Origin of the sequence: Winogradskyella eckloniae, from assembly GCF_013249045.1 — a bacterium.
Classification (GTDB): domain Bacteria; phylum Bacteroidota; class Bacteroidia; order Flavobacteriales; family Flavobacteriaceae; genus Winogradskyella; species Winogradskyella eckloniae.
The window spans coordinates 115,344-173,014 of record NZ_JABRWP010000005.1; the positions used below are offsets into that span (position 1 = coordinate 115,344).

The following is a 57,671-nucleotide window of genomic DNA, read 5'->3' on the forward strand; positions in this document are numbered from 1 at the left end:
CCGACTAATGTATTCATTACTAAATTTTGAATCATTTCTCCAGAAATACGAGCATCGCGTCCTACAACTACTTTATAGGAGTCTTTTTGACGTTGCGATTTTATCCATGTACCATAAGCTGCCGCAAATTTAACCGCATCTATAGGTGTTAAGTTATCGTCTACTGGTCCTCCAATAGTTCCTCTAATTCCTGAAATTGATTTTATTAAGGTCATACTTCTTTTAATTTTTAGCAAATATAGTATCTTAATCTTATTTTGGTCTTTAACTCAGCTTGACTTTTGTCTTTTAACCGAAAAAAAAAGATAAACTCTAAACAAAAAAATAGTTTACTTATTTGTATAAAAGTCAGAATGGTTGGATTTGAATTTGTAATTTCGACATATGAATTTTCTCGCTCATATTTATCTATCCGGAGACAACAAACTAATCACTATTGGAAATTTTGTTGGTGATGGTGTAAGAGGTAATAAATACAAAATGTATCCTGTTGAAATACAAATTGGGATTCAACTCCATCGTCATATTGACACGTTTACGGATGCGCATCCTATTTTTAGACAATGCACCAAAAGGCTTCATAAAAATTATGGTCATTACAGTGGTGTAATTGTAGATATCTTTTTTGATCATTTTTTGGCAAAAAACTGGTCCAGTTATTCAGATATTCCTTTGGCAGAATATATAGATGATTTTTATAAAATTCTAAGTCAACATATAGATATACTGCCGCCACGTTTCAAAAGAATAACACCATTAATGATTGAAGGGAATTGGTTGTTAAGTTATGCTACAATTGAAGGCATTCAAAAGGTATTGAATGGCATGAATCAGAGAACCAAAGGTAAATCTAAAATGAATGAAGCTACTACAGAACTCAAAGCACATTATATTGCTTTTGAAGCTGATTTTACCTTATTTTTTGAAGACCTCATTTCGTTTAGCCAAACAAAGCGTATTGAAATTGAAAACGAATTTAATTTTATTGGATAATTATTTATAAAATGATAAAACAATTTAAGCTTAAGAAAATATTAAAAATTACCGTAGGTATTATAGTCTTTTTCACATTGCCCTCACTCCTACTGTTCGGCTTTGTATATTTTAAATATAACGAAGATTTACCAACAGGACCACAAGGCGCTGCAGCAGATCAACTCGCTACAAACATGCTTAAATCCTTGAATGAAGAAGCTTACCTTAACACAGATTACATTGAATGGACGTTTAAAGATATACATCATTATAAATGGTACAAATTACATAATACTTGTGAAGTTTATTGGGACAACATTAGTGTCATTCTAGATTTTAACAACCCATCTGATTCTAAAGTATTTGTACTAGAACAAGCCTATAATGGCATAGAAAAGCAAGATTACATTACAAAAGCGACGAATTACTTTAACAACGATTCGTTTTGGTTAGTGGCACCATTTAAAGTCTTTGATCCTAATACTGAGCGTAGGTTAATTAAAACTAAAAATAATAAAGACGCCTTATTAGTTACCTATAATGCTGGAGGAACAACACCAGGAGATTCTTACCTATGGCATTTTGACGATGAAGGCAAACCAACCAGCTACCAAATGTGGGTCGATATTATTCCTATTGAAGGCTTAGTAGCTACTTGGGATAACTGGATCACTACTGAAACAGGTGTACAGTTATCTACGTTTCATAAGTTTCTGTTTTTTGGTATTGAATTAAGTAGTGTCAAAGGCTTAAAATTAAACTAGATTAGCAAAGCATCTATTGCTTATAGCACACTACATATCACGTAATTCTCTATTTAATCGTTCGTTTTCCTCTAGTTCTGCCTGAGGAATGACTTTTAAAAACGAAGGATGTTGCTCTATAGCATATTCAATTTTTTCAACAATATCTGCAATAGACTCGTTATCATAATCTATTTCTAAAGGCGCTTTTACTTCAAAAGACTGAAAAATATTTTTCTTTTTTATTCTTAATCCTTTTTTATCAAAAGAGCGTCTAAACCCATCAATAACAATAGGCACAACAATAGGCTTATACGTTTTTATAATATGAGCGGTTCCTTTTCTAATGGGCTTAAAAGGTGTTGTTGTTCCTTGAGGAAACGTTACAACCCAACCATCATTAAGTGCCGTTTTTATCATGGTAATATCACTCATTTTTACCTGACGATTAACATCTTTTCCCTGAGAACGCCATGTACGTTCAATACTAATAGAACCTGTGTATGCAAATATTTTAGGCAATAGCCCAGATTTCATGGTCTCTTTTGCTGCCACGTAATACATATTTAACTTAGGATTCCATAAATAACCTACATTTTTTATATTGTCTAAACGACCACTTAAACTTGCATTAAACACATGAAACATGGCAATTACATCTGCAAAATAGGTTTGATGATTAGAAATAAATAACACATTAGTATCTGGCAGATTTTTTATAATTTCTGAGCCCTCAATTTGTAATTCATTAAAGCCTCTAAAACGTCTATGTGTAAATAAACCTAATATTCTAATTAGCCATTTTTTAACCCAAAGTATATGTCCAAAAGGATTCTTTTTGAATAATCCCATAAATAATTCTAAATTTTTAGTCGTCTACAAATGTAACCATTAAGTTAAGTTATAAAACTTGTTTTAGCAAGTCTTTTATTTCAATAAGCATCATCGCTGTTGCTCCCCAAACAATGTGCTTGTTAAATTTAAATGCAGGCACATCCACCTCCACATTAAAAGAGGTTGATACTGTTGTTGTTACACAATTCTTCATATCCATAAAATCACTAAACTTAATTTCTAAAATAGACTCCACCTCTTCAACTTGCTTAACAAATTTTAATTCATTTTTAGAAACACCTATAAAAGGATGCACAATAAAGTTACTTGGTGGTATATATAAAGGTGTCATTGGTTTTATAACTTCAATATGCGTTCTAGAGACACCAATTTCTTCTTCCGTTTCTCTTAAGGCCGTTTCCATAAGATCATTATAATCACCTTCTTCATATTTACCTCCAGGAAATCCAATTTGCGCAGAATGCACGCCTTTGTACGTTTTTCGTAATATGAGTACTAAGTGTGTTTCGTTATTGTCATCGGGATAAAACAAAGCCATTACGCCTGCTTTTTTTGCTAATTTACCCGCTTCTTTATTCTTTTGAGCTAATTCTAAGCGATAAGGAGGCGACATTTTAGCATGAGAGTCTTCGCCTAAAAGACCAAGATGTTTTATTTTTACTACGGATTCTAAAAACGTACTAAACTGCATTTATGAAATTTAAATTGATATTACCGATGATTCTCGGCATAGGATTATTGCTTCTTAATTGTGAAGATAAACAAACTTCAAAAAAAACAAATACATCAGTCGTAAAAGATTCTATTGACACGGCTTCTAAAATTAAATTCAAAAAAGAACCAACAACAGAATATCCTTTACTTACCGATGCCAATGCCATGGAATTCTTTTTAGAATACGACAAAATACATAAAGAAAACAAGGCAAGAATAACTACCGATTTTGGCATTATTGAAATTCAACTGTACGATAAAACTAAATTTCATAGGGCCAATTTTGTTTACCTAACCAAACGAAACTACTTTGATAATACCCAGTTTTATCGTGTGGTAAAAAACTTTGTCATTCAAGGTGGAAGCAGTGACGATTATAACATTGCTAAAAGGCGTCAAAAAATAGGTAAATACTTACTGTTGCCAGATACTAAACGTGGTTACACTCATAAAAGAGGTGCTATCTCTATGCCAAGTAGCGAAATTGAAAATGCTTATAAGTTAGCGTCGCCATTTCAATTTTTTATTATTCAGCGCGAAGGTGGTGCAGCCTATTTAGATAAAGACTATACGGTTTTTGGAGAAGTCACTTCTGGTATGGACGTTGTAGATAAAATTGCCAATGTAAAAACAGATGAAGGCGATTGGCCTTTAAATAATGTATACATTAGAAAAGTAGAATTAATAGATTAGTTACATGTTTTCACATTAAGAAAACAACAAAAATTCAAGAGTAAGAATTATAATATTTTTAAGACCCTTTACTTTTATATTAATTACCTTGGTTTCCAATAATATTTACATATTTTTTGAAATAGTTAATACCAACCAACATGATTTCTAAAACCATTAAATTCTCATTAGTGTTTAGCCTTGCTCTTATAACAAGTTGCAATGAGGACCAAACAAAAACATCAGAAATAACTATGAGCGATAACGTACTCATTCAAGAATGGACAGGTCCTTATCAAGGTGTTCCGTCTTTTGATAAAATGTCTATAGACGCCATACAGCCAGCAATTGAAGAAGCCATGGCTCTAAATTTAGCAGAAATTGAAAACATTGCAAATAACGAAGCGGCTGCAACATTTGAAAACACCATAGTCGCTATGGAAAGTGCAGGTAAAGCCTTAGATCGTGTTTTTACATATTACGGAATAATGGGAAGTAATGTCTCTACTCCAGAATTTAGAAAAATACAATCCGTTTTGGCACCAAAATTATCAGATTTTAGATCTCAAATTTCTCAAAACGAATCACTTTTTCAACGTATTAAATCCGTGTACGAGGCTTCTCAAAAAACACCGTTAGAACCACAAGCGCAGCGTGTTGTAGAGTTAACCTACAAACAGTTTGAGATGAATGGTGCTAACTTAGATGCAGAAAAGAAAAAACGTTACGCAGAAATAAACAAGGAATTATCTTCATTATACACCGATTTTTCAAACAACGTTTTACATGACGAAGAAAATTACATCACTTTTTTAGACGATAATCAATTAGGTGGTTTGTCTCCTGGTTTTATTAAATCTGCAGCAAACATAGCTAAAGAAAAAGGTAAAGAAGGAAAATATGCCATTACCAATACAAGGTCTTCTATGGATCCTTTTTTAACCTATTCTACAGAACGTGAATTGCGAAAACAAGTTTGGGAAAACTATTACGCCAGAGGCGACAATGGTGATGACTATGACAATAACAAAATTATAGCCCAAATCTTAAAATTACGTAAAGAACGTGTCGCATTAATGGGTTATGACAATTTTGCAGAATGGCGCTTACAAAACCGCATGGCTAAAACGCCTGAGAACGCTATGGATTTAATGATGGCTGTTTGGCCTGCAGCAACAGCAAGAGTAAAAGAAGAAGTTGCAGATATGCAAGCTATAGCCAATGAACTTGGAGATTCTATTACAATAGCACCTTGGGATTATAGATATTATGCAGAAAAAGTACGAAAAAAGAAATACGACTTAGATAGCGATGAAGTCAAACAATATTTACAATTAGACCAACTTACAAAAGCTATGTTCTTTGTGGCTGGCGAGCTGTTTAATTATAATTTTACACCTGTTGAAGAAGGCACAGTTCCTGTATTTCATGAAGACGTAAAAGTGTGGGAAGTAACAGATAAAAATACTGGTAAAAATATAGGATTATGGTATTTAGACCCATACGCGCGTCAAGGGAAACGCTCTGGAGCTTGGGCCACAACCTATAGAAGTGCAGACTCCTTTGAAGGCGATAAAAATGTTTTAGCCTCTAACAATTCTAACTTTGTAAAACCAGCACCTGGAGAAGCCGTTTTAGTATCATGGGATGATGCCACTACGTTTTTTCATGAGTTTGGCCATGCCCTTCACTTCTTTTCTGCCGACGTCAAATACCCAACCTTAAATAGTGGTGTTAGAGATTATACTGAGTTTCAGTCCCAATTATTAGAGCGTTGGTTATCTACAGATCAAGTTATTAATAAATTTTTAGTGCATTATAAAACAGGTCAACCGATACCTGCTGAATTGGTTGAAAAAATCAAAAAAGCCTCCACTTTTAATCAAGGATTTGGTACCACTGAATATTTAGCCTCTGCTTTAATAGATATGAAATTACACTTAGCAGATCCTACAGATATTGACATTGATAAATTTGAAAAAGAAACCTTAGACGAATTAGGTATGCCAAAAGAATTACCAATGCGTCACAGAACACCTCAATTTGGTCATGTGTTTTCCGGTGAAGGTTACGCCACAGCCTATTATGGCTACATGTGGGCAGATGTTTTAACTAGTGATGCTTCTGAAGCTTTTAGAGAAGCAAAAGATGGTTTTTATGATAAAGCGATTGCCGATAAATTAGTAAAGTATTTGTTTGCACCACGTAACGCCATGGAACCAGCCGAAGCGTATAGAAAATTTAGAGGTCGAGATGCTAAAATTGAAGCACTCATGCGAGATCGAGGATTTCCAATTCCACAAAACGATTAAGTTTTAGCAGTTTACAATTAATTAACTATCTTAGATACGGCATCAAAAAGCACTAAACATTTTAGTAATTTTCAAAACCGTATCTCAATGAAAAGCACAGTTATACTTTATATTGGTTTAGTAATGACGTCCTTTTTTTTAGACGCTCAAAATCTAATATTAAAAAAAGGAAAATTAATTTCTGAAGACACCGAAATATGTAATTACAAAATAGATCTGTCAGAAGGTTGGTTGCGTTTATATGATTTAAAAACCAACGACACCTTAATTATTATAGAAGAATCTTTTAATAACACAGACGCTAATTATGACGATGACTATGTTATATTTAAGTTTCCAAAACAAGAAATTAAAGTAGAAATCTCTGGCACTTCATTTTGGATAGATTATGTAAAACTATTGTATAGAAACAAAACCTTTGATCTCAATGGCCAATTAAATGATTTACAAATAAAATTATTTAAATTAAGAATGGACGAAAACATAACCGAAATGAATAGTCTATCCTATTCAGAAAAATTAAATAAAATGAAAACGTTCTACCCATTTAAAAATTGGATAGAATATGCCGTTGATTTTGACATGAAACAATACACACAAGAAAATTGTGATGCTGCAAAACATATTTTTGATAACCTAATAGATAAGCTAATCAAAGCCGGAGAAGACGTATCGAAAGAAAAAAAAGCCCAATATTTTGAAACAGCCGTAATAGCATTAAATGCACTAAACAACAAAGTAGAAGGATTAATTGAAACTGGTGAAAGGGAAGACTTGTGTTTTTTAATTGATAAAATAACAATAGCTTCAGGATTAAATCCTAAAGATTATGCAGATGGTGAAGGTATCGCTGATCTTTGGAGAGAATGGTAATCTATTTACAAAATAAGTCAACTTATAAGGTTGTATTTTAGTACCGACAAGGTTTTTCAAAATTCCATTCGGATTTATTTTTAATTTTTTATTTGTTAACTTTAGGCCATATTAATCCCACTATTGCCAAGGTAAACCAACACTTCCGAGGCAACATATTAAAAATGAGAGCTATGAGCACATTATCAAACATTAAATCTGAAATTGAAAATTATGCAGCGTCAACTAATTTAACAGAATTACAAATCGTTGATAAGCTAGAAACACACTTTTTCAATAAAAAAGTAAATGCTAATATAAAATTATATAAAAAAGGTAAGAAAAAGGTAAGTGATATCACAAGAGATTTAAAAATATCGCCACGCAAATTTTACGCAATTTTAGAAAAAAAGAAAATTGAACATAAAAAATATAATAAAGACTAATTTTAGGGCTTAGTTTACAGCCGCTTCCTTCTTTAATTATTTTATTTGTAAAGGTTGTTATTCCGAAATCGTAGTTAGGCGAACAGTAATGATGCTATCTCACGAATCGTCCTGAGATATTACCTTCAATAATTTTAATAACATCATCCACGTTACTATAATTCACATCACCTTCGTAGGTGTGTTTTAAGGCACATGCGGCACAAGCAAACAACATGGCTTTATAGTCATCGTAGTGTTGTAATCCGTAAATTAAGCCACCAGCAAAGGCGTCTCCTGTTCCTATTCTATCAACTATATGCGTAATATCTAAATCTTCTGTTTCTCTAAATTCTGTGCCATTCCACATACGTGCTCTAATTTTATGCCAAGACGCATTTAACGAAGTTCTTATTTTATCAAATACCTTTTCAATAGACGGAAACGTTTCTATTAATTGCTGACTCGCCTTTTTAAAATCATCATTAGAGTATGAATAATCCGTTCCTAAAACTTCATTAATTTCATTAATTCCACCAATAAAAATATTAGAATAATTTAGCAATTCAATTAAGGCTTCTTTTGGATCTTTACCATATTTCCATAGTCCACTTCTATAGGTTGGATCTGCCGAAATTGTTAACCCTTTTTCTTTTGCAAGCTTTAAGCCGTCTTTTAATGTATCAAAAGCACCTTGAGTTAAAGCTGGTGTAATACCTGTCCAATGCATCCAATTGCCTTTTCGTAGTGCTTTTTCCCAGTCTACCATAGATGGTAAAATTTCAGAAAATGAAGAATGTGATCTGTTATACGAGATTTGACTTGGCCTCATTACAGCACCTACTTCTAAAAAATATACACCTAATGGTCTTTTAGAACGTTCTACCGAAGATGTACTTACTCCAAATTTTCTTATATACGAAATCGCAGTATCACCAATAAAATCTTCAGAAACAACACTAATATGCTTTACATTACCACCAAAATTAGCAATAGAAATCCCTACATTTAACTCTGTTCCTCCAAAGTAAAACTCTACAATATTTGATTGCATAAATTTTTTATTTCCTCTTGGTGAGATACGCATCAAAACCTCTCCGAATGTTATAATTTGTTTCATCTAGTTAAATTATTTTGGCTTATTATTTAATTTATAAAGGTAATTTGGACATAAAAGATACAGACTTAAATTTAGATGACTAAATTATTTGTTATATTTTGTTTGAAATTAGTATTCCTTAGGACTAAAAACACTATTAATGTTTAAAAAATTATATGTTTCCGTACTCATTTGTATCTTAATTACAACTGTAGGTTTTGGTCAAATAAAATCTGCAGCTACTGAACCGTTAATTTTTGAAGAAACACTAGATGTCTTAGACAACTTAGAATACACAGAAATCGATTTTAATAAAATGAAATCGTATTTTAAAGCAACTGGTATGGGCTTAAAAATGTCTACGGCTAAGTCTTCAGCCCAACAAAATCATTTAAAAGATTTCAATACCATATTGAGTAGCACCTATTTTGAAGCCTCTCAATTATATGGCACTAAGACTATAAATGCATTAATTTATTCCTATTATCAATCTGTAGAAATTCAACAAAAATTTGATAAACTTAATGCTAAATTAGACAGAGAAATAGACAGTTTAGAAACCCTAAAATCCATTTACACCAAAACCACAGATAGCTTATCCTTCTACAATACCACTAATACGCAAACCGTACTAAACTTTATTGAGGCCTATAATAAAAAAGATTCTATAGCTACGATGCAGCTATTACACCCAGAATTTTCTGAATATTTTAATACGGAATTAGCTATTAAAAGCAAAACAGATTACGCACACCATTTTGCTTGGGGAAAAGTCATGAACGACAACATGGAAGTTCAAATTGTTTATTCAGATGGTAATATTATAGAACTTCTTTCTACCTATCATTGTGATAGAGATAAGCTGTTGAAAATTGAGCCTTATAAATCAATTAGAAAATTTGAAATTAAAGATGATAAAATCTACAAGATTATAGAATCAGAGTTTCCGAATTATAAAGAAGCCTATCATCAAAGACAACAAACGTTTCAATTGTTTTTTGATTGGGCTTTAGAGCAACAAAATTTAAAGATTATGGACTTTAAATTTAATCAATTTGGTGCAGAAACATTAAAAAAAAGTCTAACAGCATATTCTAAAAAAGATTAAATGGATACAATTATTGAAACGGAAAGACTCATATTAAGACCAATCACTCTTGCCGACAAAGATGATTTTTTTGAGTTAGACTCTAACCCAAAAGTGCATTTGTTTTTGGGAAATAAACCGGTTAAAACCATTGAACAATCAGAGGCCATGATTCTAAGTATTTTACAGCAGTACAAAACTAATGGTTTGGGTCGTTTAGCCATGATAGAAAAATCTACAAATGCTTTTATTGGCTGGTCTGGTCTTAAATACGAAGACTATGTAAGACAAGAATTTAATTATTACGATATAGGCTATAGATTAAAAGAGCAATTTTGGGGCAAAGGTTTTGCAACAGAGGCTGCAATAGCATCGTTGAATTTTGGTTTTAAAGATTTAAAACTTAAAGAAATTGGTGCAGCAGCATTGGTCAATCATACGGTTTCTAATAAGATTCTGAAAAAAATAGGATTAATTCCATCTGGAACTTTTATCTGTAATGACGAGTTATGCAATTGGTATACTAAACAAAATCCATATTTATAATGGTCAATAAACATAATAACGCAATAAAGATCATATTGGTCTTTACTGCGTTAATTACAGCTTAATGCTTTTACTGTTGTAGCTTAAAATTTATGGGAATACTATAAGGTACACTAACGTTTCTATCTCTCTGTTTACCTGGTTCCATTTTAGGCAATAAACTCATTATACGTTCCGCTTCAGCTTCTAACAATTTATTTGGTCCTCTACTTTTTATTTTTGTGATTTTCCCAGTATTATCTATAACAAAAAATACAAACACTCTACCATGTATATTCAGCTCTGCTGCAGCTTCTGGATACCTAAAGTTTTTTAATAGATGTGATTGCATCTTCTCTTCAAAACATTTTCGTAATTGCGCGTTTGTCCCTTTACAACCAGGAAATGTTGGTACTCTTTCAATAACAGAGAAAGGCACTTCAATATCCTCTTCTACCTCAACAACTTCAACCTCCTCTACACCTACAACTCTATCATCTATAACATCATCTTGTCCTATTTCGGTACTTTTCACAACGGTTTCTTCTACATCTTCAACATCTTCAACAATGGTTATTAATTCTGTAATCATTGGCTTTTGAGAAGGTGGTGGAGGTGGTGGTAAATTAATGGTGGTAATAGGAATGTCTTCATCAAATTGTTCATCTAACGTTATCACATCTGCTATAATGATGTCTTTCTCGTAAGTCTTATGTTCTAATCCTATATAAGTAAGGATTAACATGAGGTTTAAGCCGACAGCAAAGTATAGATTGCTGTTTCGACCTACATTGGCTTTTGGGTTTTTTTTGAGTTCCATGATGATTAATTTTATAGTATAAATTTACCATCCAGAATCCTCATTAATCATGATTTTAATCATGTTTAAAACCAAATAAATTCTATAAATTATCGAGTTGATTGTCTTGTTTATCTTCACTAATGGTCCAAAAGAATCCAACAAAAAAGAATTGATCTGCAGCTGGAGTTAATGCGCTTCTTTGAAATTGACCATTCATATCTGGTGTATTAGAATATTGATAGCCATTTATATTTCTAAATCCTAAAACGTTGTTCACTGAAAAGTATAGTATTTTTTGTTGATCTAACAAATAGGCCCAATTTAGACTTAAACTGTTAAAAGATTTTGTCCGTTCACTTAATAATTGATTTGTATTAGGATTGGTATATGGTCTACCAGATGAAAAGTTATACGAAACACCTACTTGACTTTTCCATTTATCTATCCAGTATTTACCAACTACAGATAAATTGTGATTAGTTGCATAATTTGGTTGAGCAGCGGATTCAAAATTTTGATAATTACGCTCGGTATCTAAATATGAATAGCTCAACCAATAATCTACATTTTTAATACTTGTGTTGTCTCTCCAGAAAAAATCTAAACCTTGCGCATAGCCAATTCCCGAACTGTTAAAATCGCTATCATATTGCACAAAATCCGTATCATATTTAATTAAATTGTCATAATCCTTTCTATAAGCTTCGGCTCTAAATATTTTGCCATTGTTTACATATTGATAATTAAGAATATAATGCGCTGTTTTTTCAGCCTTTAAATCTTGATTAAACTTTAGCACATCTCTATTTGGGTTTTGAAAAAAGTTACCATAAGCCAAAGAAAACTGTCCGTTTTTTGAGGTTTTATAAGCTAATGCAGCTCTTGGTGCAACTTCTGTGGATTTAAAAATTGAACTATAATCTGCTCGCATTCCTACTTTTAAGGCTAAATCTTTTGAAAAAATAAGATCGGCTTCAGCAAAACCTGCTGTAATATTATTGTCGTATCCATAGGTTTCGTCTAATGTATTGTCCATGTAATTTTCCTTATAATCTGTTACAAATTGCTCTACGCCAAAATTGAGTTTGAATCGACTATGAAAACGTTTTTTCAGTTTCATCTTTATATGAGCCGAGTTCTCAGTACCATCAATAGCACTCGCCTCTATTCCTATTTTATTTTTTGCATACGTATAACTTACACCTGTAGTCATGGTCCAATTAGAACCCAAAACACCTTTGTAAGAGGTATTGAGATAAAAATTACTATTATTTAATTTAAAATCTATTCCGTCTACATCATTAATATCTTCTTGAGTGAGTTCAAAATTAGAAGTGTCAAAAGCAGCATAAAACTTAAGCATTCCGTTATCTAGTTTTTGTCTAAAAACGGTTTCGCCTTGTGCGCCACTATAAGGTGTTTTCCAATCGTTTCGGTCTTCAAAAACGGCTAGATATGGTCCTAAATTAATATAAGACACATTAAAGCTAAGCGAAGATTTTTCCCATTTTTGAGTATTTCCTAACGTAGCGCCTACAGTCATAATACCTATATCTGTTTTTTCTTGTGCTGGTTCGTCTATAGTATTTAAAAGCAATACACTAGATAATGCCTGACCATATTCTGATGAATAACCGCCTGTAGAAAACGTAATACCATCAAATAAAAATGGTGAATATCGTCCACGTGTAGGCGAATTATTTGGAGAAGGCGTATATGGTGTAAACACTCTTATGCCATCAATAAATATTTGAGTTTCGTCTGCATTACCACCTCTTACAAATAGACGTCCATCTTCTGATACATTAGAAGTACCTGGCAATGTTTGCAATGCGCTAACAAAATCGCCTAAAGCACTGGCTGTGGTTACCACATCTAACGGTTTTAAAACAGAAACCTTGCTGTTGTCATTAGCTTCAAACGTGCCTGCACTTAATACTACAGCATCTAAGGATTCTACATCTTCTCTTAATTTAATAATAAGTTGATGCATTTCTGAAACGTCCATCTGTACCGCTTTCGTTTCAAAGGACAAAAATGAAATTACTAAAGTCTGTGCTCCTGCTTCTGTTGTTGTAAATGAAAAACTGCCGTCTTCAATGGTTGTTGCACCATCATATGTACCTTCTAAGTACACATTAGCTCCAAAAATTGGATCATTTTTGGTATCTGTAACTTTACCAGAAATAGTCGTTTGCGCATTGGCAATACCAAAGATTAATAAAATGAGAATAGTGATGAGCTTGTTCATGTTTTTGATTGATTAAAAGTTCGTTTCTTAATTGATGAAACAAACTTCTACAATTTTACATGCACATAGAATTCTAAGTGACCCAACTGTAACTTTTAAATGACGAATTGACTATTCTGAATAATAAAGGAAGAAAAACAGTAGGTTTAGCTATAATCATTAAACAATAACTATAAACTAATTACAACCAACCAGCAACCAGAATATTTATTTCTTAAACGGACGAATAATTAAGCGTGCTGCTTTATCAAAATTAATATAGTTGTACGTCCAGTTGAAAAGCACAATCACACGATTTCTAAAGCCCACTAAAGACATTAAATGCACAAACATCCAGATAAACCAAGCAAAAAAGCCACCAAACTTATAATGTTTTAGATCTACTACAGCTTTATTTCTACCAATGGTTGCCATTGAGCCTTTATCTTTATATACAAAAGGTTTCAACGGTTTTTTATCTATTAAACGCAACAAGTTTTTACCTAATAAGTTGCCTTGTTGTATCGCTGGTTGTGCGACTTGCGGATGCCCTTTAGGATACGCTTCTGTTGGCATTAAGGCTATATCTCCTATCGCAAAAATATTAGCATAATCTTCTACTTGATTAAATCTGTTAACATTATAACGGTTTGCTCTTTCCATTATAGCTTCTGATTTTAAACCATGAATTGGTGCACCCGTAACTCCTGCAGCCCAAATTAAAGTTTCAGATTCCATAGCTAAGTCAGCATTAGTTGTTACTGTTTTGCCGTCGTAATGTTTTACAATGGTATTACAACTGACCTTTACACCTAATCGCTTTAAAAACGTTTCTGCCTTTTTAGATGCATGTTCACTCATTGGTGGTAAAACGCGGTCTGCACCTTCTAATAAATGAATGTGCATATCATTAGGATTTAAATCGTGATAATCCCTAGGTAGTATATTATTTTTAAGTTCTGCAATGGCACCAGCTAATTCTACTCCTGTTGGTCCTGCACCTACAATTACAAAGTTAAGATAAGCCTCGCGCTCCTTTGCAGAATTAGCTATAGCTGCTTTTTCAAAATTCTGTAAAATTAGACTTCTAATATTTAGAGCCTGAGGCACAGATTTCATTGGCATACTGTATGATTCAATAGCTTTATTACCAAAATAATTGGTTTTAGTACCTGTAGCAATCACCAAATAATCATAGGTTAAATGTCCTATAGAGGTTATAATTTCATTAGACTCAGGCAAAATCTGTTCTACCTCTGCTAATCTAAAAAATGAATTTTTATGTTTTTTAATGATTTTACGCAGTGGATAAGCAATAGAATCTGGCTCTAAACCAGAACTTGAAACTTGGTATAATAATGGTTGAAATGTATGATAATTGTGCTTATCGATAAGCACCACTTGAACCTTTTTATTCGCTAACGTTTTTACTAAATTCACACCAGCAAAACCGCCTCCAATGATAACGATTCTGGGATGTTTTGTATCTGGAATATTCATAAAATAATATGAGGCATTTACTACGCTAAATTTACGAATAATACAGGTAAAAGCAGCGCTTTTTAACTTTTGTTAAATAAATTTGTAACAATACATAAAGTTGTACTACTAATAAGATAACTAACCAATGTCATCAATTGAATAAAGAATTAGAACAAAGTTTTGTAGAACAGTTGCAGAAACATCAAAACATTGTACATAAGGTGTGCAGATTGTACACTAACAATGTAGATGCTCATAACGATTTGTTTCAAGAAATTACGATACAATTATGGCGCGCCTACCCAAAATTTAGAGGCGATGCTAAATTTAGTACTTGGATGTATCGTGTGGGCTTAAACACGGCAATAACGTTATACAGAAAATCGAAAAGACGAATAGACACACAGGCTTTTGATACTGTGCAGTTTAAAATTAAAGCAGAAGAGTATGATGATACCGAAGAACAACAGCTAAAGCTATTATACCAAGCAGTACATCAATTAAACGATATTGAGAAAGCTTTGGTCCTATTGTATTTAGAAGATAAAGATTATAGGGAAATCAGTGAAACCTTAGGTATTACTGAAGTTAATGCACGTGTTAAGATGAACCGTGTAAAAAAGAAATTAAGAACCATACTAAATCCGTAAAAATATGGATGAATTAGAATTATTAAAGAAGGATTGGAAGCAAAACGAAAATCAATTTGAAGCATTTTCGAACAGCGATATCTATAAAATGAGTCACAAAAAATCATCGAATATTGTTAAAACCTTATTTTATATAAGCTTAGCAGAATTGGTGTTTTGGGTATTAATAAATTTTTTGCCTTTTGTGTTATCTGATCGTTTAAAAGCACAGCTTGAAGACATGAGTCATAGCTGGTTGTATATGAGCTTAAACGTTATTAGTTATGGTGTTATCGTATTATTTATATGTCTCCTATGGAAAGCTCACAAGGCTATTTCTGTTACAGATAATGCCAAAAAGCTCATGGAAAGCATCCTTAAAACTCGTAAAATCATTAAGTATTATGTACTTTATAATTTGTTTATTGCCTTATTAAGTATTCCGTTTTCGCTATACTTCTCTGTGAATGAACATCCAGAAATATCACAACAAATAAGCACAGCGTCAACAAAAGAACTTACATTAATTACGTTAGTTGCTGTGGCCATCACAGCTGTCTTTTTAGCATTAATTTGGCTATTCTATAAATTAATTTACGGTATACTCATAAAACGTTTAAATAGAAATTATAACGAATTGAAAAAATTAGAAGTATAATTGTAATAGCCGTTTAGCATTTACAACAACCTAAATATAAAAACAGCATCAAATTTCATTGTATAAATTTGATGCTGTTTTTTTTTAATGAAGAACTAGTTATTTTCTCTGACCAACAAATTGCTGACTCTTTAATTTAAACAATACATTAAAGCTTGTTAAGCTACCATAACTTCTAGTGATATATTGCTGTAAATCTATCTTTTCTTGTTCTTCTAAATTACTAGAATTTATCTTTTGTTCCATAACACGCAATCGGTCGCGTACCATAGTTATTTTATGAAAAAACGTGTCTATAGGTAATTCCTTTCCCTTTAAATTTGTGTCTCCTGGCTCCATAATTAGTTTTCCGCCTTTCCATTTGTCTGCAATAGTAACAACTTCAGAAACATCAGACCATTTTTTTAAAATCGATTTTAGACTACGTTCTACTTCATAAAAACTTACACTATCCACATCATCTTCCGAAGCTTCAATAACTTCAAATTCTGAATCAATATCAATAGTTTCTAATCCAGTTTCAATAAACGTAACCCAATAATGCTTTGATGTAACATTAGTCACTACACCTTTGCCATATTCTAAGTGATTAATTCTTGAACCTATACCTAATAATTTCATAATTATGCAATTGTATTTAATGTATTAATAAAGAACTAAATTAATTAAATTTTGAATTTTTATTGCAGAAAACTCTTACGAATGTTAAAAATTCCATAAGATGCTATATTATTTTAAATAATCTTATGATTTTAAATTATTATCAATTTAAAACAATTTTATTATGAAAAATGTATTTTTTTACTCTATTATTTTTTGGATTTTGTTTTTTACTAAGTACTAACAATCAACCAAAAGTTGGCGATGAATTAATTATTAAGAAACCTACAACCCAATATTATAAGCACATTTATTTTCCCAAACCTAATATTTTAATTAAACGAGGAACAGTCACAGGATATAAAAGTGTTGAAAACAAATTGGTGGTTGTAAAAGAAGTCATTTCGAAAGAAAATGGAGATTATCATGTGGTATTAACCCAACAAAATAATTCTAAATTTTTCGGTTTTCAAAGTCATGTTAAAAGCGAATTACACAAAGGCTATAGAAGCAGAAGAGCTCGCAACTTTTGACTAATTAAATTATAAACATAAAAAAGTGCTTTCAATTATTGAAAGCACTTTTGTTTTATAGCGATTACGTATTAAATAAGCATCATTGGTTAAACCAATTTAAAATCTAGCAACAACTCACCTTCAATTGATGCTTGTAAATGATCTCCTTTAACATTAGAGCCTTTACCTGCTGCAGGTGTTCCTGTAAATATTAAATCGCCTTCTTCTAAAGTCATAAAAGAAGAAACATACGAAATAATTTCTGCAAAGTTATAAATCATTAAACTGGTATGACCTACTTGCTTTTGTTCGCCATTAATTTTTAAATCAAAATTTATAGCAGCCAAATCAGGAAATTCTGAAACCGACTTAAACTTAGACATTGGTGATGCACCATCAAACCCTTTTGCTAAAGCCCAAGGCCCTTTATTTTCTCTACTTGCTGCTAATACATCTGTAGCTGTATAATCTATACCAATTCCTATTTCAGAAATATAAGCATTTGCATCCTCTAGTGAAATATCTTTTCCTTTCTTTCCTATTTTTGCTACCAATTCTACTTCATAAACAAGTTGATTTGTAATCTTAGGGTAAACAACATCAGCGTTATCTAAAACCAAAGTAGACTCTGGTTTGGTAAATATGGTTTGACTTCCGGTTTTTGCCGCACTAAGTTCTGAAATATCGTTAATGTAGTTTTTACCAATTCCTATTATTTTCATCTGTATTAATTATTTTAGTTTTAAGAACGTAAAGATAAATAAAGCAGATGAGCCACAAAACTGCATAATCAAAATTTTAGTTGTTAAAAACGAGAGAAAACACCACACAATTAATAATTATAAATAGCTTTGTTACTCCTAACAGATATAGCAAAACATGATTAAAACAACACCTTGCTTAATAGTACTATTACTTTTATGTTTTAATATAAATGCACAAAAACTTATACAAAAAACAACCTCACTAAAATCTATCACAACGGTTTGGGATTTAGACAAGGCCAATAAACAAGGAACGTTTAAAATAACAGCCTACAAACCCATTTATATTACTGGTTCTAGATATTCAGACCATCCTAATACAAAACCTTTTAGTGAAAACCCAGATTATTCTGTAACCGACGATATAAATTACAACAGTTTTGAAGCCAAGTTTCAGCTTAGTTTTAAAACCAAATTAGCCGAATCTATTTTATTTGGAGAAGGCGATTTATGGGCTGGTTATACACAAATTGCGCATTGGCAAATATACAATACCGAAATTTCTAGAGCCTTTAGAGAACTGAATTACGAACCAGAACTTATATTAACCTATCCTTTAAATTTAACGCTTGGGCATTTTAATATAAAAATGGCTAGTATCAGTTTTAACCATCAATCTAACGGAAGAGACTTACCTCGATCGCGAAGTTGGAATCGGATTATTTTTAATCTTGCCATGGAAAGTAAAAATCTAACACTTTATCTTTCGCCATGGTTAAGACTTTCCGATGAAGAAGATGAAAACCCATTAATCACTAACTATATTGGTAATGGTAGCGTTACAGCCTTATATAAATTAAAGAAACATACATTTTATGCCATTGCATCTAATACGTTTTCTTTAAAAAACAATCGTGGTAGCCTGCAATTTAATTACCTCTACCCAATTAATAATAATTTAAATATACACGCACAACTGTTTACAGGTTATGGAGAAACTTTAGTTGATTATAACCACTATCAAAACACTGTTGGTTTAGGCGTTTCTTTTTCCGACTGGTAGATCAATACGCTTATTTATGATGAATACAACTTTTAGCTTAAAGTATTCGTCTATATTTATCAAAGCAAATATTTAAAACGTATAGTTTAAGAAAAATAGAGATGAATTTTATAACACGAAATCTTTATACACTACTGTTAGTATGCCTTTCAATTACTGTGCATTCACAATCTTCAGAGATTGTTATTGATGGTATTTTTGATGATTGGGATGCTAGTCTTACCACCTTTACAGATATTAATGAATCTTTAAATGGTATTGATATTATTGAGCTTCAAGTTACAAATGATGATGCCTTTTTATTTATCAAAATTAAAACAAATATAGAGTTTGATTTAACCGATAATCTAGTTTCTCAACAAATCCGTCTCTTTTTAGACACAGATAATGATGCAAATACAGGTTACAACATTCAAAATGGCTATGGCTCTGAAGTCGGCATTATATTCAAAGAACTATTTGCTCATTATAACGTATCACCTTATTCAGAAATAAACTTTTCTGACTTAAAATTAAGAGCAGCACCAACCGTAACGTCTAACGAATTTGAAATTGCAATAGGCAGACATCAAATACCAGATGGTATTCATCCATTGTTTCCAAACGCTACCATTAAGATCTTATTAAAAAACGACGATAATTTCGATAAAATACCAAACGAAGGACTTACCTTTTCTTATACATTTGATGACACTCCTGTAACACCATACACACCAATAGATATTACTAAATCTCACACTGACCATATTAGATTACTCGCATACAATACCTTAGCCAGTGGATTAAACGACCCAAACAGGGTTGATAATTTTGAGCAAATAATTAAAGCTATTGCGCCAGATATTATAGGATTAACAGAGTGTTGGGACATTGATGCTGTACAAGTAAAACTATTGTTTGATACATGGTTTCCTTTAGGCACCACTAATGGATGGTATACTGCAAAACTCGGTGGACTAATTACGGTTTCACGCTGGGAAATTATACAGCAATGGACACAGCTTTCAAGGCAATTTCCTGTTTTAATAGATCTTCCTAGTACTTATCCAAAAGATTTATTATTCACCAATGCTCACCTCAATTGTTGCGATGCCGATGATTTAAGACAAGAGCAAGCCGACCAATATGCTGCATTTATTCTAGATGCAAAATCTCCTGGTGGCAGTATAACGTTAGAAGAAAATACGCCGTTTATGTATTCTGGAGATTTAAATTTAGTTGGCTATTCTCAACAACTGACAACCTTAAAAACTGGAGATATACAAAACACCACAACCTACGGTCTTGGTGCAGCATTAGATTGGGATGATTCAGATTTAACAGAAGAGAACTGTTTACAAACCGATTTACGAATGGGATACACATGGCGATCAGATGGTCAAGGTTTTCCTCCTGGCAAATTAGATTTTATCATTTTTTCAGATTATACGCTAACAGCGCAAAAATCATTTGTTTTACAAACCGAAGTGATGCCTATTGACAGGCTGTGGCAGTACAACTTAAATGCCCTTGATACCTCTAGTGCATCAGATCATTTCCCAGTTGTAACCGACTTTTCTATGAATGAAAGTTTAAGTACAGAAATCTTTACTTTGGCCAATGTAGACATTTACCCTAATCCTACACATCATTCAGTACATATAGACTTAAAACACCATAACCTCTACAAAATACAAGTATTAAATACTTTAGGAAACGTATTATTTACTACTGCCATAAATTCTAATTCTACGGATTTAAATTTGTCATCACTCCCTTCAGGATTTTATATTATCGCAATAGAAAATGCTACAGGCCAAAAGGTCTCTCAAAAACTCATAAAACAATAATTAAAAGTTATACGACCTAAAACCTCAATACTTTAACAGTTTTTGCCTGTTTAATTAACTATTTCACAAAGTCATAAATTAAAAATAATAGTAATTTTGATGGCTTAATCTTTTAAGGTAATCGTTCATTAATGGAAAAGGCAAAATCAAACACCTGGCGAAAAGTTTTAAAATGGACTTTAGTAATTGTAGGCTTATTAATTATAAGTTTATTTGCTATACCTACGATTTTTAATGATGTTATTTCTAATGAAATAAAAAAAGGAATTAACAGTAATTTAAACACCGAACTTCAGTTTAAAGACTCGCACATTTCCTTCTTTAACCATTTCCCTTCATTAACGTTTTCTTTTGAAGACATCAATTTAGCAAGCGCTCAACCTTTTAAAAATGATACTCTAATTAGCGCAAAAGAATTAGGATTTGGAATCAACGTATTTAAACTCATTTTTTCAGACAAAGTTGTAGTACATGAAACCTATTTAACCGATTGTAATATTAACTTTATTAAAGATCAATTTGGAAGACATAATTACGACGTTTATAAACCTACAGACACCACATCTATTGATACAGACACTACATCAGCTGGTTTAAACCTTAATCTTAGACGTCTTCAACTAGAAAATGCAGCGATTCATTATATTGATAAAGCCAATGGAATCACCATTAAATCTAGTGGTCTCAATTACAAAGGAAGAGGTGGCATTGTAGATGGTCGTTTAGAATTAGGGTCGCGATTAGACGTTTCAAGTGTCGATGTGGTTTTTGACAATACAGATTATTTAAACGGAAAAAAAATTAAAGCCAGATCTTTTACTATATACGACACTGAAAACTTTTCTGTTGCCTTAGACAAAAACACTATTTCTCTAAATGATTTAAAAGTAAATTTTAATGGAAATCTCGATGTATTTGAAAATGGTTTTTCTTATAACCTTCATTTTAAAACTGAGGATGGTACTTTAGAAAATGTTGTAAGCGCATTACCTCCTAAATATGCAGAATGGTCTAAAGATGTAAAACTTAATGGCGATTTAGATGCAAAATTTCAACTTACAGGCTATTCTGGTGTGGTGCCAGATTCTTCTGCAATTAACAAAATTGAAGTAGATCTTAATATCGTCGATGCTACCGTTAAACATAATGCCGCAGATAAGCCTATAGAGGATTTAAACTTAAAATTAAAAGGACACTTAACCGATAATTATATTAACTTAAGTTTAGACAAGTTTGATTTTTTACTTAACAATGAAAGTACATCAGGACAGGTTTTTATAGAAGGCACCACAGATTCGCTCTATGTAAAATCTGATATTACATCTCAAATTGACCTTACTATTCTTAATCAAACATTACATCTTCCTGACTTAAAGTTTAATGGTGTATTAACTACAGATATCCACACTGATGGCATTTACCAACCGCTATTATCCAAACTACCAAAAACCTATGGTGTTTTTAAGTTAACCAATGGCACATTACAAACCTCTGGTCATCCAGAACCAATAAAAGATATTCAGTTAGATGCTATTGCAGAAAACAAAGGGCAAACCTACCAAGAGTCTACCTTAATCATTAATGCGCTTAACTTTAGTTTTCTAAATAATCAATTTACAAGTGCTGGCACTTTTAAAAATTTTGATCATCTAGAGTATCATATAAAAAGTAACGGAACCATTGATTTTACAGCATTAAACCAGGTTGTAGAATTACCAATAAATATTACAAATGGTCAGCTATATGCAGATGTAGATTTAAATGGTCAACTTAATAGCACAACAAATACCAATCGTAATACAGGACAATTAAATCTATCTAATTTAGAATTCAATAGCCCTATTCTACCACATGCCATAACTATAAATAAAGGTGAATTTTTATTTTTAAATGATAAAATGGCGTTTACTAATTTATCTGTAAACCACCAATCATCTCATGTTGTGATGAATGGTTATTTTCAAAATTATTTAGATTACGCACTCTACTCCAAAGGCATTTTAAGAGGCGATCTTACTCTAAAATCGCCCAAAGTTGATATTACTGAGTTTTTTCCTAAGGAAGATCAGCTTACCCAAAGTACAGACAGTTTAGCTATGACCACTGTAGAGACTGTTGTTAGTGGTGTAATGCAAGTCCCTAAAAATTTAGATTTGGCAATACGCGTACAAATAGACAGTTTACTATACAACAACTTAAAAATTAGTAAACTATCTGGTGATTTAGGCATTAAAAATCAAGGTTTATTTTTAAAAAACAGCACATTAAACATGGTCGATGGAACCGCCAAAATAGACGGATTTTATCAACCAACCTCTACCAAAGCAGCCTTGTTTTCTTTAGATTTAAATGCTGATCATTTAAACATTGAAAAAGGTTATAACAGCATGGCTTTGTTTAAAGAATTAGCACCTGCTGCTGCTCAGGCTTCTGGTATTGTTTCTATAGATTATGAATTGGCTGGTAAATTAGATGAAGATATGTTACCGAACCTTCCATCCTTAACCGGAAAGGGGACTATAAAAGTTCATGATGTAAAATTCGATGGTTACAAATTACTAGGAAAAGTTTCAGAAAAATCTGGATTTGAAGCACTAAACGACCCAAAGATTTCTGAAATCACCATTAACTCTGTGGTAAAAAACAATGTATTAGATATAGAACGCTTTAAATTTAAAGTCCGTCCATTTAAATTGAGATTAGAAGGACAAACTTCTCTAGATGGCGATTTAAGTCTTAAAATGCGTATTGGCTTACCTCCTCTTGGTCTCATAGGAATTCCTGTGGTTATTCAGGGCAACAGTGAAGATTTCGACGTAAAACTAGGAAAAAAATCAAAAGATTTAAACACAGACGATACGACTGTAGATAGCGCCTTTAATGATAGTATAGAATCTATTTCCGAACAAAAAGATGCCTTGAGAGAAAGTCAGTCGGCACAAGAAATAGATAAATTACAAGACACTATAAAACAAGTAAAAACAGATAGTTTAAAAACAAAAAACTAAAGTGCCATTAGGCATTCCTATTTACATTATCTATCACAACTATAATTTGTACCTTTGCAAATCTGTCTTCTAAACAGATATAATTGCTATAACACAAACGGAAGATTAAATCTAACATGAGCCAATTCAACGATTCCATTGAAGTTAAAGGTGCACGTGTGCACAACTTAAAAAATATCGATGTCACTATTCCTAGAGAAAAGCTTGTAGTCATAACAGGTTTATCCGGAAGTGGAAAATCATCTTTAGCCTTTGACACTATTTATGCAGAAGGCCAACGACGTTATATTGAAACATTTTCTGCCTATGCTCGTCAATTTTTAGGAAGCCTAGAACGACCAGATGTTGACAAAATTGATGGTCTCTCTCCTGTTATTGCTATAGAACAAAAAACGACGAGTAAATCACCACGCTCAACCGTTGGGACCATCACTGAGATTTACGATTTTCTCCGTTTGTTATATGCCAGAGCAGCAGATGCCTACAGTTATAATACTGGTGAGCAAATGATTAGTTATAACGACGAGCAAATAAAAGAATTAATAATAGATGCATATCAAGGTAAACGTATAAATATCTTATCTCCAGTTATTCGTTCTCGTAAAGGCCATTATCGCGAGTTGTTTGAGCAAATTGCCAAACAAGGCTTTGTAAAAGTAAGAACCGATGGCGACATAGTAGATCTAGAAAAAGGCATGAAATTAGATCGTTACAAAACCCATGATATTGAAATTGTTATTGATAGACTAAAAATCGATGACACTCAAGATAATGAAAAACGATTAATGGAATCCATTAATACAGCTATGTATCATGGAGAAGACGTCTTATTAATAATTGACCAAGACACCAACGAACCACGTTATTTTAGCCGAAATTTAATGTGTCCGTCTTCTGGTATTTCCTACCCAAATCCCGAGCCAAACAACTTTTCTTTTAATTCGCCTAAAGGTGCTTGCCCAAATTGTAATGGCATTGGTGAATTATACGTTGTAAATGATCAAAAATTAGTTCCAGACGAATCATTATCTATAAAAAATGGAGCTCTTGCTCCTCATGGTCCTCAGAAAAAAAGCTGGATTTTTAAGCAATTCGAAACCATTGCCCAACGTTTTGAGTTTTCATTAAACGATGCTTGGAAAGATATTCCTGAGGAAGCCAAACACGTTATACTTCATGGTGGAAAAGAAAAATTCACTGTAGAAAGCAAATTATTAGGTGTAACCCGAGATTACAAAATAGATTTTGAAGGTGTCGCAAACTTTATAGAAAATCAATACAAATCAGATTCCACATCGCTCGTCCGTTGGGCAAAAGACTATATGGACAAAATTGAATGTCCAGAATGCTCAGGATCTCGCTTGCGAAAAGAATCGTTGTACTTTAAAGTAGACGGAAAAAATATTGCAGAGTTAGTGAAAATGGATGTTGTAGAACTTGGTGCATGGTTAGACGGTTTAACCACAAGACTGACTCAAAAGCAACAAAAAATATCAGCAGAAATAATAAAAGAAATAAGAAGTAGAGTTCAATTTCTGCTAGACGTTGGCCTTACCTATTTATCACTCAACAGAAGTTCTAAATCACTGTCAGGAGGCGAAGCACAACGAATTCGGTTGGCCACTCAAATTGGTTCACAACTTGTTGGCGTATTATATATTTTAGACGAACCTAGTATTGGCTTACATCAACGCGATAATGAAAAATTGATTAATTCATTAGTATCATTACGCGATGTTGGTAATTCTGTTATTGTTGTAGAGCACGATAAGGATATGATAGAACGTGCAGATCACGTTATTGACATTGGACCATTTGCCGGAAAATATGGAGGCGAAATTATTAGTGAAGGCACACCGAAAGACCTTTTAAAGCAAAATACATTAACTGCGGCCTATTTAAATGGTGAAAAAGAAATAAAAATTCCGGAGACAAGACGCAAAGGCAATGGAAATAAGTTAGTCTTAAAAGGCTGTACAGGTAATAATCTTAAAAACGTAGATGTAGAATTTCCTTTAGGTAAAATGATTGGTATTACTGGTGTTTCTGGTAGTGGTAAATCTACTTTAATAAACGAAACCCTATATCCTATTCTCAATGCACATTACTTTAATGGTGTAAAAAAACCGATGCCTTATAAAAGCATAAAAGGATTAGAACATTTAGATAAAGTGATCGATATAAATCAATCACCAATTGGTAGAACACCTCGTAGTAATCCTGCAACATACACTAAAACTTTTGATGAAATAAGAAAATTATTTGCCATGATACCAGAAGCCATGATAAGAGGCTATAAACCTGGACGCTTTAGTTTTAATGTTAAAGGTGGTAGATGCGAAACATGCCAAGGAGGAGGATTAAGAGTTATAGAAATGAATTTCTTACCAGATGTCTATGTAGAGTGTGAAACGTGTCAAGGTAAACGCTTTAATCGTGAAACGCTAGAAATTAGATATAAGGGTAAATCAATTAGCGATGTATTAAATATGACTATTGAAGAAGCGGTAAGTTTCTTTGAGCATATTCCTAAAATTCATAGAAAACTCAAAACCATTAAAGATGTAGGTTTAGGTTATATTACGCTTGGCCAACAAAGTACAACACTTTCTGGTGGCGAAGCCCAACGTATTAAATTGGCAACAGAATTAAGTAAGCGGGATACAGGCAACACTTTTTATATTTTAGACGAACCCACAACAGGTTTACATTTTGAAGATATTAGAGTACTCATGAAAGTACTTAACAAATTAGCAGACAAAGGAAATACAGTTTTAATTATTGAACATAATCTCGATGTGATAAAAACTGTAGATTACATTATAGATATTGGTTACGAAGGCGGAAAAGGTGGTGGCCAAGTTGTTGCCAAAGGAACACCAGAAGAGATTATAAAAGATAAAAAGAGCTTTACAGCTAAATTTTTAAAGAAAGAATTGAATTAACAATATATTGACATTTACAGTTTGAAGAAGTAGAGATAAAATACCTACTTTAGGGAGTTGTAAATTCTAAATAAAAAATATAGACAACGACGTATGAGAAACGAAATAAAAAATAAAGGCTGGAACGAAATCAAAACCAATGACTCTTGGGCTATTTTTAAGATCATGGGTGAATTTGTAAATGGCTATGAAAAACTTAGTAAAATAGGACCATGTGTCTCTATTTTTGGTTCAGCCAGAACCAAACCAGATCATAAATATTATAAATTAGCGGAAGAGGTAGCTGCCAAAATCGTAGACCATGGCTATGGTGTTATTACAGGTGGAGGTCCTGGTATTATGGAAGCTGGTAACAAAGGAGCGCACATTGCAGGAGGAACTTCTGTAGGTCTTAATATTGAATTACCTTTTGAACAGCACGACAATCCATATATAGACAGTGATAAAAGCTTAGATTTTGATTACTTCTTTGTGAGAAAAGTTATGTTTGTAAAATACTCGCAAGGCTTTGTAGTAATGCCTGGCGGATTTGGGACATTAGACGAATTGTTTGAAGCTATCACTTTAATTCAAACGCATAAAATAGAAACATTCCCAATTATATTAGTAGGCAAAGAATTTTGGGGAGGTTTAATGGATTGGGTGAAATCTACCTTACTTGGAGCTGGAAATATTAGCGAAAAAGATTTAGACCTTATTCACTTAGTAGATTCTGGAGATGAAGTTATAGACATCCTTAACAATTTTTACAAAGAATACGACCTGAGTCCAAATTTCTAAAAGAAACCATATTTTTTAATTCAATGCTATGAAAAAGAAAATTCTTGGTTTTTTTATATTAATTCTTGTTTCAACATCATCGGTTACTGCACAAGAGACCATTAAAGTAATGTTTTACAATTTACTTAATTACCCTCTTGAAGATGCTGTACCTAATAGAATTAATGATTTAGAATACATTCTTAATGACTATCAACCCGATTTATTCTTGGTTTGTGAGCTCAATAACAGCACTGGCGCATCTAATGTGTTAAATGCTACACGAACTGCAATTAGCTCTAATTTTGAAATGGCCACCTATGTTTCTAACACTTCTGATGATGCCGTAGGAGATCAAAACGATTTACAAAATCTATTGTATTATGACAGCACTAAATTTACCATAGAAGAAGAAATAATTGTACCAACATACCTAAGAGATTTTAACGTTTATCGCGTTCAGTTAAACACTATAAATCAACATACTAATCCAATTGAGATTTATATTATTATAGGTCATTTAAAAGCTTCTAGCGGCACAACGAACGCACAAAAACGTTACGAAATGATCCTAGATTTAGAAACCTATTTAAATACATTACCTGCAGATACTAACGTCGTATTGGGTGGCGATTTAAATGTGTATACCTCAAGCGAAACTGCTTTTCAAACACTGATTAATTCTAGCAATACGATTACATTTGTAGATCCTGCTAATCGCATAGGTAGTTGGCATAACAATTCGGATTATATTGATGTATTTACACAATCTACGAGAACACAAACAGGAATGGGAGGTTCTACTGGAGGATTTGATGATAGATTTGATTTTATTTTAACCTCAGAACATATGGTAAGTGCGTCCAATCTTACTTATGTACCAGATTCTTACCAAGTTTATGGTAATAATGGACTGGTGTCTTGCTGGAACAAATCCATTAACTCTTTAGATTGTGAAACCACAGGCTCTCAATTTTCGTATACCTTGAGAAACGCATTACATAATTTTAGTGATCATCTTCCCGTTACTATATCATTAGAAACCGATGCATCATTTTTAAGTATTAATGAGGTTGAAATAAGCAATGTATTTCACTTAGAAAACACGCAAATTAAAGAAACACTTAGTATTAACATCAATGCACCCAATGGGATGCACAATACAGCTTTAGTGTATAATGCATTAGGTCAGAACATAAAAACATTAACCCTAAACTCGGCAGTAAAACAACATTTCAATGTTTCAGATTTACAAAATGGTCTATACTATTTAGTACTATCTAACAGCAATCACAAACCCGTTAAATTCGTTATTTCAAATTGAGAATATCTAGCATCATACCTATATTAATTTATGTTTTTAGCTTAGGTTGCCTAGCGCAAAACCAGCTAGATATTGATGCTATTGTAAATGTTGAAGATAAAACCATCGCTATTTCACAATCAATCGTTTATAAAAACGAATCTAACACCACACTAAAAACGATTTATTTAAGTGATTGGAATAATAGTTTTTCAACAAAATCTACGCCATTAGCCAAACGTTTTGAAGAAGAATATAGCACAAAATTTCATTTGGCAAAAAATGAACAACGTGGATACACTGTCATCACTTCCATACAAAATAAGCATCACGTTGATTTAGAGTTTACAAGACTAAAACAACATCCAGATGTGTTAGCCGTAACTTTAGCGCAAGGCATAAAACCAGGCGAATCTTACGCTATTAATCTTAATTACAATCTACGCATTCCAGATGCTTCGTTTACAGATTATGGGTTTACCAAAACGGAAGATTTTGAACTGAAATACTGGTACATAACACCAGTTGTTTATAATGGAAAGTGGCAGTATTACAGTAATAAAAATTTAGACGATCTTTTTATCCCTAAGGCAGATATTACCTTAAAAATTACACATCCATTAAATTATAAAGTAACCTCTGAATTAGATTTTTATGATATAAAAAGTGATCCAAAAGATGCCACACAAACTACGACCTTAATTGGTAAAGACAGAGTGGATTCTTATTTGTCATTAAATAAATTCCCAGACTTTAATTTTGTGCAAACTGACGATTTTATAGTGGTCTCAAACATACATGAAAAAGGACTAAAACCAGGCCCAATAAAAGCAGTCATTACAGACAAAATCACATCTTTTTTAACAAAGAATTTAGGTCAATATCCACATAAGCAATTACTTGTTTCAAATATTGATTATCAAAAAAATCCATTGTATGGTCTTAATCAATTACCGAGTTTTTTCAGACCATTTCCCGATGAATTTCAATATGAATTAAAAGTTCTAAAAACCGCCTTAAAAAAATATTTAGATAATGTCTTGTTGTTAAACCCTAGAAAAGACCATTGGCTGAGTGAAGGTCTTCAAATTTATTTTTTAATTAAATATGTTGAAGAATTCTATCCAGACCAAAAACTGTTAGGATCTCTTGCCAATGTTTGGGGCATTAGATCTTTTCATGCATCAGATTTAGATTTTAATTTTCAGTATTTTCTATACTCTATGGAAATTGCCCGAAAAAACAGAGATCAACCTATTGCTACATCAAAAGATTCTTTAACAAAGTTTAATGCTAATATCGCCGGAAAATATAAAGCCGGAATAGGACTTAAGTATTTAGACCATTTTACAGACGATATTAATTTAAGCCATAATATCACTGAATTCTTAGCATTAAATCAATTAAAACACATTGAGGTTAATGCGTTTGAAACCTATTTAAAAGCCAACACACAAAAAGATATAAATTGGTTTTTTGAAGATTACATAAACACAAGAGCGAAGATAGATTTTAAAATCACATCTATTTCAGAGGATAAAGACTCCTTAAAAGTGACTGTAAAGAATAAGAGACATAACAATATGCCAATCTCTTTATATAAACTAAAAAATGATTCTGTAATAGATAAAATTTGGATTGAACACATAAAGGGTAAAAAAACTATCTCACTGGCTAAAGATGATACAGAGAAATTTGCTTTAGACTATGACAATGTCATTCCAGAATTTAACCAACGTGATAATATAAAAGCTGCCAATGGTTCTTTCTTAAAAAACAAACCTTTACAGTTTAGACTTTTTAAAGATATTGAAGATCCAAATTACAATCAAATTTTCTTTATGCCATTAGTAGAGTTTAATAACATCTATGATGGCCTAACACTTGGAACAAAAGTGTATAATAAAACCATTTTAAGAAAACGATTAAATTATAGATTTTCGCCTCAATACGCTACAAAATCGAGAACACTTACAGGATCGACATCATTATTTTATTCGCATAATTTAGAAAATCAAAATCTATTTGATATCACTTTTGGCGTATCTGCCAGTTACAAATCCTTTGCCGAAGATGCGTTTTTTACAAGGATAAGACCATCTATTTCATTTAATTTTAGAAAGGATACCGATTTTAGATCAGACCAAAGAGATCAGATCTCAGCACGATATGTTAGCATTAGTAGAACTTTAGGAGAAAACGCCAATGTTGTGATAGAAGAACCCGATTATGGTGTATTTAATTTAAGGTACACACATCACAATCCTGGAATAATAAATTTTTCAAGCTTTTATACCGACGTACAAGTCGCAAATAAGTTTAAAAAACTAGCCTTTAACTATGAGTTTAGAAAACTCACTAAAAGTAACAGAAATATCAATTTTAGATTTTATGCTGGCTTTTTTCTAGATAGCCAATTAGATCCTGCCTCTAATGATTTTAGTTTTGCATTAGATAGACCTACTGATTATTTGTTTGACTTTAATTATTTAGGGCGTTCGGAGGACTCAGGCTTATTTAGTCAGCAAATTATTATTGCAGAAGGCGGTTTTAAATCACAATTAGATCCTGCATTTGCAAACCAATGGATAACCACAGCAAATTTCAGTACATCCATATGGCGATACATACAAGCTTATGGCGATTTGGGTTTAGTTAAAAACAAATTTCAAAATGCAAAATTTGTATATGACTCAGGCATAAGATTAAATTTAGTTGAAGATTATTTTGAAATATTTTTACCTATTTATTCTAATTTAGGGTGGGAAATTGCCCAGCCTAATTACGATCAAAGTATTCGGTTTATGTTTACGGTAGACCCAAATGTCCTATTAGGTCTATTTAGACGAAAGTGGTATTAACAAATTCTTATTGAAATGTTAAAATACTTATTTAAATTATATTATTCTTACTAAAAACCAAATTACATTAGTAAATTCACAATAATATAACGTTAACAACTATTGCATTTAGCCTTAAATTTTCGTACTTTTGTTAGATATTAGCTATACCTACATGAAGACAAATTCTAACACCAAAACAGAGATTACATTCGAAGATTTTAAAACAGAGGTTTTAAATGATTTTAAACTCGCTGTAACAAGTAGAGAATGTAGTTTGTTGGGTCGAAGAGAAGTTTTAACAGGTAAAGCTAAATTTGGCATTTTTGGCGATGGTAAAGAAATCCCTCAAATTGCATGGGCAAAAGCCTTTGAAGATGGCGATTTTAGATCTGGCTATTATAGAGATCAAACCTTTATGATGGCAATTGGTGAATTAACAATTGAACAATTTTTTGCCGGTTTATATGCCAATACAGACTTAAAAGAAGAACCCATGTCTGCTGGTAGACAAATGGGTGGCCATTTTGCCACACATAGTTTAGATGAAAATGGACAATGGAAAAACCTAACTAAGCAAAAAAATTCTAGTGCAGATATTTCGCCAACTGCTGGTCAAATGCCTAGACTTTTAGGTCTTGCTCAAGCATCGAAAATCTACAGACAGGTTGAAGGAATAGACACCACCAATTTCTCTATCTCTGGTAATGAAATTGCTTGGGGCACCATTGGTAACGCAAGTACTAGTGAAGGTCTTTTCTTTGAAACCATAAATGCTGCTGGTGTTTTACAAGTGCCAATGATTATAAGTGTTTGGGATGATAATTATGGCATATCTGTACACGCAAAACACCAAACAACTAAAGAAAACATATCCGAAATACTCAAAGGGTTTCAACGTAACAAAGACCAAAAAGGTTATGAAATTTTTAGAGTTAATGGTTGGAACTATCCTGAATTAATGGATACCTACCAAAGAGCAGCTAAAATTTCTAGAAAAGAACACGTCCCTGTCATTATACACGTACAAGAATTAACACAACCACAAGGACATTCTACTTCTGGTTCTCATGAACGATACAAGGATATAGAACGTTTAACTTGGGAAACTGAATACGATTGTAATGCACAAATGCGTCATTGGATAGTTGCTAATAATATTGCTACTGATGAAGAATTACTCAATCTTGAGCGTAGTATAAAAAGAGAGGTTAGAGCAGCTAAAAAAGAGGCTTGGCTTACATTTATCAAGCCCATTATTGCCGAAAGCAAACAAGCCATACAACTCTTAGATCAGTTAGCCACAACTAGCGCTAATGGTGTTTTTATTAGAAAATTAATTAGTGACTTAGAATCTATTGAAGAACCGCTAAGAAAAGATATTTTATCTACCGCTCGCAAAGCACTTCGCTATGTGGTTTCCGAAACCTCTAGCGCAAAAACGTCATTACAAAATTGGATTACTAATTATTTAAATAAGGTTCAACCTAAATATAGTTCGCATTTACACAGTGAATCGTCACTAAGTGCATTAAATCAGAAAGAAGTTTTACCAACGTACAATGAAGATGCAGAAGAGGTAGATGGACGATTAGTTCTACGAGAAAATTTTGATGCTATCTTTAAAAATTATCCCGAAAGTTTAATTTTTGGTGAAGACGCAGGTTATATTGGAGACGTCAATCAAGGATTAGAAGGGCTACAAGAAAAATACGGCGAATTAAGAGTCGCTGACACAGGAATTAGAGAAGCAACCATAATTGGGCAAGGTATTGGTATGGCAATGCGAGGCTTAAGACCAATCGCAGAAATACAATATTTAGATTACATTATGTACGCCTTACAAATAATGAGTGATGATTTGGCTACGGTGTTATACAGAACAAAAGGACGCCAAAAAGCGCCTTTAATTGTAAGAACACGTGGTCATCGATTAGAAGGTATTTGGCATTCTGGATCACAAATGGGTGGTGTTTTAAACTTAGTTAGAGGCATACATGTTTTAGTTCCTAGAAATATGACTAAAGCCGCTGGCTTTTACAACACACTATTAGCAAGTGACGAACCTGCATTAGTCGTAGAATGTCTTAATGGTTACAGACTTAAAGAGAAACTACCAAACAACATTGGCGCGTTTAAAACACCAATTGGTGTTGTAGAAACCATTAGAGAAGGCGAAGATATAACTTTAGTATCCTATGGCTCTACTTTAAGATTAGTAGAGCAAGCCGCTAAAGAATTACAAGAAGTTGGCATTGATGCAGAAATTATAGATGTGCAATCCTTATTACCATTTGATTTAAATCATGATATCGTAAAAAGTATTGCAAAAACCAATCGTGTTATGGTCATCGATGAAGATGTCAAAGGTGGCGCTTCTGCATATATATTAGATCAAATCTTAAATGAACAAGATGCTTTCCAATATTTAGATAGCAACCCAAAAACTTTAGCCGCTAAACCGCATAGACCTGCTTACGGAACCGATGGCGACTACTTTTCTAAACCATCTGTAGAAGATATTTTTGAAGCCATATATGAGGTCATGTACGAGTTAAATCCTGCTGATTTCCCGAAATTGAGATAGCAACGCTATGTTATAAATTATACAAAAAGCGTTATCTATTAAAACAGATAGCGCTTTTTCGACTTATCCCCTTCCCATTTTAAAAGTTTAATAAAATTGAACATAATTAATTATTGTATTTTTGTGTGCTGATTTATTTTCAGCAAATAACATCAATCACTAAATAATTATTATGAAAAAAATTATCCTTGCGTTATTAATAACGCTTCCCTTATTAAGTTTTGGTCAAAAAATAAAAGTAAAAAAAGGAATCGTTACCTTCGATGGTAAAGAGGTTGCTAAAGTTGATGACGACACTAGAGACAACTATAAATTTTCAACATTAAAAGGCGAAAAAGCCTTTGACGTTGTTTTTAAAGGAATGTCTGCAAATAACCTTGAAGGTTTTCAATGGTTAGAGATGACTTCGGCAGATGGAAAGAAAACAGAAATTCCCTATGAAGTTTTAATGACGTCATTTAGTGTCACTAAATTAATCATTAAATTACTAAGTGAAAAGTATGAATTAATTACTTCTAACGGCATTGACATGGCAAAGGTCAATGATTTTTTTGCCGTAGAGCGCGAAATCTTAAGCGATAAATATGCAAAAGCAGTGGTGGCTGCAAAAGCAGATGAAGAGGCTCGTCAAAAAACGGTTGGGAGATATAATCCTTTTGTAAAAGATGACGGAACTATTGTTTACGGAGGATCACAAGGCACTAATATCGCAGGATATGCATCATATCATAATAACACGTATACAGTAAAAGATTTAGATGGCATTGTCATTGGTACAGCAAAAGGCTGCTCTACATGTACAGATGTAGACGCTACAACCTATACCGACGAAACGTTTAAGTTTGATTACGGCTCTAAAACCATGATGACAGGACGTTTTTCGAGATCATTTGCCCAAATATTTGTAGAAGAATTATTAGGCAGAGGTTATACACTTCAACATGAAGCAAAAGCCTATAAAAAACGATTACATAATGAACGCGTCAGTGTTGCAAAAGAACAAAGCATTAATCTTTATGGTGTAGCAGGAAATGTCACAGATACAGACGGAACAGTTTATAAAGGTACTGTTTATGCTATTTTTGAACAACTACAACTCGATCCTTCTCAACAAGAAAGCAGTGTTTACGACATGAATTCTATTGATAAATTTGGAAAATTTGTAAGTGTTAAATACAAAAACGAAAAAAATAGAGATCGTACAAAAAAGTTTGCAGCTAAGGATAATGTTACTTTTTGTGCTAATGATAATGGAACCGAAAAGTGCTTTATGGGTATGAAAACAAAAGGTAATGCCCTTAAAAAATTATCTAATGCTTCTAATTTAGGGTTTGATAATTCTTATTTCTATGAAATTATATATGAGAAAAACGGACACATGGTTTTAGCTAAACCAGGTGAAGAAGGGACTTATGTCTTAAAATTTACTGACCAAAAAGTTGGTTTTATGATTGATAGTAGAAAGAACGATAAAATTTCTGAAAAATTAGCCAAGTTTATTGGTAGCTGTAAAAGTTTAGCTGAAGATATTAATAATGGCGAATTTGATTTAAGTAACTTAGATAATTTAAAACAAATAGTAGACGAGTATTGTAAAAAATAATCCTGATCACATATCAAAAAAAATAAGGAAGGCAATTTTGCCTTCCTTATTTTTTAACCTTAATTTTAAACCATGAAGATTGAATCTATCGTTACTATAAAAAAGGAATTAAAGCATTTATCTCAAGAAGAACTTCTAGAATTATGCTTACGCTTAGGAAAGTTTAAAAAAGAGAATAAAGCATTATTAACGTATCTATTGTTTGAATCTCATGACGAAGATGGTTACATAGCAAGTGTTAAATCTACATTAGATGAATTGTTTGAAGGCATAAATACAGACAGCTATTTCTACATGAAGAAAACGATTAGAAAAATTCTTAGACAGATTAGAGTTTATAGCAGATATTCATTGAAGAAAACAACAGAAGTAGAACTCCTACTCTATTTCTGCGAACGTCTTAATGAATTACAACCTTCAATTCATAGAAACACAACACTCAGTAATCTTTATGAGCGCCAAATCTTATCAATAAAGAAAAAAGTAAGTGTATTGCATGAAGATTTACAGTACGATTATAATTTACAATTAGATGCATTAGATGGAAAATCGTAACACCTCAATTTTAGAGTCTAAATTAAAGCGACACAAAATATCGTTTATCTCTGACAACGGAACTATTACAATCGGAAAATCAAAAACAGATTATACCATTTTAATAGGTCTAATTATATTTCCACTTTCAACAGCTGTAGGTATTACCATATTTCTAATTTGGGATAATTTTGATTTTTTTGGAACTCATCGTGGAAAAATAATCGCTGGAATTCTGTTTTTATTTGGAACTGCAATATTCAACTTTACAAGGATAGTTTCTAAAAAGCAATCCAACAAAACCCTAAAAACTTTAATCAATAGAACAATTAAAATCAAAAATAAATTTGGCGAAAATAGTTTTGACACCAACAACATTAAGGCGTTTACACACAACATTAAAGAGATAAATGAAGAACTTTATGAAGGCACTCTTTATTTAATTGACAGCAAAAATCAAAAGCATCGTATACTAGGATTCGATGATGACAATGAAAAATATGTCTCAGATGATTTAATTTGGTTCTCAGAATATTTTAAAGAATATACGCAAACTACAACACCTTAACAAAGTATTAAAAACTAAAGATTCTTCTTTGCTTTTTTACTCCCTTCGTACATTTCGTATTTAACCAATCTAGATTCTAGTTTAGCATTAAACACTTTTATTTTACGTGAAGGTCTTAAGCCAACAAACTTCAGCGCTTCAAGATTAGAGGTAACCAACCATGCATTGGTATTGGGATAACCATGTTTTAAGGTCGATCCTATATTACCGTAAAATTCTTCAACATTTAAATTTTCTAATCGTTCACCATAAGGCGGATTAAAAACCATGTGAAGTTTTTCATTTCCAGATTTTCTAGTTTTAAAGAAATCTTCATGTTGAATATGAATAAACTCATCTAAATGCGCATTCTTAATGTTTTCTTTAGCTTTAGCAACTGCAGATGGCGACTTATCATAGCCTAAAATTTTATGATGAAAGTCTCGTGTTTTCTTTAAAAGTGATTCCTCAATTTTTTCAAACAAATCCACATCCCAATCTTCCCAACGTTCAAAAGCAAACTCCTTACGCATTAGGTTAGGTGGAATATTACATGCAATCATAGCAGCTTCTGCAAGCATGGTTCCACTACCACACATAGGATCCATAAAATCAGTTTGGCCATCCCAACCACTCATTATTATTAAACCAGCAGCTAAAACTTCATTAATTGGTGCTATATTGGTTGCTGTTTTATAGCCTCTTTTATGCAATGATTCTCCAGAGGTATCCAAAGAAATTGTACAACGTTGACGATCTATATGAACATTAATTTTTAAATCTGGAAAACGCAAATCTACATCAGGTCGTACACCCTCTAAATCTCTAAAACGGTCTACAATAGCATCCTTCGTTTTTAAGGCCGTATACAAAGAATGGGTTAAAACACTATTGTGTACTGTAGCATCAACAGCTAAAGAACCTGTAGCTTTCATATAATTTTCCCATTTCATTTGCTTTACATGTTTGTAAAGGTCTTCTTCTTTGGTAACTCTAAACGTATGTATTGGTTTTAAGATTTTTATGGCTGTTCTCAACCCAAGATTAGCTTTGTACATAAAGCCTTTATCGCCAACAAAACTCACATTTCGCACGCCTTTTTCTACTTGCATTGCACCAAGTTGTGTAAGTTCTTTTGCTAAAATATCTTCAAAGCCAAATAATGTCTTGGCTAACATCTTGTAATTATTGTCCATAAGTTCCGTCAAATAGATTGCAAAAATACAGTATTTTTGCACTACATTTTGCATTATGAGTAAATCAACTAAACAATGGTACGCTTCATGGTTTGACACACCTTACTACCATATTCTATATAAAGACAGAGATTATACAGAAGCCCAAGGTTTTATGGACAATCTTACCAACTATCTCAATATTCCTGAAGGTGGAAAAATATTGGATTTAGCGTGTGGTAAAGGCAGACATTCGTTGTATCTCAATTCTTTAGGTTATAATGTTACAGGTGTTGATTTATCTGAGAAAAGCATTACACATGCACAACAATATGAAAATGACACGCTAAAGTTTAATGTACATGATATGAGCAAACCATATCCAGATACATTTGATGCCGTTTTTAATCTATTTACAAGTTTTGGTTATTTTGAAGATGACAAATGTAATCTCAAAACCATAAAAGCTATTAAAGCCGAATTGAATACGTTTGGTTTTGGCGTGATTGACTTTATGAACACCAATTACGTCATTGAAAACTTGGTTGCTGAAGATACTAAAACCGTTGAAGGCATCGATTTTCATCAAAAGCGCTATGTAAAAGATGGTTATATCATTAAGGATATTAATTTTGAAGCTGACGGAGAACACTTTGAATTCCAAGAACGCGTAAAAGCATTTACATTAGAAGATTTTCAACTACTTTTTGACAAAGCTGGTGTACATTTATTAGATGTTTTTGGAGATTTTAAATTAAGTAAATACCATTCTAAAACGTCAGAGCGTTTAATTATGATTTTTAAGTAATTTAGGTATATGACTAAGTATTTACTTCCCATTTTGGCCATAATTATTGGTGTTGGTATTGCTTTCTTTACTAAAAAAGAAAAATCTATTAGTACCAAATTACTGTTGTCTTTTAGTGGCGCATTTTTACTTGCACTTACGCTTTTTGATTTATTACCAGAAGTCTACCATCACATCGATAATGCCAAACAAACTGGCCTTTTTATAATGTGTGGTATTCTATTACAAATTATTTTAGAGTTTTTATCTAAGGGCGCAGAACATGGACACGTTCACATCCATAAAGAAGATACGCAATTTCCGTGGTTACTCTTTATCAGTTTATGTATTCATAGTTTTTTAGAAGGCTTCCCAATCCATGAGCATAACGATATGGTTTATGGTGTGTTAATCCATAAAATACCAATTGCTGCTTTAATTGGTGCTTTTTTGTTACAATCTAATTATACAAAACTTCACATTATAGGTTTCTTAGTTGCTTTTGCTGCTATGACACCATTAGGCACGTTTATTTCTAATACCATTCCTTTTGTTGCCAATTATGTAGATGTTATCAATGCCTTTGTGATAGGTATATTTTTGCATATTTCTACCACGATTTTATTTGAAGCCAGTGAAGGCCATAAATTCAATTTATCTAAACTAGTTGCTATTTGTTTGGGAATTTTAATTGCATATTTTTTATAACATGTTTTCAAAAGAAGAATCTAGACAACTACGACAAGAATTTTGGACCAGCTTTGGGAAATCATTTCCTAGAAAATGGCTTCTATACGATACCAAAGCAAAAGGTGTGTCATTTAAATTTCATTTTGATACAAAATCGGCACTTATTGCATTAGACCTAGAAGATGATTTAGAAAATAGAATCAATTATTGGGAAAAACTAGTCGCTTTAAAAAGCATATTAAAAAACGACTACTTACCAGACGTTATTTTTGAAGAAGAATTCTATTTAGAAAACGGAAAAGAAATTTCGCGCATCTATTTACCTTTAGAACAAAAAGTATCAATACACAATAAAAATTCATGGAGAGCGGTTATGGAATTCTTTAACGTTAACATGATTTTATTTGAAGCCTTTTTTGAAGAATACAAGGAAATTATAAAAGGCTAATTCAACCTCCTAAGAGCAACATGCTTCACACTGTCCAAGTAATAAAATATCTGTAGAATCTACTTTGTGGTTTTTTAGTTTCGGTATTTTTACATCTAAGGACAAACATTCGACCTTATCACATTCCGTACATTGAAAATGTGGATGTGAATCTAAATGCTTATGAGAAGAACAGCCTTCGTCACATTTGGCATACCATTTTAAACCATCTCTACCATTAAACGAATGGATTACACCTTCCTGTTCTAGCCTATCTAACACACGGTAAACGGTTGTTTTGTTCATTACGCCTTTTACAAGTTCAATAAGACGGACGACAGACTTAGCCTCATTTTGTGCTTCAAAAATATTGAGTACTGTTGTTACAGCTTTTGTTTTCCTAACGATTCCCATGTCTACAAATTTAATGCAACTACGTTGCAATTACAAATTTAATTCTATAGTTTTGCAACTCAGTTGCATTAAATTAGACTGGTTTCTTAAAATAAATTACAAATAAAATGATTCAAACAAAACACATCAATTGGGCAGATAAGTTAGGCGCTTTCAGTGCATTTCTTTGCATTGTACATTGTTTAGCTGTGCCAGCACTACTTGCCATGGGAATTGGCTTTATAAGCAACCCATTAATAGCATACCTTTTTATTGCCATAGCGTTTTTCTCAATTTACAAGGCAACTAACGGGCGTTTTTTTAAACCGATTAGCATATTTTTGTGGGTTTCATTTGTAGGTTTTGTGACCTCAGTACTTCTCGAAGACCAAGCCGAAGTTTTTGAATACACGATGTTTCTTTTTTCTGTTTTAATCATACTTGGGCACCTTTATAATATGAGATCGAATTCCCATTAAGATCGATACAATAAGTTTAACCAAAACAAAAAACAGCATCCATAAGATGCTGTTTTAATTTATACAAGTTTAAGTTGAAAACATAAAAGCCTATTTCTCAACTTATATATTTATTTACCTAGAGTAATTTGGTGCTTCTTTAGTTATGGTAACATCATGCGGATGACTTTCATTAATACCAGAACTTGTAATCTTTACAAAACGACCAGACTCTTTTAATGTTGCAATATCCTTTGCGCCACAATAACCCATTCCTGCTCTAAGTCCACCAATAAACTGATGAATACTTTCAAAAAGTTCTCCTTTATATGGTACACGACCTACAATGCCTTCTGGTACAAGTTTTTTAATATCATCTTCAACATCTTGAAAATAACGATCCTTACTCCCTTGTTTCATTGCTTCTACAGAACCCATTCCACGATACGATTTGAATTTACGACCTTCATAAATAATGGTTTCTCCAGGACTTTCTTTCGTTCCGGCTAATAGCGATCCTAACATTACTGTATCTGCACCTGCAGCAATCGCTTTTGGTATATCTCCTGTATAGCGAATACCACCATCTGCAATTACAGGAACTCCTGTTCCTTTAATTGCGGCAGCAACTTCTAATACCGCAGAAAACTGGGGAAAACCAACACCTGCCACGACTCTCGTTGTACAAATTGATCCAGGACCAATACCTACTTTTACAGCATCTGCACCAGCTTCAACTAAATATTTTGCCGCCTCACCAGTCGCAATATTACCAACTATAACCTCTAATTTTGGAAACTTCTTCTTTAATTCTTTAAGCACCATAACCACACCTTTGGTATGTCCGTGAGCTGTATCAATAATAACCGCATCAACACCTGCATTGACTAAAGCAGATGCTCTTTCTATAGCATCACCAGTCACTCCAATTGCCGCAGCAACACGTAATCTACCGTAAGAATCCTTATTGGCATTTGGTTTTTGCGTTACTTTAGTAATATCCCTAAATGTTATAAGACCTTTTAGAATAAAGTTATCGTCTACAATAAGTAATTTTTCAATTTTATTTTGCTGAAGAATTTTTTCTGCGTCCTTTAAAGATGTTCCAACAGCAGCAGTAATTAAATTCTCAGAAGTCATCACTTCCACGATTGGCTTTTTGTTTTCATGTTCAAAACGCAAATCTCTATTTGTTACAATGCCTTTTAAGGTTCCATTTTCATCTACAATAGGTATGCCGCCAATGCTATGCTCTGCCATGTTAGACTTCGCATCAAAAACGGTTGCTGTTAATGGTAATGTCACCGGATCGATAATCATTCCACTTTCAGCACGTTTTACTTTACGCACTTTATCCGCTTGCTGCTCTATGGTCATGTTTTTATGCAAAACACCAATGCCACCTTCTTGAGCCATTGCAATAGCCATTTTACTTTCGGTAACGGTATCCATGGCCGCCGAAATCACAGGGACATTTATTGTAATATTTCTTGTAAATTTTGTTTGAATATTAACTTCGCGAGGAAGAACTTCAGAGAATGCAGGAACCAAGAGTACGTCATCGTAAGTAAGACCTTCTCCAACAATTTTATTTTCGTGTGCTATCATGGCAATTAAGATATAATTGCGTACAAATTTACGCTTTTTTTTCAACATAATGGCCACATTAAAGAAACGATAACATAAACAACCAATTATTTAATATTAAGCAGTTAATGGAGTCAAAATTTCGTTTTTCGCATATTATTTAAATTTAGTCTAAATAAATTTTGCTTTTTAAAATATTAAAAATAGTTTTGCTTTTTTTAAAACTAACACACCTATAAAAAATGAAAAAACATTCAATTTTATTATTAGCATTATCATTAAGCTTAGTTTTCGCTTGTTCTGACGACGACGATAACAATTCTAGCAATAACGACGTTTCTAAATCGGAAGTTGTTGCTAACTATGCAGATATTGTTTACCAATCATATCTCGATAGTTATAATACAGCTGTTACCATGCAAACGGCTATTGAAACTTTTGTTGCAAACCCAACCGAAACTACTTTTACAGCTGCCAAAGATGCATGGTTAGCTGCAAGAGAACCATACGGACAAACTGAAGTATTTAGAGAAGCTAACGGACCTGTTGATACGGAATCTGATTCTTGGTCTTTAGGAACTGAAGGACAAATGAATGCTTGGCCAATTGATGAAAGCTATATAGACTACGTTGCTAACGGAACAGAAGATTACGCTGGTGACTATGGTAGTATAATCAGTGACACAAGCGTAACTATAAATGCTGCTACTATCGCTGGATTAAATGAAGGTGTTGATGATAAATCCATCAGTACAGGATGGCATGCTATTGAGTTCTTACTTTGGGGACAAGATAATACGGCTCCAGCAGAAGACTTAGCTGGTCAACGTTCTTATACAGACTATACTACTGCTGCCAATGCAGATAGAAGAGCATTATACTTAACTGTAAGTACTGATTTATTAGTCAATGATTTATTAGATTTAGTAAATACTTGGGCTGTAGGCGGAACTTACAGAACTGTTTTTGAAAGTTTAGATACAGATACAGCATTACAACAAGCAATTAATGGTGCATTCTTTATTGCTGGTGACGAGTTAAGCTCTGAGCGTATGATAGCACCTGTAGATTCTACAGATGGTATTAATGCAAGTGGACAAGAGGATGAACACTCTTGCTTTTCAGATAATACTAATAGAGATGTGTATGCCAATGCACAAGGTGTCATAAATGTTATTTATGGGTCTTATGGAAGTATTGATGGTCCTTCTTTTTACGATTTAGTAAGCCAAGCAGATGCTACACAAGCATTAGCCTTACAAACGGCAGCTACAGATGCTATGACAAAAATTAATATCATTGGTGATAATGCACTTCCGTTTGATTATTTAATTACGCAAGAAGCAACCGATGATCTTTCTGGTCCTGTAATGCAAGCTGTTGAAGCCTTATTTACCTTAGCAGATGAAATTAGTGCATCAGCTTCTGTAATTGGCATTAACCTCAACTAATTTATTTAAATATTTATTTTAGTATATATGTATAAATCCCGAGCTTAGCGCCTTGGGATTTATCTATTTTTAAACATATCGATTTTGTTAAAGAGAAAAACGCAATTCATTATATTATTAGTTATTACTTTAGGTCTTACATCTTGTAAGTCTGATGATGATAATTACTCATCTATAGAAGATCTCTATGAAGAAGGTGAAGAATATTTAACTGGTGAGTTAGGTGTAAATAGCACAAGTGCCAATGCCTTTGGTTTTGAAATTGACGGCTTATCTTTTACTGAAATTGGAGAATTTTCTACAGGTAATTCTTTGTTTAATCAAAATTGGGTATCTGCACCAGCATCGACAACAGCAAGAGACGGTTTAGGACCAACTTTTAATGCGAGAGCTTGTGCTGGATGTCATTTTAAGGATGGACGAGGTGGTCCTTTGGTTAATGGTCAAAACTCTGACGGCTTTTTAATGCGTATTAGCATGCCTGGACAAGATAGCTTTGGAAATAATAATCCTGTACCAAATTATGGCACACAACTGCAAGATAGAGCGAATAACGATATTCCTTTTGAAGCCAAAGTTAATGTCACCTATGAATACATTAATGGAACATACGCAGATGGCACTACTTACCAATTACAAAAGCCAATCTACTCCTTTTCTGAAGAACAATTTGGGAGTTTAATAGGTGTACAAATGTCACCAAGAGTAGCGCAACAAACTATTGGTTTAGGTCTCGTAAGTGCATTACCTGATAGTGAAATTTTACAGTTTGTAGACGAGTTTGACTCAAATAATGATGGGATTTCCGGACGACCAAATTACGTTTACGACGAAGAAGCAGAAAGCGATAAAATTGGAAAATATGGCTGGAAAGCCAATATGCCAACATTAAAACAACAAATTGCTGGTGCTTTAAGTGGTGATATGGGTTTAACGACTTCACTTTTTCCAGAAACAAATTGTCCTTCGCCTCAACAAGATTGCATTGACGCTCCTAATGGTGGTGATCCAGAAGTTACAGATGAACAATTAGAACGTATATTATTTTACCAATCTACATTAGCAGTACCCAACAGACGTAATGTTACAGAAGAATCTGTTTTAAAAGGGAAAGTCCTTTTTAACGAATTAAATTGTATTGACTGTCATTCAATTAACCAAACGACAGGAGTTTCTGATATTAGTCCGCTACTAGAAAATGTTACTATAAAACCGTATTCTGATTTCTTATTGCATGACATGGGAGATGACCTAGCAGATAACAGACCAGATTTTGATGCCAATGGCAATGAATGGCGTACCCAACCACTTTGGGGAATTGGTCTTATATCTACGGTTAACGATCACACATTTTTATTACATGATGGTAGAGCACGTAATGTAGAAGAAGCCATACTTTGGCATGGTGGTGAAGCGGAATCTATAAAAAATGCATTTAAAAACCTATCTCAAGAAGAACGTGAAAACGTTATTGATTTTATCAACTCATTATAATACATATGAAAAAAACAGCCTTAGCTTTAATCCTCCTCACTCTTATTATTTTAGGATGTAATAGTAATGACGATTCTAATGATGGATTTAACGTTAAAACCTTATTAACGGATTTAACGGAACAACAAATTATGCCTTCTATTGATTTATTTGTTGCCTCAAGCATAAATTTTGAAGCAACGGTTAATGATTATGTAAATACACCAACAACAGCTAATTTAGAATTAGCAAAATCACAATGGCAAGTTACAGCTATAGCCTATGAAAAAACCTATGTGCACCATATTGGAAGCGCAAGAGATCAATTTATACATACGTCTATTTATAATTGGCCAACTGTGGAAGGTGCTATAGAATTTTTTATATCAGATAATGACACTATAGACGAATCGTTTATGGCAACCATTAGTGCTCAAGCAAAATCACTTGCCGCATTAGAATATTTATTATTTTCTGAAGATGGTACCACAACGAATACTACGTTTATTGATTCCGAAAAAAGACGAAATTATTTAAGATTAGCTGCAGCCTATTTAACGTCAAGAGCAGAGAAACTTCAAGACGTATGGTCTGCTACTGGTGAAGATTATGCGACGACGTTTATTAATAGTGATGATTCTGGAATTCAAGGTTCCTTCAACCAATATTATAACGGCATGCATAATGCTTTAGATGTTACCAAAACAACCAAAGTAGGAAAACCAGCTGGTTTAGAAAATTCGCAAGTGATAAACTCAGAACTTACCCAAGCCTATTACAGTGAAACGTCTAAAGCACTTGTACAAGCGAGTATAGAAAGTGTAGAAACGGCTTATTTTAATCCTAATGGTTTAGGAGTGGATGATTATGTGTTTTCTATTACCAATACAACCGATTTAAATGATGCTATACAAAACAAAATAGATGACATCTATATAGCTCTAAATGCTATTACTATACCATTAAATGAAGCTGTTGAACAAAACCACGATTTAGTAGAAGATTTACATTCTAAACTTGAAGATTTACGTATTCTTTTTGCTGTAGATGTAAGAAGTATTTTATCTATTGTCATTACAACTACAGATACAGATGGCGATTAAATTTTAATTTCTAAAGTTGCATACCAGTTTCTTGGTGGCGATGGTAATATGCCTGGTCCAGGATAACCTGTTGCTCGTCTTGTAAAATAGGTGTTATCTAAAACGTTATTTATTCCTGTTTCTAATTTAATTTGTTTGTATTGATAGGATAAAGAAACGTCTAAAATATCATATGCTGGTATTAGCCCAATGATACCAGAACTTCCTAAAGGATCATTACCTGAGTTGGGTGCGTCAGAAAATTGTTCAGAAATATAAGTGTATTGCACACTGGTTTGAAAATTTTGATATGCGAATTTTAATCCGGTTTTTAAATTAAGTTGCGGTACAAATTCTACCTGGTTCCCTTCTATTCCTGTTTCGTCAGACTTGGTATATTCTGAATGTATCAAAGACGTATTTACAAAATAGTTAAATCTATACTTACTGCTATCAATAAAAAGTTTATTTAAATCGAAATCAATTAAAGATTCTAAACCAAAAATAAAGGCATCTCCTATATTGTCTCTTACTTTTCTAACACTATTATCATTTTGTACTTCTAGCGTAATCCCTATTCTGTCATTATAGAATAAACTAAAGGCGCTAATATCAAAAGAAACCAAGCCTTTATAATGACCTCTAAAACCTAAATCTCCTGTAAGTCCTGTTTCATCTTCTAAAGGTCTTACACTAAAATTGGGATTAACTAAATTAATATCAGAAAAGGTTACTGACCTATAATTCTGTGATGCATTGGCATAAAACTCTACATTTTCATTTGGCTTGTAACTTGTGCCTAAGCCAAACAACACAAAAGAACGCTCGTTTAATTCATCTGAAAATTCTGTTTCATTAAGAATTACGTTGCCTGCTCCATCTAAATTAATACGTTTAGAAAATCCGTCGCTTTCCGTTTTTATATATTCTAATCTAAATCCTGGTGTAACCGACCATTTATCATTTAAATAAATAATATTCTCGCCAAAAACAGCCACATTAAGATTTGGATTACTAAAGTTAGATTGACTCTCATAATTTGGAAAATCTTCTAATTGCAGTTCGAAATCTGGACCAATGCCATCAGAACCTGGCCCTTGGATTGAGGTATTATCAGCTTTATAGAATTTTGTTCCTATAAGTCCTGTAGCATCCTTGCCAAACAATTTATACTTATTAAGTAATCTGGCTTCAAAACCAAAATTATTATACTCACCTATTATTAAGTCGCGCTCTTCAAAATTATCTGGAATATCTTGTCTGTTGGTTCTAAAACCTAAAGCATTTCGTTCTGCATCTAATCCAAAAAAGTTGAATGTAAAGTTGGTGTTTTCAGAAAACTCATGTGCTATTTTAAAATTATAAAGTAACCAATCTACCTGAAACCAGTTTCGGGTTCTATTACTCTGAAATGCGTCTTCATTAAACATAGCATCACTTAAACCACCTGCCTGCTGTGCTAAATAGCGCATATAAGTTAATTCTCCTGAAAGCTTGGTTTTATCAGATAATTGATAGCCCAAATGCATAAAAGCATTCTTGGATTCAAATTCAGAATTTGGCCGAAAGCCATCGCCTTTTTTATAATTGAAATAAGTATAATAACTGAACTTTTCTTTAGTACCACTCAGACTTGTAAAGTTGGTATACAATCCGTTACTTCCTACAGTATTTCTGGTAATAAGCTCAATAGTTTTATTAGGATTTGGCTTTTTAAATATAAAATTGATAAGGCCTCCAAACTGTGTGCCGTACTGTAAAGATGCTGCACCTCTAACGACTTGTATTTGCTCTAAGGCTTCAGCAGGTGGTGTATAATAACTTTCTGGATATCCTAAAACATCTGCACTAATATCGTAGCCGTTTTGTCTGGTGTTGAAATTAGAGGTTCGGTTTGGGTCTAGACCTCTACCTCCAATATTTAGTTGTAAACCTGCATCATCATTCTGAAAGATATTCAATCCTGCAACTTGACTATAAATTTGTCTGGCATTATTAGAAGCTAAATTCGCCATAGATTGGTCAACTAAAATCACTTCAGTTTTCTTGCCTGCATAAATGGCTGTTTCTTCAACATCATTTAATCGGCTTAATTCAAAAACTTTGGCTTTTCGGGCTGTAATTTCTACAGCTGTAAGTTGTTCTCCTAAAGTTTCAAGGGATTGATTTACTGTTGTATCTCCATCTACCACAACGCTTATTTCTACCACCTGAAATTCATAAGAAAAGAACACTAAGGTTAGTGTTTTTTTTGTGGTTGTAAATTCAAAATAACCTTTAGCATCAGTCTTGGCTAATAAGCCAGAGGCTTTTTCAAATATTTCAACATTAGATAATGATTTGTTAGATTCTTGTGATGTTACAATGCCTGAAACTTTGCTTTGAGCTAAAGCCGAAGACACTGTAATGAATACAAGTAATATTGTGTTATAAACCTTTAATTTCATCATTGAATGGTAGTATCCAGTTTTTATGTTTAAATGATTCTTTCTCTTGGTATAAATCTACATTTGGGTCAATATAAGGTTGACTCATTCTTCCATTTAACGCAACAAAGCAATCTACAAATACCTGAATGTTTTGATTGCCTTGACTTTTAAAATGGTCGCCTAAATAATGAGCGTATTCCAAAATAAAATCGGGTTGAAAGCTCATTTGTTTTTCTTGAAATGGCGTTAAAAAATCTAAATTATCGACATAGAAAAAATCTTTTGTTTCGCTATTTACAATTTTGAAATTAGCGTAGCCTGCTTTCTCCATGAGCATTACGCGCCATGAAAATCTATAGCCTTCTTCTGTCCAAAACAACTCATTGGGATACAATACATATCGCCAAGGAAACACAAGTTGCACAGCAAAAAACAAAGCTAATATTGGAATGATAATCTTTCGGTTTGAAAACCTATATGTTTCAGTTTTTGGTTGTTCAACCTTCAACTTTAAGGGTTTTAAAAGTTGTCTAAAAACGTTAAGAATCTTCTCGTGAACATGAGCATCAAAGAATATTAATGTAGACACAATCATAATATATGGAAACATGCCAATAGGAAATAAAATCCTTGTAAACACATGAAAAATAACAACCAATACAAAAGCCAATGTTCTCGTTTTCTTATAGAGTAATAAAAACGGAATGGCCAAATCATATAACATACCAGACCAGCTCATGGCAAAGTGAAACCAATCTTTATGCATTAGGGTTTCGCCTATAATTGGTATATCGTATTTAGATGGCAACCAGATTTTTAATGGCATGGCTTTAAACAACCAATCACTATTAAGTTTTGCTAAGCCTGCATATATATAAACCGTTCCGAGTAACAATTTGATGACATCAATAGTCCATTTTGGGATTTGCTTGTAATGCGTTTTTTTAAGAAAGGCATCTACAGAAAAGTAGGCATTTGCAGGTAAAAAGCACATTAAAAAACTAAGTACACTTATAAAATAATAGTGATTGAGATACGTGGTTTTATCCATTAACTCAATGTACGTAAAACTCAGAAAGAAGGAAATAATTGCTATTCTGTATTTAAAACCAATTAGAACAAAAAGAGCAGCTAGACCACATAAAGCAAATAGTAAATACGTATAGTTTCCAATAGGTTTTACCCATTGAAAACCGTAATAAGAAAACTGAAATTTTGGTTGCAGGTACAATTTATCTATCCAACCCAAGCTCCAAAATCTAATAATGCTTGCTAACATCATCGCACCAAACCCAATCCTAAACACAGCCAAAGGCGCTGCATTAGTATTAGTGTCTAAATACAATTTTAGTTTTTTTAGCATTTAATATGTAATACAAAAAGAGGTTGCCATTAGACAACCTCTTTGGTTTATTTTTTAAAAACAATTAATCGCCATCACCATCTACATAATCAATAACAAAATTTAAAGCTTGTTTCATATCCACTTTTAATTTTGGCACTGCAGCTTGAATAATATCATATGCCGCTGTCATTTGTATACTGTTATCGCTTAATTGTTGCGTATAATCATCGTTAAGACCGTTAATAGCATTTCGTCCTGCGGCAAACTGATTATTAATTTCAGTAACTAAATCTTCTCGGTCTAAAAATTCTAAATACGTACTAAAAGATGAGCCGCTAACAGAACTTACACTGTTATAAGATATGCCATTAAATAAATTCTCAATTCCTGTTAAAGCCTCTAAACTTAATTCTTTTGAAACATCCTTTTTATAAAATGCCTCAACGGTTTCTGGAAGTGTACCACCATTAGAAAAAATACCTGCAGGAATTCCTATTTTTTGAGCTCTAAAATCTTTCTCATAAGAATAAACAATATCATTAGCTAACTTATTAAAAGACCCATTAAGTCCACTATCTGTATTGGCAATAAATGTACTTCTATAACTCGATACCCAGTTATTAACTATCGCAGTATTTAAGCTTATCATTTGAGTGACCACATCTGTTAAATAGGTAGTAAAACCTTCAAAATCGCTATTTGTAGTAAATTTATCTAATGGTAATGAATCTCCTGTTGCAATGCCGTGAATTAAAAAATCTAAAGCCGGAAACCCTTGAGCATCATGATAATTAGCAGTATTTAAATCATAACTCCCAGTGTTTGCTGCATTTTCAATATCTGCAACAGTTACAGGATAAATATTAAAGAAACTTACAAAGCCTCTTTCTCCTCCACCTAAATTATCTGCTTCGCCTAAGTTATAAATTTGTACATGTTGCCAAACTTTATACGCTTCTAACCAAGCGTCACTTAAAGCATCTAAATTACCAGTAGACTTATCATTTATAAAACTGGTTGTGGCAACATCTACAGAAGCGAGTTTAGATTGCAAATCTTGAAAGGCAGGAATGATAATATTATCAGCCACATTGGTTAGCAATGCCGTTCTGTCAAAACCATCATCATTATTAGAACCACCATTATCATCAGATGAACTACATGAAATCGCTGCAACGACAATTACAAAAAGTATTATTTTTTTTAACATCTATATTTTTCTTTTTCGGGTGCAAAGATAAATAAGCATAAGCTTTCAACCTAATGAATGCTTATGCTTTAAATTTTTAGTTTAAATATTTTAACGTTTAGCTTGCTGCTTCTGTTACAGTAAAGCTAAAACGATCAGCAATATCTTCTGAAATACTATCTAAAGTTTCAGTAGTTACGTCCCAAAATCCATTACCTTCTAAAAGTTCTGACATAAAAGCATCTACTTCAGTTTTTGATAAATATGGTACATCAGTTCCTGGTTGACGTGTAAATTGAAGACTATAAACAAAACCTAAACCTTCTGATAAATCGTGGAATACAGACGCGTAATCAGATCCTAAACCTGCCTTACCAGCTTGTAAGTAATATACTGCTCTTACACCAATTACTATTGATATTTTTTCTTTAATAATAGCAGCTTGTTCATCTCTAACCGTATAATTTTTAGCAACAATTGCTGCTCTTCCTAATTTAAAGGCGTCATAGATATCTTGGGCAATGCCAGCAAAATCATCATCGCCTTCTACACGCGATAAATATTTGTTTAAAAAACTATCTACATTTAATTGTGGTGCTAAAGCATCATCAGTTCCATATAAATAACCAAAAGCTTCGTCCCATTTGTGCTCCATAGTTGTATAGTTATTAGAACCATCTAAGACGTCATTATCATTATCTTCTACATTATTACCAGCATCTAAGACCGCTGGACTTAAATAATTATTAAGGATTTGGTCTGCCATTAATCCACCAATTAACCCTTTAGTGATTGCTTGGTTATATTCCACACCTTTAGCACTTACATAGCGCGTTGAGCCTCCACCTGCTTCTTGTATTTTTCCTGCTGTACCAGCAACAGCATCTGTATTCCAATTAGGAAACACTTCACTAACTTGACTAGCAATCCAAGTATCAAACTGTGCTTTTATAGCTGTAGCATCTGTAGTATTCGCAGAAAAATAATCTGTAGAAGCTGCTGTTTTACTTCTAATATCTTTTCCTGAGGTGTTTAAAGCACTTGTAGAAAAATAATCTCCTGTATTTGTAAACATACCATCTAATTCGGCTTCTGATTTACTTGCATCACTAAGTGCGGATACAAACTCCTCACCCATTTCTATACGTGTTGTTTGGCCGTCGTAACTTACTGTAGTCGTTCCGTTTCTTTCAAACTCATATGTTGCAGGTTCAATTACTTCTGGACCTGTTACGCCATTGTCATCGTCACTAGAACATGACGTGAATAATGCACCTGCTGCAAAAATGCTTAATACTAGGCTTTTCGAAATTTTCATTTTGTTTTGTAAATTGTTACTTAACATCATAGATGGAATTAATTAGATTGATAATTTTATTTAGACTTGATATAAATAAATTCATTTTGAAGTCCCAAATTTAATACACAAACATTTATTTACAAAGCTTATTTAGAATAAATTAAAATAACCTTGATTTTTACAGAATTCGCAAAATTCTAATGCTTTAATTAAGAATTAAATTATAATCAATATCATCAACATTCAAGAACTTATTAAATATCTCACCATTAAATACATCATAATTTAAAAGCGTACGTAATTCCATTAATTCTTGCCTACTAAACATAATGACCAAATTCTCTTGAGTAGATGGTAATGGAATTTTTCTTCTCACGGAACAGCTATTATATTTTTGTTCCCAATACTCAGGGTCAATATTATTTACGTAATATCTTAGACGTTTTAGTTCTTCTAAATTAATTGCAAAAAACAAATTATTAAATGCTAAATGATAGAGCTCACACTCTTCACAAAACAACAATTCACCACTATTTACTTTAGACAATACTTTTATATTTTGACACATAATTATTTATTTTAATAACAATCCATTCGCAGCTGATCGTTATTTTGAAACGTACTCAATGGTTTGTTTAATGTTTTTATTGTAATATTATTTAATACCTCTAAAACGCAATTTTGCATTGCGATAGATCCACAAATCATAACGACACCTCCTGCCGATAAATGTCTAGCTATAAAGGTTTTATTTTGAGGTAGTATATCTTGTACATATATCTTTTCCGCTTGCTCTTGTGAATATGAAACATAGAGTTGGGCTAGTTTACCATCATTTAAGTAATCGGTATATAAGTTTAGGGATGCCTTAGTGCGTCCACCCCAAAATAGATGTATATTATTCTGGTTTTGATGTTCTTGAATCATGCCTAAGAATGGCGCAATACCTGTTCCGTTTGCAATTAATACAACATCTTTAGTTGCCTTTGGTAAATGAAAATCTTGATTGGGCTCAATAGTCGCAGTAATTAAATCTGATGGAAGTAATTGACTAAAATAGGTAGAACACACACCTTTATCATGTTTTTTAATACTAAGCAGAATATCATTTCCTATTTGGGCTATGGAATATTGTCTTGCTGCTTCGTCCGTATTTGGTCTAAACGCTAATAAATCGCCAGACTGAAATTTAATATGCTTCAATGGTTTGAGTTGAATTAAAAACGTATTATCCACATTTAATGCAGTGCGCTTTACAACTTCAAATTGTCTGGTATATTTTGAACTATGTTTTTCAACGGGTTGTTTAATTTTTAGTTGACTATTATTAATTGTATTCCATTGAGAAACCCAATTATTAAAGGCTTCAAACGACTGATTATTAATTTTAACAAGCTCAAGTGTTCTATTGAAGCTTTTATGCTTAAGCAATAAGTCATCTATCACTTCGGCATATTTACAATAAGCTGGATACAACAAAGATCCGAAACCTACAACAGCGTAATCGATTACCTTGTTTTGAGATGTGCTTTCTAATAATTTTTCAAATTTATTAGCATTAATTGGAGCTTCGCCTTCACCATAGGTCGATGTAAAAATTGTTAATTGTTCTGCATTATTGTACGCTGTATAATTATTTAAATCTGAAATAAAAGCCGTTTTGCCGTCTGCCAATAACGCTTTGTAAAAGAGGTTGGCTAATTTGTAGGTACTACCTGTTTCTGAACCGACTAGAATAATATGCTCTGCTTCCTCTTTTGTGTATTTGTTTTTAACTTTTTCTGCTGTTTTTCGACGTTTTAAAGTCATAGCGAAACCAGAATATATAAAGAATAGCAACGCTACACTCACCAAGAATAAGACTATGGACCACCATATGGAACTTTGACCAGTATGCAAAAACAAACTCCAGTCTGATAATATCTTGACTATTGGATAAACTTGCTCACTAACGACTATTCCATTAAACTGATTAACTAAAAGTTCTTTATCCTTTAATTTTAAAAAGAAGTAATCTTCGATATCATCTGAAAATGGAAACTCTAAACTTTCAACTTCTGAAATTTTTAACGCATTGAATAGTTCAAAATCTGAAATATGCATACGATCAACGGTTCCTAATTCAGCATCAGGATAGGTATGTGATATGTTTGTTTCTGGTAATAATGAAAACTTTTCAAGCGACAAATAAACACCAGTAAGTGCAACAATAATGACCGGAATTAATAACCAACGTCCTATGATGACGTGGTAATATTGTTCGAAATTTTCGTTTATAATTTTCGAAAAAAAGCGCATTATTCCACCTTGTCTTCTCGCTATTAACACCATGCCTGTTAAGGCCATGAGAATTAAGAAGAACGATACTAAACCAACAATAAAACGGCCAGTAGATTTTAAAAATAAGGAACGATGTAAATTGGTAGTGAATCTAAATATTGGTGCTTTTTCAATGCGTTCACCAAGCTTTTCTCCTGTTTCTGGATTAATGTAAAACGTTTCGTTATGACCTTCTTTTGTAATTACAGAAGCTACAACAAAATCATTTTCATCGGTTGCAATGGTAATAATTTCGTCATAGCGTTCTGATAGACTACTAATAGTCGTACTTAAAGATGTATTGCTATTAATCTTATAAGGTTGTAGCTGGTTAGAAATAGGCTCAAAAGCCAAAATTGCACCAGTTACTGAAGCTAAAATTATAAAAAGTGAAGACACTAAAGCCAACATAAGATGACTAAATCTCCAAATAGAAATGGTCATTTCATTGGATTTTATTGAGCCATTAAACGTATATATCTAATAAAGCCTTTGCCTTCTACTTTACTTTTTACACTTGCTGAAGTTAATTCTAATTCCACATCACTTTCGTAATATTCTTGATCTTCAACAGCCGTTTCAAATCTTAATTTATAACCTTTATCAATTTTATCGTTATCAATTTCTATAACGCTAATAGCACGTTCACCACCACTAATAGTTGCTCCTGTAATAGCATCAATATTAGGTCTACGTTTACCGTAAAATTGCCACCAAGATTCTACTGTATTATACCACTCATCATCATCACCTTTTACATTTAAGGTTTCTACATATTCACCTTCTGGATTTAATAAAGAAATTACAATATAAGCGCCTTCTCCAGTATAATTTGTCATTTGAATCATGCATTTGTATTTGCTAGATTCTGTAAAATTTGTAAAGGATACCAATCCTAATACAAGAATAGATAATAAGGTTATTAATTTTATTTTTTTCATCTTTAAAAGTTGTTATTTTAAAAATTCAATTGAAACTTTTTGCTTTGAAAGTAATTCGTTTTCTTGAGCCAAATCATAGGCAGATTCTTCAAAATCTGTAGTTACTTTTTTATCTGCGCCTTGTGCTATTAAAAATTTAAGAATAGCATCATCTTTAGCTTTCATTGCTGCTAAATGTAATGCTGTATTGCCTTCACTATTTTTAGCATTGATATCTTGCTTCATTTCTGTTGCCAACTTTAACAACTCTAAACTGTTTTTTTCAACCGCTAAATGATACCAAGTATTTCCTGATTTTTGCACTGTAGACAAATCAATATTTCTACGTTTTAGTAATGCCAGCTTTTCAGAAAATTGGGCCTTATTTCTGCTTGAATAAGAATTGATTAAGTAATAGGTTAAATCGTTTCCTTTTTCATCAATGACTGAGGTATCAGCACCATTATTAAGTAAAAATTCTACAACATCAGCATCATTTCCACCAACTGCTAACGATAAAGCAGATTGACCTTTTTTGTTTTTTAAATTTACCTCCTTTAAATATTGAGATAACGACTTTACTATAGTTAAATTATTTCTTGAAGCCGCATTCATAAATGCAGAATTACCACGATTATCTGTAGCGAAAACATCGACACCTTTTTCTATAAAATGGTTAATTACCGTTTCATCTTTACTACTTGACGCTAAAATGTGTAATGGGTTAATGCCATCATTATTTGAAACATTAGGATTTAAGCCAACACTTTCAAGATATTTATAAACCTCAATTCCATTAGATGTTCCTCGTGTGCCAGTTGCTGCAAATAAAAAGGCTTGGTCTGTGCCTTTTAGCCCTTTTTCTATAAGTGATTTCATTAATTCTATATTGCCAGCTTTCGCCACATAATTAAAGATGCCGTTGTCATCGTTATCTACACTTTTAATATCTAATCCTTGTGACTGAAAATAGCTTATTAATTTAAAATCCGTATCCTTTGGCGCACCTAATAATAAGGCATTAGCGCCATTGGGATTTTTCTTTTTAATAAGATCTGGATTCTTATTTAAAATGAGGTCATAAACTTTAGTGTTGGCTTGGCCTGCTCCTGCTGCAAAATTGATAATTGTACTGCCTTTATCGTCTGTAAGATCAGTTTTAGCACCATTTTCTAATAAGTATGCTACAATTTCAGTATTGCCTTTATAGGCAGCCCAAAAAATGTAAGTTCTACCATCGTGCGTTAGTTTATTTACATCATTTCCTTTTTGTGACATTAAATAAACAATAGACTTAAACGGTGCATTTTGTAAAATAGCATATACAACACCATCAAAATTATTGTTATTGGCTTCAGATGGATTATTGCCTTCCTTAATCTTTTTCTCTAAGATTTCAACACTTGGTTTAGAGTCCCAAAATTCTCTGTGTAAAAAAACATTACTTTGAGAAAACGCTTGAAAACTTAAGGCGAATACTAAAACGGCTAAATAGGTTTTTAAATGCTTCATATTATTTTTTTACAAACGACTCTATAGTAGTCTCAATTTCTTTTTGCTCTACAACGGCATCATCAAACAAATGCTTATATAAAGGCTTGTTATCTACTTTAGTTTCTAATACTAAATCTTTATTTCTTCCGTAAACCTCATCCCATTTACTTCTCACTAAAGCCCATTTGTCTTGATGTTCTTTCCACCAGTCTTGTGCTGCTTGGCATCTGCTGTCATCCACTTTTACATAGGTAT

50 protein-coding genes (2 of these 50 cut by a window edge) are annotated in these 57,671 nt (G+C 32.7%); 29 read left to right on the forward strand and 21 right to left on the reverse strand.

The features are described from left to right. Positions 1–215 carry the 5' portion of a phosphoglucosamine mutase gene (gene glmM / locus HNV08_RS10080; RefSeq protein WP_173281190.1) on the reverse strand. 1,174 nt of this gene lie to the left of the window's left edge, so only the first 215 of its 1,389 coding nucleotides appear in the window; its start codon is at positions 213–215; the stop codon falls past the left edge of the window. A gap of 169 nt (positions 216–384) precedes the next feature. On the opposite strand from glmM, the gene HNV08_RS10085 reads away from it, so the two are divergent. Then, positions 385–993, forward strand: coding sequence for an acyl carrier protein phosphodiesterase (locus HNV08_RS10085; protein ID WP_173281191.1), 609 nt, complete (start codon positions 385–387; stop codon positions 991–993). Positions 994–1,004: 11 nt separating this feature from the next. Further along, positions 1,005–1,739, forward strand: a complete 735-nt coding sequence (locus HNV08_RS10090) for a hypothetical protein (RefSeq protein ID WP_173281192.1) — start codon at positions 1,005–1,007, stop codon at positions 1,737–1,739. Between the two features lie 30 nt (positions 1,740–1,769). Here HNV08_RS10090 and HNV08_RS10095 read toward each other — a convergent pair whose 3' ends face one another. Both HNV08_RS10095 and HNV08_RS10100 read right to left on the reverse strand, forming a co-directional pair. Further along, complete coding sequence (locus HNV08_RS10095; RefSeq protein ID WP_173281193.1) at positions 1,770–2,570, reverse strand: lysophospholipid acyltransferase family protein; 801 nt, start codon at positions 2,568–2,570, stop codon at positions 1,770–1,772. Positions 2,571–2,619: 49 nt separating this feature from the next. Beyond that, positions 2,620–3,264, reverse strand: a complete 645-nt coding sequence (locus HNV08_RS10100; RefSeq protein WP_173281194.1) for an NUDIX hydrolase — start codon at positions 3,262–3,264, stop codon at positions 2,620–2,622. Between the two features lie 2 nt (positions 3,265–3,266). Between HNV08_RS10100 and HNV08_RS10105 the strand changes: the two genes are divergently transcribed. The 4 genes from HNV08_RS10105 (at position 3,267) to HNV08_RS10120 (ending at position 7,569) form a co-directional block, all read left to right on the forward strand. Next, the gene (locus HNV08_RS10105) at positions 3,267–3,980 is read left to right on the forward strand and encodes a peptidylprolyl isomerase (protein WP_173281195.1); all 714 of its coding nucleotides are present in this window, start codon (positions 3,267–3,269) and stop codon (positions 3,978–3,980) included. 140 nt (positions 3,981–4,120) lie between these two features. Then, positions 4,121–6,271: a M3 family metallopeptidase gene (locus tag HNV08_RS10110; protein ID WP_173281196.1), complete on the forward strand. Its 2,151-nt coding sequence runs from the start codon at positions 4,121–4,123 to the stop codon at positions 6,269–6,271. A gap of 87 nt (positions 6,272–6,358) precedes the next feature. Beyond that, positions 6,359–7,144 carry a hypothetical protein gene (locus HNV08_RS10115; protein WP_173281197.1) on the forward strand — a complete coding sequence of 262 codons (786 nt, stop codon included), beginning with the start codon at positions 6,359–6,361 and terminating at the stop codon, positions 7,142–7,144. 173 nt (positions 7,145–7,317) lie between these two features. After that, complete coding sequence (locus HNV08_RS10120; protein ID WP_173281198.1) at positions 7,318–7,569, forward strand: hypothetical protein; 252 nt, start codon at positions 7,318–7,320, stop codon at positions 7,567–7,569. Between the two features lie 94 nt (positions 7,570–7,663). Here HNV08_RS10120 and HNV08_RS10125 read toward each other — a convergent pair whose 3' ends face one another. Then, a complete protein-coding gene (locus HNV08_RS10125) occupies positions 7,664–8,668 on the reverse strand; it encodes a sugar kinase (protein WP_173281199.1) in 1,005 nt (334 codons plus the stop codon). Positions 8,669–8,807: 139 nt separating this feature from the next. Here HNV08_RS10125 and HNV08_RS10130 point away from each other — a divergent pair, with 139 nt between their 5' ends. Together HNV08_RS10130 and HNV08_RS10135 are read left to right on the forward strand one after the other, a co-directional pair. Beyond that, positions 8,808–9,755 carry a hypothetical protein gene (locus HNV08_RS10130; RefSeq protein ID WP_173281200.1) on the forward strand — a complete coding sequence of 316 codons (948 nt, stop codon included), beginning with the start codon at positions 8,808–8,810 and terminating at the stop codon, positions 9,753–9,755. Next, positions 9,756–10,280: a GNAT family N-acetyltransferase gene (locus HNV08_RS10135; RefSeq protein WP_173281201.1), complete on the forward strand. Its 525-nt coding sequence runs from the start codon at positions 9,756–9,758 to the stop codon at positions 10,278–10,280. A 70-nt stretch (positions 10,281–10,350) separates the two neighbouring features. Here HNV08_RS10135 and HNV08_RS10140 read toward each other — a convergent pair whose 3' ends face one another. From HNV08_RS10140 to HNV08_RS10150, 3 genes are all read right to left on the reverse strand, one after another. After that, positions 10,351–11,079, reverse strand: a complete 729-nt coding sequence (locus tag HNV08_RS10140; RefSeq protein WP_173281202.1) for an energy transducer TonB — start codon at positions 11,077–11,079, stop codon at positions 10,351–10,353. An 82-nt stretch (positions 11,080–11,161) separates the two neighbouring features. Continuing rightward, positions 11,162–13,312, reverse strand: coding sequence for a TonB-dependent receptor (locus tag HNV08_RS10145; RefSeq protein ID WP_173281203.1), 2,151 nt, complete (start codon positions 13,310–13,312; stop codon positions 11,162–11,164). 207 nt (positions 13,313–13,519) lie between these two features. Beyond that, a complete protein-coding gene (locus HNV08_RS10150) occupies positions 13,520–14,791 on the reverse strand; it encodes an NAD(P)/FAD-dependent oxidoreductase (RefSeq protein ID WP_173281204.1) in 1,272 nt (423 codons plus the stop codon). Positions 14,792–14,928: 137 nt separating this feature from the next. On the opposite strand from HNV08_RS10150, the gene HNV08_RS10155 reads away from it, so the two are divergent. Together HNV08_RS10155 and HNV08_RS10160 are read left to right on the forward strand one after the other, a co-directional pair. Beyond that, the gene (locus tag HNV08_RS10155; protein ID WP_173281205.1) at positions 14,929–15,423 is read left to right on the forward strand and encodes an RNA polymerase sigma factor; all 495 of its coding nucleotides are present in this window, start codon (positions 14,929–14,931) and stop codon (positions 15,421–15,423) included. Between the two features lie 4 nt (positions 15,424–15,427). After that, on the forward strand, positions 15,428–16,060 hold the full coding sequence (locus HNV08_RS10160; protein WP_173281206.1) for a hypothetical protein: 633 nt from the start codon (positions 15,428–15,430) through the stop codon (positions 16,058–16,060). A gap of 99 nt (positions 16,061–16,159) precedes the next feature. Here HNV08_RS10160 and HNV08_RS10165 read toward each other — a convergent pair whose 3' ends face one another. Further along, positions 16,160–16,681, reverse strand: coding sequence for a hypothetical protein (locus tag HNV08_RS10165; RefSeq protein WP_173281207.1), 522 nt, complete (start codon positions 16,679–16,681; stop codon positions 16,160–16,162). A gap of 170 nt (positions 16,682–16,851) precedes the next feature. On the opposite strand from HNV08_RS10165, the gene HNV08_RS10170 reads away from it, so the two are divergent. Next, complete coding sequence (locus HNV08_RS10170; protein ID WP_173281208.1) at positions 16,852–17,193, forward strand: hypothetical protein; 342 nt, start codon at positions 16,852–16,854, stop codon at positions 17,191–17,193. 89 nt (positions 17,194–17,282) lie between these two features. Here HNV08_RS10170 and HNV08_RS10175 read toward each other — a convergent pair whose 3' ends face one another. Next, positions 17,283–17,897 carry a fumarylacetoacetate hydrolase family protein gene (locus tag HNV08_RS10175; RefSeq protein WP_173281209.1) on the reverse strand — a complete coding sequence of 205 codons (615 nt, stop codon included), beginning with the start codon at positions 17,895–17,897 and terminating at the stop codon, positions 17,283–17,285. A gap of 157 nt (positions 17,898–18,054) precedes the next feature. Here HNV08_RS10175 and HNV08_RS10180 point away from each other — a divergent pair, with 157 nt between their 5' ends. The 11 genes from HNV08_RS10180 to HNV08_RS10230 all read left to right on the forward strand — a co-directional run bounded on the left by HNV08_RS10180 (position 18,055) and on the right by HNV08_RS10230 (position 36,918). Beyond that, positions 18,055–18,942 carry a phospholipase A gene (locus HNV08_RS10180; RefSeq protein ID WP_194241999.1) on the forward strand — a complete coding sequence of 296 codons (888 nt, stop codon included), beginning with the start codon at positions 18,055–18,057 and terminating at the stop codon, positions 18,940–18,942. Positions 18,943–19,043: 101 nt separating this feature from the next. Beyond that, the gene (locus tag HNV08_RS10185; RefSeq protein WP_173281210.1) at positions 19,044–20,771 is read left to right on the forward strand and encodes a T9SS type A sorting domain-containing protein; all 1,728 of its coding nucleotides are present in this window, start codon (positions 19,044–19,046) and stop codon (positions 20,769–20,771) included. 131 nt (positions 20,772–20,902) lie between these two features. Further along, the gene (locus HNV08_RS10190) at positions 20,903–23,779 is read left to right on the forward strand and encodes an AsmA-like C-terminal region-containing protein (protein ID WP_173281211.1); all 2,877 of its coding nucleotides are present in this window, start codon (positions 20,903–20,905) and stop codon (positions 23,777–23,779) included. Positions 23,780–23,895: 116 nt separating this feature from the next. Continuing rightward, the gene (gene uvrA / locus HNV08_RS10195; protein ID WP_173281212.1) at positions 23,896–26,724 is read left to right on the forward strand and encodes an excinuclease ABC subunit UvrA; all 2,829 of its coding nucleotides are present in this window, start codon (positions 23,896–23,898) and stop codon (positions 26,722–26,724) included. 93 nt (positions 26,725–26,817) lie between these two features. After that, positions 26,818–27,504, forward strand: coding sequence for an LOG family protein (locus HNV08_RS10200; protein ID WP_173281213.1), 687 nt, complete (start codon positions 26,818–26,820; stop codon positions 27,502–27,504). Between the two features lie 28 nt (positions 27,505–27,532). Then, positions 27,533–28,807 (forward strand): T9SS type A sorting domain-containing protein, encoded by a 1,275-nt coding sequence (locus tag HNV08_RS10205; protein ID WP_173281214.1) that lies wholly within the window; start codon positions 27,533–27,535, stop codon positions 28,805–28,807. Beyond that, positions 28,804–31,647 carry a gluzincin family metallopeptidase gene (locus HNV08_RS10210; RefSeq protein WP_173281215.1) on the forward strand — a complete coding sequence of 948 codons (2,844 nt, stop codon included), beginning with the start codon at positions 28,804–28,806 and terminating at the stop codon, positions 31,645–31,647. The genes HNV08_RS10205 and HNV08_RS10210 overlap by 4 nt, the downstream gene beginning before the upstream one ends. A gap of 154 nt (positions 31,648–31,801) precedes the next feature. After that, positions 31,802–34,213: an alpha-ketoacid dehydrogenase subunit alpha/beta gene (locus HNV08_RS10215; RefSeq protein ID WP_173281216.1), complete on the forward strand. Its 2,412-nt coding sequence runs from the start codon at positions 31,802–31,804 to the stop codon at positions 34,211–34,213. A gap of 172 nt (positions 34,214–34,385) precedes the next feature. Further along, positions 34,386–35,816: a hypothetical protein gene (locus HNV08_RS10220; protein WP_173281217.1), complete on the forward strand. Its 1,431-nt coding sequence runs from the start codon at positions 34,386–34,388 to the stop codon at positions 35,814–35,816. 72 nt (positions 35,817–35,888) lie between these two features. Next, positions 35,889–36,371 carry a hypothetical protein gene (locus HNV08_RS10225; protein ID WP_173281218.1) on the forward strand — a complete coding sequence of 161 codons (483 nt, stop codon included), beginning with the start codon at positions 35,889–35,891 and terminating at the stop codon, positions 36,369–36,371. After that, positions 36,358–36,918, forward strand: coding sequence for a hypothetical protein (locus HNV08_RS10230; RefSeq protein WP_173281219.1), 561 nt, complete (start codon positions 36,358–36,360; stop codon positions 36,916–36,918). The genes HNV08_RS10225 and HNV08_RS10230 overlap by 14 nt, the downstream gene beginning before the upstream one ends. A gap of 14 nt (positions 36,919–36,932) precedes the next feature. Here the strand turns inward: HNV08_RS10230 and HNV08_RS10235 are convergent, their stop codons facing one another. Then, entirely contained in the window at positions 36,933–38,093 is a 1,161-nt protein-coding gene (locus HNV08_RS10235) for a THUMP domain-containing class I SAM-dependent RNA methyltransferase (protein WP_173281220.1), read from the reverse strand. Between the two features lie 55 nt (positions 38,094–38,148). Between HNV08_RS10235 and HNV08_RS10240 the strand changes: the two genes are divergently transcribed. Genes HNV08_RS10240 through HNV08_RS10250 form a run of 3 tightly spaced genes read left to right on the forward strand, consistent with a single transcriptional unit; the run spans position 38,149 to position 39,997 of the window. Further along, positions 38,149–38,880 (forward strand): class I SAM-dependent methyltransferase, encoded by a 732-nt coding sequence (locus tag HNV08_RS10240; protein ID WP_173281221.1) that lies wholly within the window; start codon positions 38,149–38,151, stop codon positions 38,878–38,880. A gap of 9 nt (positions 38,881–38,889) precedes the next feature. Continuing rightward, the gene (locus tag HNV08_RS10245; RefSeq protein WP_173281222.1) at positions 38,890–39,567 is read left to right on the forward strand and encodes a ZIP family metal transporter; all 678 of its coding nucleotides are present in this window, start codon (positions 38,890–38,892) and stop codon (positions 39,565–39,567) included. 1 nt (position 39,568) lies between these two features. After that, positions 39,569–39,997, forward strand: a complete 429-nt coding sequence (locus HNV08_RS10250) for a DUF4268 domain-containing protein (protein WP_173281223.1) — start codon at positions 39,569–39,571, stop codon at positions 39,995–39,997. Positions 39,998–40,006: 9 nt separating this feature from the next. On the opposite strand, the gene HNV08_RS10255 is transcribed toward HNV08_RS10250, so the two are convergent. Then, positions 40,007–40,390: a Fur family transcriptional regulator gene (locus tag HNV08_RS10255; protein ID WP_173281224.1), complete on the reverse strand. Its 384-nt coding sequence runs from the start codon at positions 40,388–40,390 to the stop codon at positions 40,007–40,009. 107 nt (positions 40,391–40,497) lie between these two features. On the opposite strand from HNV08_RS10255, the gene HNV08_RS10260 reads away from it, so the two are divergent. Further along, positions 40,498–40,848, forward strand: a complete 351-nt coding sequence (locus tag HNV08_RS10260; protein ID WP_173281225.1) for a MerC domain-containing protein — start codon at positions 40,498–40,500, stop codon at positions 40,846–40,848. A gap of 114 nt (positions 40,849–40,962) precedes the next feature. Here the strand turns inward: HNV08_RS10260 and guaB are convergent, their stop codons facing one another. Beyond that, a complete protein-coding gene (guaB, locus tag HNV08_RS10265) occupies positions 40,963–42,435 on the reverse strand; it encodes an IMP dehydrogenase (RefSeq protein WP_173281443.1) in 1,473 nt (490 codons plus the stop codon). A gap of 221 nt (positions 42,436–42,656) precedes the next feature. Between guaB and HNV08_RS10270 the strand changes: the two genes are divergently transcribed. The 3 genes from HNV08_RS10270 (at position 42,657) to HNV08_RS10280 (ending at position 46,441) form a co-directional block, all read left to right on the forward strand. Then, entirely contained in the window at positions 42,657–43,865 is a 1,209-nt protein-coding gene (locus HNV08_RS10270; protein WP_173281226.1) for an imelysin family protein, read from the forward strand. Positions 43,866–43,949: 84 nt separating this feature from the next. Continuing rightward, complete coding sequence (locus HNV08_RS10275) at positions 43,950–45,359, forward strand: di-heme oxidoreductase family protein (RefSeq protein WP_194242000.1); 1,410 nt, start codon at positions 43,950–43,952, stop codon at positions 45,357–45,359. Between the two features lie 5 nt (positions 45,360–45,364). Beyond that, positions 45,365–46,441, forward strand: coding sequence for an imelysin family protein (locus tag HNV08_RS10280; RefSeq protein WP_173281227.1), 1,077 nt, complete (start codon positions 45,365–45,367; stop codon positions 46,439–46,441). On the opposite strand, the gene HNV08_RS10285 is transcribed toward HNV08_RS10280, so the two are convergent. The 9 genes from HNV08_RS10285 to HNV08_RS10325 form a co-directional block, all read right to left on the reverse strand. Next, positions 46,438–48,870: a TonB-dependent receptor domain-containing protein gene (locus HNV08_RS10285; protein WP_317170231.1), complete on the reverse strand. Its 2,433-nt coding sequence runs from the start codon at positions 48,868–48,870 to the stop codon at positions 46,438–46,440. The genes HNV08_RS10280 and HNV08_RS10285 overlap by 4 nt on opposite strands. Next, positions 48,848–50,212: an HTTM domain-containing protein gene (locus HNV08_RS10290; protein WP_173281228.1), complete on the reverse strand. Its 1,365-nt coding sequence runs from the start codon at positions 50,210–50,212 to the stop codon at positions 48,848–48,850. The genes HNV08_RS10285 and HNV08_RS10290 overlap by 23 nt, the downstream gene beginning before the upstream one ends. A gap of 64 nt (positions 50,213–50,276) precedes the next feature. Continuing rightward, positions 50,277–51,404, reverse strand: a complete 1,128-nt coding sequence (locus HNV08_RS10295; RefSeq protein WP_173281229.1) for an imelysin family protein — start codon at positions 51,402–51,404, stop codon at positions 50,277–50,279. A 97-nt stretch (positions 51,405–51,501) separates the two neighbouring features. Next, the gene (locus HNV08_RS10300) at positions 51,502–52,701 is read right to left on the reverse strand and encodes a DUF4856 domain-containing protein (RefSeq protein WP_173281230.1); all 1,200 of its coding nucleotides are present in this window, start codon (positions 52,699–52,701) and stop codon (positions 51,502–51,504) included. Between the two features lie 187 nt (positions 52,702–52,888). After that, a complete protein-coding gene (locus HNV08_RS10305; protein WP_173281231.1) occupies positions 52,889–53,251 on the reverse strand; it encodes a DUF6686 family protein in 363 nt (120 codons plus the stop codon). 11 nt (positions 53,252–53,262) lie between these two features. Next, positions 53,263–55,446 carry a PepSY domain-containing protein gene (locus tag HNV08_RS10310; RefSeq protein ID WP_173281232.1) on the reverse strand — a complete coding sequence of 728 codons (2,184 nt, stop codon included), beginning with the start codon at positions 55,444–55,446 and terminating at the stop codon, positions 53,263–53,265. A gap of 11 nt (positions 55,447–55,457) precedes the next feature. After that, positions 55,458–55,943 carry a DUF2271 domain-containing protein gene (locus HNV08_RS10315; protein WP_173281233.1) on the reverse strand — a complete coding sequence of 162 codons (486 nt, stop codon included), beginning with the start codon at positions 55,941–55,943 and terminating at the stop codon, positions 55,458–55,460. 12 nt (positions 55,944–55,955) lie between these two features. Next, the gene (locus HNV08_RS10320; RefSeq protein WP_173281234.1) at positions 55,956–57,434 is read right to left on the reverse strand and encodes an ankyrin repeat domain-containing protein; all 1,479 of its coding nucleotides are present in this window, start codon (positions 57,432–57,434) and stop codon (positions 55,956–55,958) included. Position 57,435: 1 nt separating this feature from the next. Then, positions 57,436–57,671, reverse strand: the end of a protein-coding gene (locus tag HNV08_RS10325; protein ID WP_173281235.1) for a DUF6607 family protein. Its footprint extends 667 nt past the window's final position; only the last 236 of its 903 coding nucleotides appear in the window; its start codon lies off the right edge, out of view — the gene reads right to left on this strand; the stop codon is at positions 57,436–57,438.

Excerpts from the sequence above, each read along its gene's own strand:
- HNV08_RS10085 (WP_173281191.1), top strand. The coding sequence starts at position 385 with ATGAATTTTCTCGCTCATATTTATCTATCCGGAGACAACAAACTAATC.
- HNV08_RS10090 (WP_173281192.1), top strand. The coding sequence starts at position 1,005 with ATGATAAAACAATTTAAGCTTAAGAAAATATTAAAAATTACCGTAGGT.
- HNV08_RS10095 (WP_173281193.1), bottom strand. The coding sequence starts at position 2,570 with ATGGGATTATTCAAAAAGAATCCTTTTGGACATATACTTTGGGTTAAA.
- HNV08_RS10100 (WP_173281194.1), bottom strand. The coding sequence starts at position 3,264 with ATGCAGTTTAGTACGTTTTTAGAATCCGTAGTAAAAATAAAACATCTT.
- HNV08_RS10105 (WP_173281195.1), top strand. The coding sequence starts at position 3,267 with ATGAAATTTAAATTGATATTACCGATGATTCTCGGCATAGGATTATTG.
- HNV08_RS10110 (WP_173281196.1), top strand. The coding sequence starts at position 4,121 with ATGATTTCTAAAACCATTAAATTCTCATTAGTGTTTAGCCTTGCTCTT.
- HNV08_RS10115 (WP_173281197.1), top strand. The coding sequence starts at position 6,359 with ATGAAAAGCACAGTTATACTTTATATTGGTTTAGTAATGACGTCCTTT.
- HNV08_RS10120 (WP_173281198.1), top strand. The coding sequence starts at position 7,318 with ATGAGCACATTATCAAACATTAAATCTGAAATTGAAAATTATGCAGCG.
- HNV08_RS10125 (WP_173281199.1), bottom strand. The coding sequence starts at position 8,668 with ATGAAACAAATTATAACATTCGGAGAGGTTTTGATGCGTATCTCACCA.
- HNV08_RS10130 (WP_173281200.1), top strand. The coding sequence starts at position 8,808 with ATGTTTAAAAAATTATATGTTTCCGTACTCATTTGTATCTTAATTACA.
- HNV08_RS10135 (WP_173281201.1), top strand. The coding sequence starts at position 9,756 with ATGGATACAATTATTGAAACGGAAAGACTCATATTAAGACCAATCACT.
- HNV08_RS10140 (WP_173281202.1), bottom strand. The coding sequence starts at position 11,079 with ATGGAACTCAAAAAAAACCCAAAAGCCAATGTAGGTCGAAACAGCAAT.
- HNV08_RS10145 (WP_173281203.1), bottom strand. The coding sequence starts at position 13,312 with ATGAACAAGCTCATCACTATTCTCATTTTATTAATCTTTGGTATTGCC.
- HNV08_RS10150 (WP_173281204.1), bottom strand. The coding sequence starts at position 14,791 with ATGAATATTCCAGATACAAAACATCCCAGAATCGTTATCATTGGAGGC.
- HNV08_RS10160 (WP_173281206.1), top strand. The coding sequence starts at position 15,428 with ATGGATGAATTAGAATTATTAAAGAAGGATTGGAAGCAAAACGAAAAT.
- HNV08_RS10165 (WP_173281207.1), bottom strand. The coding sequence starts at position 16,681 with ATGAAATTATTAGGTATAGGTTCAAGAATTAATCACTTAGAATATGGC.
- HNV08_RS10170 (WP_173281208.1), top strand. The coding sequence starts at position 16,852 with ATGTATTTTTTTACTCTATTATTTTTTGGATTTTGTTTTTTACTAAGT.
- HNV08_RS10175 (WP_173281209.1), bottom strand. The coding sequence starts at position 17,897 with ATGAAAATAATAGGAATTGGTAAAAACTACATTAACGATATTTCAGAA.
- HNV08_RS10180 (WP_194241999.1), top strand. The coding sequence starts at position 18,055 with ATGATTAAAACAACACCTTGCTTAATAGTACTATTACTTTTATGTTTT.
- HNV08_RS10185 (WP_173281210.1), top strand. The coding sequence starts at position 19,044 with ATGAATTTTATAACACGAAATCTTTATACACTACTGTTAGTATGCCTT.
- HNV08_RS10190 (WP_173281211.1), top strand. The coding sequence starts at position 20,903 with ATGGAAAAGGCAAAATCAAACACCTGGCGAAAAGTTTTAAAATGGACT.
- uvrA (WP_173281212.1), top strand. The coding sequence starts at position 23,896 with ATGAGCCAATTCAACGATTCCATTGAAGTTAAAGGTGCACGTGTGCAC.
- HNV08_RS10200 (WP_173281213.1), top strand. The coding sequence starts at position 26,818 with ATGAGAAACGAAATAAAAAATAAAGGCTGGAACGAAATCAAAACCAAT.
- HNV08_RS10205 (WP_173281214.1), top strand. The coding sequence starts at position 27,533 with ATGAAAAAGAAAATTCTTGGTTTTTTTATATTAATTCTTGTTTCAACA.
- HNV08_RS10215 (WP_173281216.1), top strand. The coding sequence starts at position 31,802 with ATGAAGACAAATTCTAACACCAAAACAGAGATTACATTCGAAGATTTT.
- HNV08_RS10220 (WP_173281217.1), top strand. The coding sequence starts at position 34,386 with ATGAAAAAAATTATCCTTGCGTTATTAATAACGCTTCCCTTATTAAGT.
- HNV08_RS10225 (WP_173281218.1), top strand. The coding sequence starts at position 35,889 with ATGAAGATTGAATCTATCGTTACTATAAAAAAGGAATTAAAGCATTTA.
- HNV08_RS10230 (WP_173281219.1), top strand. The coding sequence starts at position 36,358 with ATGGAAAATCGTAACACCTCAATTTTAGAGTCTAAATTAAAGCGACAC.
- HNV08_RS10235 (WP_173281220.1), bottom strand. The coding sequence starts at position 38,093 with ATGGACAATAATTACAAGATGTTAGCCAAGACATTATTTGGCTTTGAA.
- HNV08_RS10240 (WP_173281221.1), top strand. The coding sequence starts at position 38,149 with ATGAGTAAATCAACTAAACAATGGTACGCTTCATGGTTTGACACACCT.
- HNV08_RS10245 (WP_173281222.1), top strand. The coding sequence starts at position 38,890 with ATGACTAAGTATTTACTTCCCATTTTGGCCATAATTATTGGTGTTGGT.
- HNV08_RS10250 (WP_173281223.1), top strand. The coding sequence starts at position 39,569 with ATGTTTTCAAAAGAAGAATCTAGACAACTACGACAAGAATTTTGGACC.
- HNV08_RS10255 (WP_173281224.1), bottom strand. The coding sequence starts at position 40,390 with ATGGGAATCGTTAGGAAAACAAAAGCTGTAACAACAGTACTCAATATT.
- HNV08_RS10260 (WP_173281225.1), top strand. The coding sequence starts at position 40,498 with ATGATTCAAACAAAACACATCAATTGGGCAGATAAGTTAGGCGCTTTC.
- guaB (WP_173281443.1), bottom strand. The coding sequence starts at position 42,435 with ATGATAGCACACGAAAATAAAATTGTTGGAGAAGGTCTTACTTACGAT.
- HNV08_RS10270 (WP_173281226.1), top strand. The coding sequence starts at position 42,657 with ATGAAAAAACATTCAATTTTATTATTAGCATTATCATTAAGCTTAGTT.
- HNV08_RS10280 (WP_173281227.1), top strand. The coding sequence starts at position 45,365 with ATGAAAAAAACAGCCTTAGCTTTAATCCTCCTCACTCTTATTATTTTA.
- HNV08_RS10285 (WP_317170231.1), bottom strand. The coding sequence starts at position 48,870 with ATGATGAAATTAAAGGTTTATAACACAATATTACTTGTATTCATTACA.
- HNV08_RS10290 (WP_173281228.1), bottom strand. The coding sequence starts at position 50,212 with ATGCTAAAAAAACTAAAATTGTATTTAGACACTAATACTAATGCAGCG.
- HNV08_RS10295 (WP_173281229.1), bottom strand. The coding sequence starts at position 51,404 with ATGTTAAAAAAAATAATACTTTTTGTAATTGTCGTTGCAGCGATTTCA.
- HNV08_RS10300 (WP_173281230.1), bottom strand. The coding sequence starts at position 52,701 with ATGAAAATTTCGAAAAGCCTAGTATTAAGCATTTTTGCAGCAGGTGCA.
- HNV08_RS10305 (WP_173281231.1), bottom strand. The coding sequence starts at position 53,251 with ATGTGTCAAAATATAAAAGTATTGTCTAAAGTAAATAGTGGTGAATTG.
- HNV08_RS10310 (WP_173281232.1), bottom strand. The coding sequence starts at position 55,446 with ATGACCATTTCTATTTGGAGATTTAGTCATCTTATGTTGGCTTTAGTG.
- HNV08_RS10315 (WP_173281233.1), bottom strand. The coding sequence starts at position 55,943 with ATGAAAAAAATAAAATTAATAACCTTATTATCTATTCTTGTATTAGGA.
- HNV08_RS10320 (WP_173281234.1), bottom strand. The coding sequence starts at position 57,434 with ATGAAGCATTTAAAAACCTATTTAGCCGTTTTAGTATTCGCCTTAAGT.